At 73.1% G+C, this 56,794-nt stretch carries 54 protein-coding genes and 1 pseudogene (2 of these 55 cut by a window edge); 18 read left to right on the forward strand and 37 right to left on the reverse strand.

What is annotated here, in order from left to right:
- Positions 1-418: the 3' portion of a GNAT family N-acetyltransferase gene (locus RND61_RS05230; protein ID WP_315876499.1), read on the forward strand. It extends 83 nt beyond the left edge of the window; the window shows 418 of its 501 coding nt (coding positions 84-501); the start codon falls outside the window, past its left edge; the stop codon is at positions 416-418.
- Positions 419-422: 4 nt separating this feature from the next.
- Here RND61_RS05230 and RND61_RS05235 read toward each other — a convergent pair.
- Positions 423-578 (reverse strand): annotated as a pseudogene (locus tag RND61_RS05235) (IS5 family transposase); the annotation flags it as partial.
- 165 nt (positions 579-743) lie between these two features.
- Positions 744-1,406, reverse strand: coding sequence for a DUF4328 domain-containing protein (locus RND61_RS05240; protein WP_315876501.1), 663 nt, complete (start codon positions 1,404-1,406; stop codon positions 744-746).
- Positions 1,407-1,863: 457 nt separating this feature from the next.
- On the opposite strand from RND61_RS05240, the gene RND61_RS05245 reads away from it, so the two are divergent.
- The 3 genes from RND61_RS05245 (at position 1,864) to RND61_RS05255 (ending at position 2,740) form a co-directional block, all read left to right on the forward strand.
- Positions 1,864-2,016 (forward strand): hypothetical protein, encoded by a 153-nt coding sequence (locus tag RND61_RS05245; protein ID WP_315876502.1) that lies wholly within the window; start codon positions 1,864-1,866, stop codon positions 2,014-2,016.
- Between the two features lie 64 nt (positions 2,017-2,080).
- Positions 2,081-2,497 (forward strand): hypothetical protein, encoded by a 417-nt coding sequence (locus tag RND61_RS05250; RefSeq protein ID WP_315876503.1) that lies wholly within the window; start codon positions 2,081-2,083, stop codon positions 2,495-2,497.
- Positions 2,498-2,566: 69 nt separating this feature from the next.
- On the forward strand, positions 2,567-2,740 hold the full coding sequence (locus tag RND61_RS05255; protein WP_315876504.1) for a hypothetical protein: 174 nt from the start codon (positions 2,567-2,569) through the stop codon (positions 2,738-2,740).
- Between the two features lie 291 nt (positions 2,741-3,031).
- On the opposite strand, the gene RND61_RS05260 is transcribed toward RND61_RS05255, so the two are convergent.
- The 5 genes from RND61_RS05260 to RND61_RS05280 all read right to left on the reverse strand — a co-directional run bounded on the left by RND61_RS05260 (position 3,032) and on the right by RND61_RS05280 (position 11,633).
- Complete coding sequence (locus tag RND61_RS05260) at positions 3,032-3,406, reverse strand: VOC family protein (protein WP_315876505.1); 375 nt, start codon at positions 3,404-3,406, stop codon at positions 3,032-3,034.
- Positions 3,403-4,155, reverse strand: a complete 753-nt coding sequence (locus tag RND61_RS05265; protein ID WP_315876506.1) for a VWA domain-containing protein — start codon at positions 4,153-4,155, stop codon at positions 3,403-3,405. The genes RND61_RS05260 and RND61_RS05265 overlap by 4 nt, the downstream gene beginning before the upstream one ends.
- A gap of 301 nt (positions 4,156-4,456) precedes the next feature.
- On the reverse strand, positions 4,457-5,917 hold the full coding sequence (locus tag RND61_RS05270) for a glutamate synthase subunit beta (protein WP_315876507.1): 1,461 nt from the start codon (positions 5,915-5,917) through the stop codon (positions 4,457-4,459).
- Positions 5,910-10,472, reverse strand: a complete 4,563-nt coding sequence (gltB, locus tag RND61_RS05275; RefSeq protein ID WP_315876508.1) for a glutamate synthase large subunit — start codon at positions 10,470-10,472, stop codon at positions 5,910-5,912. The genes RND61_RS05270 and gltB overlap by 8 nt, the downstream gene beginning before the upstream one ends.
- 432 nt (positions 10,473-10,904) lie before the next feature.
- Positions 10,905-11,633 carry a VIT1/CCC1 transporter family protein gene (locus tag RND61_RS05280; RefSeq protein ID WP_315876509.1) on the reverse strand — a complete coding sequence of 243 codons (729 nt, stop codon included), beginning with the start codon at positions 11,631-11,633 and terminating at the stop codon, positions 10,905-10,907.
- A 174-nt stretch (positions 11,634-11,807) separates the two neighbouring features.
- On the opposite strand from RND61_RS05280, the gene rbsK reads away from it, so the two are divergent.
- Positions 11,808-12,710, forward strand: coding sequence for a ribokinase (gene rbsK, locus RND61_RS05285; protein WP_315876510.1), 903 nt, complete (start codon positions 11,808-11,810; stop codon positions 12,708-12,710).
- Between the two features lie 64 nt (positions 12,711-12,774).
- On the opposite strand, the gene lgt is transcribed toward rbsK, so the two are convergent.
- The 11 genes from lgt to hisI all read right to left on the reverse strand — a co-directional run bounded on the left by lgt (position 12,775) and on the right by hisI (position 21,718).
- Positions 12,775-13,755 carry a prolipoprotein diacylglyceryl transferase gene (lgt, locus tag RND61_RS05290; RefSeq protein WP_315876511.1) on the reverse strand — a complete coding sequence of 327 codons (981 nt, stop codon included), beginning with the start codon at positions 13,753-13,755 and terminating at the stop codon, positions 12,775-12,777.
- A gap of 127 nt (positions 13,756-13,882) precedes the next feature.
- Entirely contained in the window at positions 13,883-14,812 is a 930-nt protein-coding gene (locus RND61_RS05295) for a DsbA family protein (protein WP_315876512.1), read from the reverse strand.
- Between the two features lie 63 nt (positions 14,813-14,875).
- The gene (trpA, locus tag RND61_RS05300) at positions 14,876-15,691 is read right to left on the reverse strand and encodes a tryptophan synthase subunit alpha (RefSeq protein WP_315876513.1); all 816 of its coding nucleotides are present in this window, start codon (positions 15,689-15,691) and stop codon (positions 14,876-14,878) included.
- Positions 15,688-16,974: a tryptophan synthase subunit beta gene (gene trpB / locus RND61_RS05305; protein ID WP_315876514.1), complete on the reverse strand. Its 1,287-nt coding sequence runs from the start codon at positions 16,972-16,974 to the stop codon at positions 15,688-15,690. Before trpB ends, trpA begins: the two co-directional genes overlap by 4 nt.
- A 55-nt stretch (positions 16,975-17,029) precedes the next feature.
- On the reverse strand, positions 17,030-17,290 hold the full coding sequence (gene trpM, locus RND61_RS05310) for a tryptophan biosynthesis modulator TrpM (protein WP_391652891.1): 261 nt from the start codon (positions 17,288-17,290) through the stop codon (positions 17,030-17,032).
- A 9-nt stretch (positions 17,291-17,299) separates the two neighbouring features.
- On the reverse strand, positions 17,300-18,109 hold the full coding sequence (gene trpC / locus RND61_RS05315) for an indole-3-glycerol phosphate synthase TrpC (protein ID WP_315876515.1): 810 nt from the start codon (positions 18,107-18,109) through the stop codon (positions 17,300-17,302).
- Positions 18,110-18,224: 115 nt separating this feature from the next.
- Positions 18,225-18,725 carry a DUF2752 domain-containing protein gene (locus RND61_RS05320; RefSeq protein ID WP_315876516.1) on the reverse strand — a complete coding sequence of 167 codons (501 nt, stop codon included), beginning with the start codon at positions 18,723-18,725 and terminating at the stop codon, positions 18,225-18,227.
- Positions 18,726-18,816: 91 nt separating this feature from the next.
- Positions 18,817-19,068 carry an HGxxPAAW family protein gene (locus tag RND61_RS05325; RefSeq protein WP_315876517.1) on the reverse strand — a complete coding sequence of 84 codons (252 nt, stop codon included), beginning with the start codon at positions 19,066-19,068 and terminating at the stop codon, positions 18,817-18,819.
- 126 nt (positions 19,069-19,194) lie between these two features.
- Positions 19,195-19,854, reverse strand: a complete 660-nt coding sequence (locus RND61_RS05330) for a TIGR02234 family membrane protein (protein ID WP_315876518.1) — start codon at positions 19,852-19,854, stop codon at positions 19,195-19,197.
- On the reverse strand, positions 19,854-21,356 hold the full coding sequence (locus RND61_RS05335) for an anthranilate synthase component I (protein WP_315876519.1): 1,503 nt from the start codon (positions 21,354-21,356) through the stop codon (positions 19,854-19,856). Before RND61_RS05335 ends, RND61_RS05330 begins: the two co-directional genes overlap by 1 nt.
- Before the next feature lie 14 nt (positions 21,357-21,370).
- Complete coding sequence (hisI, locus tag RND61_RS05340; protein ID WP_315876520.1) at positions 21,371-21,718, reverse strand: phosphoribosyl-AMP cyclohydrolase; 348 nt, start codon at positions 21,716-21,718, stop codon at positions 21,371-21,373.
- An 83-nt stretch (positions 21,719-21,801) separates the two neighbouring features.
- Here hisI and RND61_RS05345 point away from each other — a divergent pair, with 83 nt between their 5' ends.
- Positions 21,802-22,434, forward strand: coding sequence for a TIGR03085 family metal-binding protein (locus RND61_RS05345; RefSeq protein ID WP_315876521.1), 633 nt, complete (start codon positions 21,802-21,804; stop codon positions 22,432-22,434).
- A gap of 450 nt (positions 22,435-22,884) precedes the next feature.
- Here RND61_RS05345 and hisF read toward each other — a convergent pair whose 3' ends face one another.
- From hisF to hisD, 8 genes are all read right to left on the reverse strand, one after another.
- Positions 22,885-23,655, reverse strand: coding sequence for an imidazole glycerol phosphate synthase subunit HisF (hisF, locus tag RND61_RS05350; protein WP_315876522.1), 771 nt, complete (start codon positions 23,653-23,655; stop codon positions 22,885-22,887).
- The gene (locus RND61_RS05355) at positions 23,652-24,059 is read right to left on the reverse strand and encodes a RidA family protein (protein ID WP_315876523.1); all 408 of its coding nucleotides are present in this window, start codon (positions 24,057-24,059) and stop codon (positions 23,652-23,654) included. Before RND61_RS05355 ends, hisF begins: the two co-directional genes overlap by 4 nt.
- Positions 24,056-24,781 carry a bifunctional 1-(5-phosphoribosyl)-5-((5-phosphoribosylamino)methylideneamino)imidazole-4-carboxamide isomerase/phosphoribosylanthranilate isomerase PriA gene (gene priA, locus RND61_RS05360; protein ID WP_315876524.1) on the reverse strand — a complete coding sequence of 242 codons (726 nt, stop codon included), beginning with the start codon at positions 24,779-24,781 and terminating at the stop codon, positions 24,056-24,058. The genes RND61_RS05355 and priA overlap by 4 nt, the downstream gene beginning before the upstream one ends.
- 41 nt (positions 24,782-24,822) lie before the next feature.
- Complete coding sequence (hisH, locus tag RND61_RS05365; RefSeq protein ID WP_315876624.1) at positions 24,823-25,467, reverse strand: imidazole glycerol phosphate synthase subunit HisH; 645 nt, start codon at positions 25,465-25,467, stop codon at positions 24,823-24,825.
- A 5-nt stretch (positions 25,468-25,472) separates the two neighbouring features.
- Entirely contained in the window at positions 25,473-25,640 is a 168-nt protein-coding gene (locus tag RND61_RS05370) for a hypothetical protein (protein WP_315876525.1), read from the reverse strand.
- 88 nt (positions 25,641-25,728) lie between these two features.
- On the reverse strand, positions 25,729-26,322 hold the full coding sequence (gene hisB / locus RND61_RS05375) for an imidazoleglycerol-phosphate dehydratase HisB (protein ID WP_315876526.1): 594 nt from the start codon (positions 26,320-26,322) through the stop codon (positions 25,729-25,731).
- Positions 26,319-27,431 carry a histidinol-phosphate transaminase gene (locus RND61_RS05380; RefSeq protein ID WP_315876527.1) on the reverse strand — a complete coding sequence of 371 codons (1,113 nt, stop codon included), beginning with the start codon at positions 27,429-27,431 and terminating at the stop codon, positions 26,319-26,321. The genes hisB and RND61_RS05380 overlap by 4 nt, the downstream gene beginning before the upstream one ends.
- Positions 27,428-28,750: a histidinol dehydrogenase gene (gene hisD / locus RND61_RS05385; protein WP_315876528.1), complete on the reverse strand. Its 1,323-nt coding sequence runs from the start codon at positions 28,748-28,750 to the stop codon at positions 27,428-27,430. Before hisD ends, RND61_RS05380 begins: the two co-directional genes overlap by 4 nt.
- A gap of 236 nt (positions 28,751-28,986) precedes the next feature.
- Here hisD and RND61_RS05390 point away from each other — a divergent pair, with 236 nt between their 5' ends.
- The 4 genes from RND61_RS05390 (at position 28,987) to ybaK (ending at position 33,159) form a co-directional block, all read left to right on the forward strand.
- On the forward strand, positions 28,987-30,549 hold the full coding sequence (locus RND61_RS05390) for an oxidoreductase (protein ID WP_315876626.1): 1,563 nt from the start codon (positions 28,987-28,989) through the stop codon (positions 30,547-30,549).
- A gap of 188 nt (positions 30,550-30,737) precedes the next feature.
- Positions 30,738-31,718: a hypothetical protein gene (locus RND61_RS05395; RefSeq protein WP_391652896.1), complete on the forward strand. Its 981-nt coding sequence runs from the start codon at positions 30,738-30,740 to the stop codon at positions 31,716-31,718.
- Between the two features lie 136 nt (positions 31,719-31,854).
- Positions 31,855-32,595 carry an LON peptidase substrate-binding domain-containing protein gene (locus RND61_RS05400; RefSeq protein ID WP_315876532.1) on the forward strand — a complete coding sequence of 247 codons (741 nt, stop codon included), beginning with the start codon at positions 31,855-31,857 and terminating at the stop codon, positions 32,593-32,595.
- An 18-nt stretch (positions 32,596-32,613) separates the two neighbouring features.
- Entirely contained in the window at positions 32,614-33,159 is a 546-nt protein-coding gene (ybaK, locus tag RND61_RS05405; RefSeq protein WP_315876533.1) for a Cys-tRNA(Pro) deacylase, read from the forward strand.
- Between the two features lie 25 nt (positions 33,160-33,184).
- Here the strand turns inward: ybaK and RND61_RS05410 are convergent, their stop codons facing one another.
- The 4 genes from RND61_RS05410 to RND61_RS05425 form a co-directional block, all read right to left on the reverse strand.
- Positions 33,185-33,892, reverse strand: coding sequence for a DUF2567 domain-containing protein (locus RND61_RS05410; protein WP_315876535.1), 708 nt, complete (start codon positions 33,890-33,892; stop codon positions 33,185-33,187).
- Between the two features lie 34 nt (positions 33,893-33,926).
- Positions 33,927-34,754, reverse strand: coding sequence for an ABC transporter permease (locus tag RND61_RS05415; RefSeq protein ID WP_315876537.1), 828 nt, complete (start codon positions 34,752-34,754; stop codon positions 33,927-33,929).
- A 163-nt stretch (positions 34,755-34,917) separates the two neighbouring features.
- Positions 34,918-35,883: an ABC transporter ATP-binding protein gene (locus tag RND61_RS05420; protein ID WP_315876628.1), complete on the reverse strand. Its 966-nt coding sequence runs from the start codon at positions 35,881-35,883 to the stop codon at positions 34,918-34,920.
- Positions 35,884-35,972: 89 nt separating this feature from the next.
- Positions 35,973-37,268 carry an NYN domain-containing protein gene (locus RND61_RS05425; protein ID WP_315876629.1) on the reverse strand — a complete coding sequence of 432 codons (1,296 nt, stop codon included), beginning with the start codon at positions 37,266-37,268 and terminating at the stop codon, positions 35,973-35,975.
- A 257-nt stretch (positions 37,269-37,525) separates the two neighbouring features.
- Here RND61_RS05425 and RND61_RS05430 point away from each other — a divergent pair, with 257 nt between their 5' ends.
- Positions 37,526-37,690, forward strand: coding sequence for a hypothetical protein (locus RND61_RS05430; protein WP_315876539.1), 165 nt, complete (start codon positions 37,526-37,528; stop codon positions 37,688-37,690).
- A 90-nt stretch (positions 37,691-37,780) separates the two neighbouring features.
- Here the strand turns inward: RND61_RS05430 and dnaE are convergent, their stop codons facing one another.
- Positions 37,781-41,320, reverse strand: a complete 3,540-nt coding sequence (gene dnaE, locus RND61_RS05435; protein ID WP_315876541.1) for a DNA polymerase III subunit alpha — start codon at positions 41,318-41,320, stop codon at positions 37,781-37,783.
- A gap of 206 nt (positions 41,321-41,526) precedes the next feature.
- Here dnaE and RND61_RS05440 point away from each other — a divergent pair, with 206 nt between their 5' ends.
- The 5 genes from RND61_RS05440 (at position 41,527) to RND61_RS05460 (ending at position 47,658) form a co-directional block, all read left to right on the forward strand.
- Positions 41,527-42,858 carry a DUF2252 domain-containing protein gene (locus RND61_RS05440; RefSeq protein WP_315876543.1) on the forward strand — a complete coding sequence of 444 codons (1,332 nt, stop codon included), beginning with the start codon at positions 41,527-41,529 and terminating at the stop codon, positions 42,856-42,858.
- Between the two features lie 60 nt (positions 42,859-42,918).
- Positions 42,919-43,596 (forward strand): hypothetical protein, encoded by a 678-nt coding sequence (locus RND61_RS05445; protein WP_315876545.1) that lies wholly within the window; start codon positions 42,919-42,921, stop codon positions 43,594-43,596.
- A gap of 67 nt (positions 43,597-43,663) precedes the next feature.
- Positions 43,664-44,503, forward strand: coding sequence for a thioredoxin domain-containing protein (locus RND61_RS05450; RefSeq protein ID WP_315876546.1), 840 nt, complete (start codon positions 43,664-43,666; stop codon positions 44,501-44,503).
- A 197-nt stretch (positions 44,504-44,700) separates the two neighbouring features.
- The gene (locus tag RND61_RS05455) at positions 44,701-46,356 is read left to right on the forward strand and encodes an alkaline phosphatase D family protein (RefSeq protein ID WP_315876547.1); all 1,656 of its coding nucleotides are present in this window, start codon (positions 44,701-44,703) and stop codon (positions 46,354-46,356) included.
- A 294-nt stretch (positions 46,357-46,650) separates the two neighbouring features.
- Positions 46,651-47,658, forward strand: a complete 1,008-nt coding sequence (locus RND61_RS05460) for a zinc metalloprotease (RefSeq protein ID WP_315876549.1) — start codon at positions 46,651-46,653, stop codon at positions 47,656-47,658.
- Positions 47,659-47,778: 120 nt separating this feature from the next.
- Here the strand turns inward: RND61_RS05460 and RND61_RS05465 are convergent, their stop codons facing one another.
- Positions 47,779-48,348: a dienelactone hydrolase family protein gene (locus RND61_RS05465; RefSeq protein ID WP_315876551.1), complete on the reverse strand. Its 570-nt coding sequence runs from the start codon at positions 48,346-48,348 to the stop codon at positions 47,779-47,781.
- A gap of 38 nt (positions 48,349-48,386) precedes the next feature.
- Between RND61_RS05465 and RND61_RS05470 the strand changes: the two genes are divergently transcribed.
- Positions 48,387-49,649, forward strand: coding sequence for a mechanosensitive ion channel family protein (locus tag RND61_RS05470; protein ID WP_315876553.1), 1,263 nt, complete (start codon positions 48,387-48,389; stop codon positions 49,647-49,649).
- A 22-nt stretch (positions 49,650-49,671) separates the two neighbouring features.
- On the opposite strand, the gene RND61_RS05475 is transcribed toward RND61_RS05470, so the two are convergent.
- The 5 genes from RND61_RS05475 to RND61_RS05495 form a co-directional block, all read right to left on the reverse strand.
- The gene (locus RND61_RS05475) at positions 49,672-51,258 is read right to left on the reverse strand and encodes a Na+/H+ antiporter (RefSeq protein WP_315876555.1); all 1,587 of its coding nucleotides are present in this window, start codon (positions 51,256-51,258) and stop codon (positions 49,672-49,674) included.
- A 69-nt stretch (positions 51,259-51,327) separates the two neighbouring features.
- Complete coding sequence (locus RND61_RS05480) at positions 51,328-51,795, reverse strand: GNAT family N-acetyltransferase (RefSeq protein WP_315876557.1); 468 nt, start codon at positions 51,793-51,795, stop codon at positions 51,328-51,330.
- Positions 51,792-52,733, reverse strand: coding sequence for an RluA family pseudouridine synthase (locus RND61_RS05485; RefSeq protein WP_315876558.1), 942 nt, complete (start codon positions 52,731-52,733; stop codon positions 51,792-51,794). Before RND61_RS05485 ends, RND61_RS05480 begins: the two co-directional genes overlap by 4 nt.
- Before the next feature lie 63 nt (positions 52,734-52,796).
- The gene (gene lspA, locus RND61_RS05490) at positions 52,797-53,357 is read right to left on the reverse strand and encodes a signal peptidase II (RefSeq protein WP_315876560.1); all 561 of its coding nucleotides are present in this window, start codon (positions 53,355-53,357) and stop codon (positions 52,797-52,799) included.
- Between the two features lie 57 nt (positions 53,358-53,414).
- Positions 53,415-53,894 carry a TraR/DksA family transcriptional regulator gene (locus RND61_RS05495; RefSeq protein WP_315876562.1) on the reverse strand — a complete coding sequence of 160 codons (480 nt, stop codon included), beginning with the start codon at positions 53,892-53,894 and terminating at the stop codon, positions 53,415-53,417.
- 1,142 nt (positions 53,895-55,036) lie between these two features.
- Here RND61_RS05495 and ileS point away from each other — a divergent pair.
- Positions 55,037-56,794 carry the 5' portion of an isoleucine--tRNA ligase gene (gene ileS, locus RND61_RS05500; RefSeq protein WP_315876563.1) on the forward strand. The gene runs 1,398 nt beyond the window's last position, so the window shows 1,758 of its 3,156 coding nt (coding positions 1-1,758); it begins with the start codon at positions 55,037-55,039; its stop codon lies beyond the right edge, outside the window.

The following is a 56,794-nucleotide window of genomic DNA, read 5'->3' on the forward strand; positions in this document are numbered from 1 at the left end:
CGCCTACCATCTTCAGACGGAGGCCGAGAAAGGCGAATCGGTAGCCGACGTGCATGGGCTGCCGGACCGCTACCGGGAAGAGATCACCGACCCCCGGACCGCATTCGCCGACGATGTCGTACTGGTGGCTCTCCTGGACGACGCCGCTGTGGGGTGCCTGGTGGTGACCTCCCCGTACAACGGGCAGTCGGAGATCAAGAGGCTCTGGACCGCGCCGAAGTCCCGTGGCCGTGGCGTTGCCTCGGCCCTGCTCGGCGCTGCGCTCGCCCAGGCCGCGGAGGGCGGGGTGCACACTGTCCGGCTTTCGGTGTGGGAATGGCGGACTGGGGCCATTGCTCTGTACGAACGGCTCGGCTTCGCTGTCACCCAGTCATGGGATGAGCGGGAGCGGTTGGTGTGCATGCAGCGCTCTCTCTGAGTGGTCACAGCCATTCGGTGATGGCCGCGACGAGGATGATCGCCTCGTAACGGACTGCGAGCTTGTCGTACCGAGTGACGACGGCTCGGTGCCTCTTGAGGCGGTTGATCCCGCACTCGACCGCATGACGCTCGCGGTGGTCGACCGGGTCGAAGTGTGGCAACGTCCGGATGGTCAGCCACAGCGGCGCCGGCCCATGCCGACCTGGAAGGCGTGGAGATCACTTTGCTCTGGGCCATCGGGTCCGCCAGATCTCGCCGTAGTCCACAGCCACTGATTCAACCCCCGTGGGCACCTGTTCATCAGTACCGCTCCGGGTGTGGTGTCACCCTGCGGTCGGAGCAATGCCGCCGGCATCGGCCGGCGCCAGGTGGTGGGGGTCTGGGGCGGGGCGCGTGCGTTCTGTGACCCGGGCGCGCTGCATCCCGGTCAATTTGTGCACGAATCGGATCGCAAGGAGCGCGGCGACGATGTCGACGATCCCGGCTGCGACGAGCAGTTCGGTGGCGGACACGATCTCCTGCGGGGTTTCGGCCGCCTCGTAGCGCCAGTTGACCAGGCGTGTGACCAGCCAGGTCGCCAGGAAGGCTCCCCACCACAGGTTCACGGGGGTGGAAGGTTCGTGCTCGTCGCCCGCGTACGGGCGGGGCCGGCTCGCGGTCCAGACCTGTACGGCGATCCCTCGGGGCAGCCACAGGAACGCGAGGGGAATGAACCAGGACCCGATCGCCCAGCCCGAGCCCCGCTTGAACAGGTCGGGGGCGAAGACGTCGGCGTTCTTGCGCACTCGGTGGAACCAGATGATGAAGACCACTCCGGCGGCGAGGAAGGCCATCATCTGCAGGGATGTCGTGATGTACACGAACCAGTCCGCACGCTCGCCCTCGGCTTCTGAGGGAAAGGCGAAGGGGCGTTCCCTCATCGGGGAGAGCAAGGCACGCGTGTTCACCGTGGCGGCGATCGCGGCGATGTCGGTGAGAACCACCACACCCAACAAGATCATCACCGCCCGCCCGAGTCCGACCGGCGAGCGAAGAGACGCGCGCACCGGCCGGAGCAGCGACGACGCAGCGGACCTGGCCCCGCTCGACGTCTGCGAGGAGGCGCAGTCCCCGCAGCGGCCGTCATCGGCCGTCGCCACCGGTCTGCGGCAGACGGAACAGATCAACACGAAAGTACCCCCCACGAGGAACGACGAAGCCGGCGTTTCCCCAAGCGCCGTGCACGGATACGGCCCATCGGGAGACCGCATGCGGAAGATACGCCTCCGATTAGGTCGCCGTCCACCGCGTTTCCTCAGCTCACAGAGCCTTTGGGGGAACGCATCCAGCCTAGGCTCCCCATCGGACAGACGGTCGACACCGGCTGTCTGCCTCGAAACTCTGCCGCCCCGCCTCTCCGGGCCGTCCTACGAGAAGACGTGGCGTCGGAGTCGGCACTCTTGCGTGACCGCCATCAAGCGTGACATCGGCACCCTCGCCGCGGCCGACCTCGGCCAGATCACCCGCGCCGTGAAGCGCGAACTGAAGACGCTGCAGTACCGGCCGGAGGTCATCGACGGTTGCCTCGCAGGCACCGACCTGGCCCTGGTCCTGTGAGGGTCGGGGCGGCCGACCCGAAATTGATCGAAGCACAAAGCTGCTGGTCAGCTATGGTCGCGGCATGACTGACAGCCTGCCCGAGGACGTAGCCGACGTGCTTGATCTCATCCTGAGCCCGGACGAGCCCGTTCACGTCGCCCTCCGACGGCAGGTGCCCCAACTCAGGGTGCGATCCCGCTGTGAGTGTGGGTGCGGCGCTGCCGACTTCGAACTCGACACCGACGCGGTGGAGCCCGCGCCAACGGGCCTCGGCACCGTCGTGGCCGCCGACGTGCAACTGTTCACCGAAACCGGCGAGTGCCCCGGCGAGGTCCTGGTCTTTGCACAAGGCGGTTACCTCTCATGGCTGGAGGTCTGCTCTTGGAGCGATGACGTCGAGGTGAATCTCTCCGCGGCGCGGCGCTGGCTACGGCCGGCGGTCTCGGACCCTGACGCCGCCACCACGAGCCGATCGACATCACGGGTTCAAGTTCAGTAGACCGCCGCTGTTCGAGCAACAGCGCCCGAGAGGCGGTGGGTTGTCGGTGCAGGTCCGTACGCTTTGTCCATGCCCTCTCCCTCCAGGCCCCACGGCCGGCTGCGCCCTGCTGCTGCGCGGATCAGCGCGGCGGTCCGTCTGCTCGTGGGGGAGCCCGATGTCCCCGGCCGCGCGGCGGAGTACCAGCGGCTCCTGGTCCAGTGGAGCGAGGTGGCACGGGTCGACGTGGTCAAGGCGGCGTGACGCACGGGCGCCCCGCCGGGTCGGCTTCCGGCGGGGCGCTCGCTCCAGGGTCCTCCGTACCGAGCAGCATCAGCACGGGACGGGGCGGCCGTACGCCGCGGTGATGATCAGTCCCGCCCCTGTCCCCCCACGTGTCCCCGGCCTCGGGGGACGGGAGGCCGGCGCCCAGGACCCGGGCGGCGCCCCCGGGCCCGGGCGGCGCCCCGGCGGCGGGCGCCCGCGCCGGCCCGGCCGCCCCGCGCCACCCGCGTCGGCCCGGCCGCCCGGGCCGCCGGGCCGGGTCGCTCGGGGTCAGTCCGCGCGTTCGGCGGCGCTGCGCTCGACGCAGAACTCGTTGGCCTCGATGTCGGCCAGGACCGCCCAGCCCGTGCCGTCCGGTCGGCGGCGGTCGGCGACGAGGACCGCGCCGAGGGCGAGGAGGCGCTCCACCTCCTCGTCGCGGGTGCGGTCCTGCGGCTGGAGGTCCAGGTGCAGCCGGTTCTTGACGGTCTTGCCCTCGGGGACGGTCACGAAGAGGAGGCCCACCCCCGGTGCCCGCACCAGCGCTTCCGGGTCGCCGGGCCGGTCGTCGTCGGAGAGGGGCGCTTCGAGGACGGCGGCCCAGAAGGAGGCCAGCGCGTAGGCGTCGGCGCAGTCGATGGTCACGTGTCTCACCAGGGAACTCATGTGCCAAGACTGTCACTTCGGACCGGTGTCGTCCCCCGGATAACGCCCTGGGCGCGGGCCGCGGCGAGCCAGGACGGGAACCGCCCGACCAGACGGTCGTACAGCACGTCGTCGGGGACGCGACGCGGGTCCCGCCCGGCATGGAAGAAGCCGGTGTTGTCGACGGGGCGCCGGGCCGGTACGGGCAGTTCGCCGAGGCGGCGCAGGAAGTCGAACTGGTGGCTGCCGGGGTCGCCGAAGCCCACGAACTGCCAGAACATCGGCAGCCGGGCCGCCTTGCACACGTACTTCTCGGCGAGGAGCCTGCTGGTGGGTCCGCCGTCGGTCTGGAAGACGACGAGGGCCGGGTCGGTGGTGCCGCTGTCGAGGTGGTGGTCGATGACGGCGTCCATGGCGAGGTGGTAGTTGGTCCTCCCCATGTGGCCGAGACCGGCCGCGATCCGGTCGACCCGGCCCCGGTGGTCGGCGAGTTCGACGACGGTGACGGCGTCCACGCCGGTGGAGAAGAACACGACCGGGACGCGCCCGTCGTCGTCCAGGTGGGCGGCGAGCCCGAGCACCCGGTCGGCCAGGGCCTGGACGCTGCCGTCGCGGTAGTAGGGGCGCATGGAGCCGGAGTGGTCGACGACCAGGTAGACCGCCGCCCGCTGCCCCTCCAGTCCGTGCCTGCGCAGGGAGGCGCCCGCGCGCTTGTAGAGGTCGACCAGCGCGGGCGCGGTCCGTTCGATCTTCCGCAGGTCGATGGCCATGTGTGCTCCCCCCGGGCGCCGGCCGTGCGCGGCGCCCCGTGTCGTGTTCCGTGCGCGCCGGAATCACACCACGGGAGACCGGAATCACACTACGGCGGCACCAGGGCCACGCACCGCGCCGAAGCCGGGCCCACGCACCACGGCCCAGCCGGGCCCACAGGCCGCGCCGAAGCCGGAGTCCCCCACCGCGGCGAAAGGGCGCCGCGACATGGCGCAGCGCCCGCCATGGTCCGGTCGGGGACGTGGCAGGCGCTGCTGTGTTCCGCACGCCGTTGTACGGGACGTTGTGGGGCGCGGACGGTCAGACCGTGAGCGCGCGGTCGGTCGGGCGGATCGGGGCCGGCAGGTCGCTGGCACCGGTCAGGTAGCGGTCCACCCCGCGGGCCGCGGAGCGGCCTTCGGCGATGGCCCACACGATGAGCGACTGGCCGCGGCCCGCGTCGCCGGCGACGAAGACCCCCGGCACGTTCGTCTGGAAGTCGGCGTCGCGGGCGATGTTGCCGCGCTCGTCGAGCTCCAGGCCGAACTGCTCGACCATGCCGTTGTGGACGTCGGTGCCGGTGAAGCCCATGGCGAGGGTGACCAGCTGGGCGGGGATCTTCCGCTCGGTGCCGGGCTTCTGCGTCAGCTTACCGTCGATGAACTCCACCTCGACCATGTGCAGCCACTGGACGTTGCCGTCCTCGTCGCCCTCGAAGTGGGTGGTGGAGACGGAGTAGACCCGCTCACCGCCCTCCTCGTGGGCCGAGGTGACCTTGTACAGCATGGGGAACGTCGGCCACGGCTGGTGCGGCGCCCGCTCCTCCCCCGGCTTGGGCATGATCTCCAGCTGGGTGACGGACAGCGCGCCCTGGCGGTGGGCGGTGCCCACGCAGTCCGCGCCGGTGTCGCCGCCGCCGATGACGACGACGTGCTTGCCCTCGGCGGTGATCGGCGGGGTGACGAAGTCGCCCTCCTGCACCTTGTTGGCGAGCGGCAGGTACTCCATCGCCTGGTAGACGCCCTTGAGCTCGCGGCCCGGGACGGGCAGGTCGCGGGCGGTGGTGGCGCCCGCCGCGATGACGACCGCGTCGTACCGCTTGCGCAGGTCCGTGGCCTTGAGGTCGCGGCCGATCTCGACGCCGGTGCGGAAGCGGGTGCCCTCCGCGCGCATCTGCTCGATGCGGCGGTTGATGTGCCGCTTCTCCATCTTGAACTCGGGGATGCCGTACCGGAGCAGGCCGCCGATGCGGTCGGCGCGCTCGTACACGGCGACCGTGTGGCCGGCGCGGGTCAGCTGCTGGGCGGCGGCGAGGCCGGCCGGGCCGGAGCCGATGACGGCGACGGTCTTGCCGGAGAGCCGCTCCGGGGGCTGCGGGGTCACGTTGCCGGACTCCCACGCCTTGTCGATGATCGAGACCTCGACGTTCTTGATGGTGACGGCCGGCTGGTTGATGCCGAGCACGCACGCCGCCTCGCAGGGCGCGGGGCAGAGCCGCCCGGTGAACTCCGGGAAGTTGTTGGTGGCGTGCAGCCGCTCGTACGCGGCGCCCCAGTCCTCGCGGTAGGCGAAGTCGTTCCACTCGGGGATGAGGTTTCCGAGGGGACAGCCGTTGTGGCAGAACGGGATGCCGCAGTCCATGCACCGCGACGCCTGCTTGCTGATGATCGGCAGCAGGGAGCCGGGGACGTAGACCTCGTTCCAGTCCTTGACGCGCTCGCTCACCGGGCGGCTCTGGGCGCCTTCGCGCCCGGTGGTCAGGAAGCCCTTGGGGTCAGCCATTGGTCGCCGCCTCCATCATCTTCTCGGTGGTCTCGGCCTCGGAGAGGCCGGCCCGCTCGGCGGCGTCCTTGGCGGCGAGCACTGCCTTGTACGTGGACGGGATGATCTTGCTGAAGCGGTCCGCGGCGACGGACCACTCGGCGAGGAGCTTCTCGGCGACGGTGGAGCCGGTCTCCTCGTGGTGGCGGCGCACCACGTCGTGCAGCCACGCCTTGTCGGCGTCGTCGAGGGCCTCGACGGCCGTCAGGTTGCCGGAGTTGACGTTGTCCGGGTCGAGGTCGATGACGTAGGCGACACCGCCGGACATGCCGGCCGCGAAGTTCCGTCCCGTCTCGCCGAGGACGACGGCGTACCCGCCGGTCATGTACTCGCAGCCGTGGTCGCCGACGCCCTCGGAGACCACCAGCGCGCCGGAGTTGCGGACGCAGAAGCGCTCGCCGGTGCGGCCGCGCAGGAAGATCTCGCCGCCGGTCGCGCCGTACGCGATGGTGTTGCCGGCGATGGTCGAGTACTCGGCCAGGTGGTCGGCGGCGCGGTCCGGGCGGACGATGAGGCGACCGCCGGACAGGCCCTTGCCGACGTAGTCGTTGGCGTCGCCCTCCAGGCGGAGGGTCACGCCGCGCGGCACGAACGCGCCGAACGACTGGCCCGCGGAGCCGGTGAAGGTGATGTCGATCGTGTCGTCGGGCAGGCCCGCCCCGCCGAACCGCTTGGTCACCTCGTGGCCGAGCATGGTGCCGGCCGTCCGGTTGATGTTGCGGATCGGCAGCTGGGCGCGGACCGGCCGGGCCTCCTCGGCGCTCGCCGCGCCGAGCGCGTCGGCGGCCAGCTCGATGAGCTGGTTGTCCAGGGCCTTCTCCAGGCCGTGGTCCTGTCCGACGACCTGGTGGCGGACGGCGCCCTCGGGCAGCTCGGGGACGTGGAACAGCGGGGACAGGTCGAGTCCCTGGGTCTTCCAGTGGTCCACGGCGCGCGTGGTGTCGAGGAGCTCGGCGTGGCCGACCGCCTCGTCCAGCGTGCGGAAGCCCAGCTCGGCGAGGAGCTCGCGGACCTCCTCGGCGATGAACTCGAAGAAGTTCACGACGAACTCGGGCTTGCCGGCGAACCGCTCGCGCAGCACCGGGTTCTGCGTGGCGATGCCGACCGGGCAGGTGTCCAGGTGGCAGACGCGCATCATGACGCAGCCGGAGACGACGAGCGGCGCGGTGGCGAAGCCGAACTCCTCGGCGCCGAGGAGCGCGGCGATGACCACGTCGCGGCCGGTCTTGAGCTGGCCGTCGGTCTGGACGACGATCCGGTCGCGCAGTCCGTTGAGCAGCAGGGTCTGCTGGGTCTCGGCGAGGCCGAGCTCCCAGGGGCCGCCCGCGTGCTTCAGCGAGGTGAGCGGGGAGGCGCCCGTGCCGCCGTCGTGGCCGGAGATGAGCACCACGTCCGCGTGGGCCTTGGACACGCCGGCCGCGACCGTGCCGACGCCGACCTCGGACACCAGCTTCACGTGGATGCGGGCGGCCGGGTTGGCGTTCTTGAGGTCGTGGATCAGCTGGGCCAGGTCCTCGATGGAGTAGATGTCGTGGTGCGGCGGCGGGGAGATCAGGCCGACGCCGGGCGTGGAGTGCCGGGTCTTGGCCACCCACGGGTACACCTTGTGGCCGGGGAGCTGGCCGCCCTCGCCGGGCTTGGCGCCCTGGGCCATCTTGATCTGGATGTCGTCGGCGTTGACGAGGTACTCGCTGGTGACGCCGAAGCGGCCGGAGGCGACCTGCTTGATGGCCGACCGGCGGGCCGGGTCGTAGAGGCGGTCCGGGTCCTCGCCGCCCTCACCGGTGTTGGACTTGGCGCCCAGCTGGTTCATGGCGATGGCGAGGGTCTCGTGCGCCTCCTTGGAGATGGAGCCGTACGACATGGCGCCGGTGGAGAACCGCTTGACGATCTCGCTGACCGGCTCGACCTCCTCCAGGGGGATCGAGGGGCGGTCGGACTTGAAGCCGAACAGGCCGCGCAGCGTCATCAGCCGCTCGGACTGCTCGTTCACCCGGTCCGTGTACTTCTTGAAGATGTCGTACCGCTTGGTGCGCGTGGCGTGCTGGAGGCGGAAGACCGTCTCGGGGTCGAACAGGTGCGGCTCGCCCTCGCGGCGCCACTGGTACTCGCCGCCGATCTCCAGGGCGCGGTGGGCCGGCGCGATGCCGCTGGCCGGGTACGCCTTGGCGTGGCGGGCGGCGACCTCCTTGGCGATGACGTCGAGGCCGGCGCCGCCGATCTTGCTGGAGGTGCCGTTGAAGTACGCGTCGACGAAGTCCTGGTCGAGGCCGATGGCCTCGAAGACCTGGGCGCCGCGGTAGGAGGCGACGGTCGAGATGCCCATCTTCGACATGACCTTCAGCACGCCCTTGCCGAGGGCGTATATCAGGTTGCGGATGGCCTGCTCGGGCTCGACGCCCTCGATGAACGTGCCGGCGCGGACGAGGTCCTCGACGGTCTCCATGGCGAGGTACGGGTTGACCGCGGCGGCGCCGTAGCCGATGAGCAGCGCGACGTGGTGGACCTCGCGGACGTCGCCGGCCTCGACCAGCAGGCCCACCTGGGTGCGCTGCTTGGTGCGGATGAGGTGGTGGTGAACGGCCGAGGTGAGCAGCAGCGAGGGGATCGGCGCGTGCTCGGCGTCGGAGTGCCGGTCGGACAGGACGATGAGGCGGGCGCCGTCCTCGATGGCGGCGTCGGCCTCGGCGCAGATCTCCTCGATCCGGGCGGCGAGGGCGTCGCCGCCGCCGGAGACCCGGTACAGGCCGGAGAGGGTGACGGCGGTCATGCCGGGCATGTCGCCGTCGGCGTTGACGTGGATGAGCTTGGCCAGCTCGTCGTTGTCGATGACCGGGAACGGCAGGGTGACGCTGCGGCAGGACGCGGCGGTCGGCTCCAGCAGGTTGCCCTGGGGGCCGAGCGAGGAGAGCAGCGAGGTGACGAGTTCCTCGCGGATGGCGTCCAGCGGCGGGTTGGTGACCTGCGCGAACAGCTGGGTGAAGTAGTCGAACAGCAGGCGCGGCCGGTCGGAGAGCGCGGCGATGGGCGAGTCGGTGCCCATGGAGCCGATCGGCTCGGCACCGGTGCGGGCCATCGGCGCGAGGATGACGCGCAGCTCCTCCTCGGTGTAGCCGAAGGTCTGCTGGCGGCGGGTGACCGAGGCGTGGGTGTGGACGATGTGCTCGCGCTCGGGCAGGTCGCCCAGCTCGATGATCCCGCTCTCCAGCCACTCCTGGTACGGGTGCTCGGCGGCGAGCTTCGCCTTGATCTCGTCGTCCTCGATGATGCGGTGCTCCGCGGTGTCGACGAGGAACATCTTGCCGGGCTGGAGGCGGCCCTTGCGGACGACCTTGCCGGGCTCCACGTCGAGGACGCCGACCTCGGAGGAGAGGACGACGAGGCCGTCCTCGGTGACCCAGTAGCGGCCGGGGCGCAGGCCGTTGCGGTCCAGGACGGCGCCGATCTGGGTGCCGTCGGTGAAGGTGACGCAGGCGGGGCCGTCCCAGGGCTCCATCATCGTGGAGTGGTACTGGTAGAAGGCGCGCCGGGCCGGGTCCATGGAGTCGTGGTTCTCCCACGCCTCGGGGACCATCATCAGCACCGCGTGGGGCAGGGAGCGTCCGCCGAGGTGCAGCAGCTCCAGGACCTCGTCGAAGGAGGCGGAGTCGGACGCGTCCGGGGTGCAGATCGGGAAGATCCGCTCCAGGTTCTTGTCGCCGAAGAGGTCGGAGACGAGCTGGGACTCGCGGGCGCGCATCCAGTTGCGGTTGCCCTGGACCGTGTTGATCTCGCCGTTGTGGGCGACGAAGCGGTACGGGTGGGCGAGCGGCCAGCTCGGGAAGGTGTTGGTGGAGAACCGGGAGTGGACCAGGGCGAGCGCGCTGGCGATGCGGCGGTCGGACAGGTCCGGGAAGAACGGCTCCAGCTGCCCGGTGGTGAGCATGCCCTTGTAGACCAGGGTCCGGGAGGACAGCGACGCGAAGTAGACGCCCAGCTCCAGCTCGGCGCGCTTGCGCAGCACGAACGCCTTGCGGTCCAGGTCGATGCCGGAGCTGGCGCCGCCGTCGGTGACGAAGAGCTGGCGGAAGACAGGCATGGTGGAGCGGGCGGTGGCGCCCAGGAGGCCGGGGGTGACGGGGACCTCGCGCCAGCCGAGGACGGTGAGGCCCTCCTCGGCGGCGAGCGTCTCGACGCGCGAGACGGCCTCGTCCGCGGTGCTCTCGGGGAGGAAGGCGGCGCCGACGGCGTACGTGCCGGCCTCGGGCAGCGCGAATCCGGCGACCTCGCGCAGGAACGCGTCCGGGACCTGGATGAGGATGCCCGCGCCGTCACCGGAGTCGGGTTCGGAGCCGGTCGCGCCGCGATGCTCCAGGTTGCGCAGTACGGTCAGCGCCTGCTCGACCAGCTCGTGGCTGGGGACACCGGTGAGGGTGGCCACCAACCCGACGCCGCACGCGTCGTGTTCGTTGCGGGGGTCGTACATCCCCTGCGGAGCGGGGCGACTGTCCATGGGCGACCAGGCGTCGGAACGCATCGGCTCTCCCGTCGTCGTCGTGGCATGTGCGAGTGCCGAAGGGACGACGTTGGCCCTCCGCTGAAATTTCGTGCAGGTTACATGATGGAACGCTTCTCGGAAACCGGATAGTTCATTCCAACATGCGGACACCACAGGGGTGGTGCCGCTGTGGTTTCGCGTCGGGGTGGACGGAGCAGGAGGTACACGGGGACGTCCTGCGTCCTGTCGGGGAAGCGGGCCTCGTTGCCCGCGGTGCTCACGACTCATCCCCTCTGGCGAGGGAGTCGAAACCGGCGGATATCGGCTACCTATGCGGCACCCCGCATAGTGTCCCACCTGCCGGCCGATCCGGCTACCGGACGTTCGTCACAACGCCCCGGCAACACGAAGGTAACCCGCCGCCCCGCGGTCGCGCACCACGGGCGCCCGGCGGCCGGGCGCCCGCCCGCCTCAGAGCACCGCGCCGAAGACGCTGCCCAGCGCGTACGTCACGGCCGCCGCAGCGCCGCCGAGGACGAGCTGCCGCAGGCCGCTGTACCACCAGCCGCGCGCCGTCACCCGCGCGACCAGCGCCCCGCAGGCGAACAGGCCGACCAGCGCCAGCAGCACCGCCGGCCACAGCGCGGTCGCGCCCAGCAGGTACGGCAGGACCGGCAGCAGCGCGCCCAGCGCGAACGAGCCGAACGACGAGACGGCGGCGACCAGCGGCGACGGGAGGTCGTCCGGGTCGATGCCCAGTTCCTCGCGGGCGTGGATCTCCAGCGCCTGCTCCGGGTCGCGGGAGAGCTGCATGGCCACCTCGCGGGCGAGCCGGGGCTCGACGCCGCGCGCCACGTACAGCGCGGCCAGCTCCTCCATCTCGTCCACCGGGTGCTTGCGCAGCTCCCGCCGCTCGACGTCCAGCTCGGCCTCGACCAGCTCCCGCTGCGAGGCGACGGACGTGTACTCGCCGGCCGCCATGGAGAACGCCCCGGCGGCGAGGCCGGCCAGGCCCGTGATGACGACGGTCTGCTGCGAGACCGCGCCGCCCGCCACTCCGGTCATCAGCGCCAGGTTGGAGACCAGCCCGTCCATCGCGCCGAACACCGCCGGGCGCAGCCAGCCGCCGTTCACGTCGCGGTGCGTGTGGTTGTCGCGGTGGGCGACGTGCGGCGCGGCGGCGGTCTCGATGATGGACACGGCTCTCCCCTTGCTCCGCGCGGGACGGCCCCGCGCTTTCCTCGATCATCTTCGAAACTACGCTCGATGTAAGGGGCGCGCTAGCAAGGCAGGCTTTACTTAGTAAGGGTCGCCACACCACCGCCCCGTGTCCGCGCCGGGCGTCGGCGGCGCCTCGCGGGGGAGAATTCCGGCATGACGCGCACCTTGCCCCGGACCCGCATCGCGGTGCTCGGCAGCACCAACATGGACCTCGTCGCCTACGTCCCCCGGGCCCCCGGGCGCGGGGAGACCGTGACGGGGCGGGAGTTCCGCACGGTCCCCGGCGGCAAGGGCGCCAACCAGGCCGTCGCGGCGGCCCGGGCGGGCGCCGAGGTGTCGATGATCGGCGCGGTGGGCTCCGACGACTTCGGCGCCCGGCTGCGGGCCGCCCTCGCCGAGTCCGGCGTCGACACGGGGCTGCTGCGCACGGTCGACGGCCCGTCCGGCACCGCCCACATCGTGGTCGACGACGACGGCGCCAACGCCATCGTCGTCGTCCCCGGCGCCAACGCCTCCGTCACCGGCCTCACGCCGGAGGACGAGGCCCGCATCGCGGCGTCGGACGCGCTGCTGCTCCAGCTGGAGCTGCCGCTGGACGCGGTCGCCGCCGGCGCGGAGGCCGCCCGCCGCCACGGCGTCCGCACGATCCTCACCCCCTCCCCCGTCCAGCCGCTCCCGCACGACCTGCTGGCCCTGGTCGACCTGCTGGTGCCCAACGAGCACGAGGCGAGCGCCCTGACCGGCGTCGCCGACCCGCGCGCGGCCGTCGAGGAGCTGCTGCGGGACGTCCCGGAGGTGGTCGTGACGCTCGGCGCGGCCGGCTCCCTGTACGCGGCCCGGGGCGCCCGCCCGGTGGCCGTGCCCGCCCGCCGGGTGCGGGCCGTGGACACCACCGCGGCCGGGGACACGTTCACCGGGGCGCTCGCGGTGGCCCTCGGGGAGGGCAGGCCCGTACCGGACGCCCTCGCGTGGGCGTCGGCGGCGGCGTCGCTGTCGGTGCGGCGGGCCGGGGCGTCGTCCTCCATGCCGTACCGCTCGGAGATCGACGCGCTCTGAGACGGCGAAGCGGCCGCCCGGACCCCCTCGGGCCCCGGCGGCCGCTCCTCGCGCGCGGACGCGGTTACGACTTCTGCGGCGTCTTCGCCCCGGCGTCGGCAGCGGTCTTTCCGGTGGCGGTCTTTTCGGCGGCGGGCCCGTCGGCAGCGGTCTCGTCGGCGGCGGGCTCGTCGGCGGCGGGCTCGTCGGCCCCGCTCCCGCCGGGGGCCGTCGCGCCGGCCGCGGCGGTGGCCGCCGAGGGCTCCACGACCTCCTCCCGGCCCGGCCGCTTCCGCGCCGACAGCACGATGTACGTGACGGCCAGCAGGAAGACCACGATCGCCGTCCACACGTTGAGGCGCAGCCCCAGGATGTGGTGGGCGTCGTCGACGCGCATGTACTCGATCCAGCCGCGGCCCGCGCAGTACGCGGCGACGTACAGGGCGAAGGCCCGGCCGTGGCCCAGCGTGAACCGGCGGTCGGCCCAGACCACCAGGAGGGCGACGCCGACGCACCACAGCGACTCGTACAGGAACGTCGGGTGGTAGAGCCCGGCCTCGCGGTTCGCGCCCTCGCTGATCTCCAGCGCCCACGGCAGGTCCGTGGGCCGGCCGTACAGCTCCTGGTTGAACCAGTTGCCCCAGCGGCCGATCGCCTGGGCGAGGGCGATGCCCGGGGCGATCGCGTCGGCGTACGCGGGCAGCGGGATCCCCCGGCGGCGGCAGCCGATCCAGGCGCCCACCGCGCCGAGCGCGATCGCGCCCCAGATGCCGAGGCCGCCTTCCCAGATCTTGAACGCGTCGACCCAGTTCCGGCCCTCGCTGAAGTAGAGCTGGTAGTCCGTGACGACGTGGTAGAGCCGGCCGCCGACCAGTCCGAAGGGGACCGCCCAGACGGCGATGTCGGCCACGGTGCCGGCGGTGCCGCCCCGGGCGATCCAGCGCCTGTTGCCGTACCAGACGGCGACGAAGACACCGATGATGATGCAGAAGGCATAGCCGCGCAGCGGGACCGGTCCGAGGTTGATCACACCGGTCGACGGGCTGGGAATGTAGGCAAGGTCCATGGCATCACCGACGCTACCCTGCCGGACCGGCGACCGGGCCGCCCACCCGGCAAAGACTGCATAACACCCGGCCGGTTCCGCCCGGCCGGACGGCGGCCGGGGCCGCGGCGCGGGCCCCGGCGCGGCGTCAGTACGCGGGGTCCGCGCCGGAGCCCGGTCCGGAGCCGGTGTCCGAGTCGCCGCGGGCCCCGCTCGCCGCGGGCGACGCGGGCGACGCTGTCCCCGGCGCGGTCGCGGACGCCCCGGTGGACGGGGTCGCCGTGCCGGGCTTCTTGCCCTTGTTGGCCTGCGCGACCCACTTCTTCAGGTTCGCCGGGGAGATCTGCTCGTTCCCCTTCGCCGGGAAGACCGGCTCGCCGTTGAGCAGGACGGTCGGCGTGCCCCGGAAGTCCCCCGAGCGGAACGCCTCGTTCGACGCGTTCACCCAGCCGTCGTGCGTGCCCTCGGCGACGCAGGAGCGGAAGGCGGGGGTGTCGAGGCCCGGCACCTTCGCCGCCAGCTCGAACAGCTTCGCGTCCTTGGCGAAGGCGTCGTCGGCCTCCTCCGGCTGGTTCGCGAAGAGCACGTCGTGGTACGCGCTGAACTTCCCGGCGTCCTGCGCGCACGCCGCGGCGTTCGCCGCGTTGAGCGAGCCGCTGCCGCCCATGTTGCCGTCGATGATCGTGGCGAGCCGGTACTCGGTCCGCAGCTGCCCGGCGGCCTCCAGCTCGTGGATCGTGTCCCGGAAGTTGTTCTCGAACATGGCGCAGGCCGGGCAGCGGAAGTCCTCCCACACGGTCAGCGTGGCGGGGGCGTCCGGCGCGCCGACCGGGATGACGAGCTGGTCCTCGCCGGTGGCGCCGGACGGCGCGGTCACCGGGCCCTTGCCGGACGTGTCGCCCTTGCCGCCGGTGTTCGCCGCGATGACGCCGACGACGGCGGCGAGGCCGAGCACACCGGCGACGGCCGCCGTCACCAGCACCAGGCGGCGGCGCTTCTCACGAGCCTTCTCGCGCTCGCGTTCGATCTGGAGGCGCTGGCGCGCGCTCCCCTTCCCTGCCCTGTTCTTCTCGTTCACGCCCAAGCAACGAACCGGGGAGGCACGTTCGCGCCTCCCCGGTTCCACAACCACCCGTACGAGCTACGAAACCCGCCGCACGCCCCGGGCCAGTTCGCCCGCCAGTTCCCGTACGGCCGCCACTCCGGCCGCGTGGCCGTCGGCGTCGAGGAGCCGCTTGACGAAGGCGGAGCCGACGATGACGCCGTCCGCGAAGGAGGCGACCTGCGCGGCCTGCGCGGCGTCGGACACGCCGAGCCCGACGCAGACCGGCAGGTCCGTGGTGGCGCGGGTGCGCCGCACGAGTCCGGCGGCCTGCTCGCCGACCGACTCCCGGGTGCCGGTGACGCCCATGAGGGACGCCGCGTAGACGAACCCGGAGCCGGCGGCGGTGATCGTGGCGAGCCGCTCGTCCCTGCTGCTGGGCGCGACGACGAACACGGTGGCCAGGCCGTGCTTCTCGGCGTGCTCCCGCCACAGCCCGGACTCCTGGACGGGCAGGTCGGGCAGGATGCACCCGGCGCCGCCGGCCTCGGCCAGCTCCGCGGTGAACCGCTCGACGCCGTACCGGTCGACGGGGTTCCAGTACGTCATGACCAGGACCGGCTTGCCGGTGGCCTCGAACGCCTCGCGGACCGTGCGCATCACGTCGGCGATGCGGACGCCACCGCGCAGGGCGATGTCGTCGGCGGTCTGGATGACGGGGCCGTCCAGGACGGGGTCGCTGTGCGGCAGGCCGACCTCGACGATGTCGGCGCCGCCCTCCAGGACGGCCTTGACCGCCTCGATCCCGCCGTCCACGGTCGGGAAGCCGGCCGGGAGGTACGCGATGAGCGCCGCCCGGTCCTCGGCCTTGGCCGCGGCCAGGGTGTCGCTCAACAGCCCGATGTTCCCGCTCACTTGGCGTCCCCCTCGATCTCGGCGGTGGCGCCGGCCTCGTCGGAGGCGACCTCGGCGTCGGTGTCGTACAGCCCGAAGTAGCGGGCGGCGGTGTCCATGTCCTTGTCGCCGCGGCCGGACAGGTTCACCAGGATCAGCCCGTCGGGGCCCAGCTCCCGGCCGAGCTCCAGGGCGCCGGCGAGGGCGTGCGCGGACTCGATGGCCGGGATGATGCCCTCGGTGCGCGACAGCAGGCGCAGGGCCTGCATGGCCGCGTCGTCGGTCACGGCGCGGTACTCGCCGCGGCCACTGTCCTTGAGGTAGGCGTGCTCGGGGCCGATGCCCGGGTAGTCCAGGCCGGCGGAGATCGAGTACGGCTCGGTGATCTGGCCCTCGTCGTCCTGGAGGACGTACGAGCGGGAACCGTGCAGGATGCCCGGCTCGCCGGCCGTCAGGGTCGCCGCGTGCTCGCCGGTCTCCACGCCGTGGCCGGCCGGCTCGCAGCCGACGAGGCGGACGCCCTCGTCGGGGATGAACGCGTGGAACAGGCCGATGGCGTTGGAGCCGCCGCCGACGCAGGCGACGGCGGCGTCGGGCAGCCGCCCGGCGCGCTCCAGGATCTGGCGGCGCGCCTCGACGCCGATGACCCGGTGGAAGTCGCGGACCATGGCCGGGAACGGGTGCGGTCCGGCGACGGTCCCGAAGAGGTAGTGGGTGCTGTCGACGTTGGCGACCCAGTCGCGGAACGCCTCGTTGATGGCGTCCTTCAGCGTGCGGCTGCCGGACTTCACGGCGATGACCTCGGCGCCGAGCATCCGCATGCGGGCGACGTTGAGGGCCTGGCGCCGGGTGTCGACCTCGCCCATGTAGATGGTGCAGTCGAGGCCGAACAGCGCGCACGCGGTCGCGGTGGCGACGCCGTGCTGGCCGGCGCCCGTCTCGGCGATGACGCGGGTCTTGCCCATCCGCCTGGTGAGCAGGGCCTGACCCAGCACATTGTTGATCTTGTGGGAGCCGGTGTGGTTCAGGTCCTCGCGCTTGAGGAAGATCCGGGCGCCGCCGGCGTGCTCGGCGAACCGGGACACCTCGGTCAGGGCGCTGGGCCGGCCGGTGTAGTGGACGAGCAGGTCGTCGAGCTCGGCGGCGAACGCCGGGTCGGCCTTGGCCTTGTCGTACTCGACGGCGACCTCGTCGACGGCGGCGACGAGCGCCTCCGGGATGAACTTGCCGCCGAAGGCGCCGAAGTAGCCCTCGACGTTCGGAACGCGACCCTCCGGGTCGGGAATGAAGAACTCGCTGGACATGCGGAAACCTCACGGTGAGTGTGGGTGGACACCGAACGCCGTGGGGCGGGGGTCGTCAGCCGGCCGCGAGCCGGACGCGACGCGTCGCGCAGTCGTTCCCCGCGCCCCGCGGGGGGCGCCATCGCATGCCGTTGACCTGGCCGGGCTCGGAGCCGATGACGTACCGCACGCGCCGTCCGTGCACCCGCCGCGCGGGCGCGCGGCAGCCCCGGGGGCGGCAGCCCCGGGCGAGCCGGGCGTACGCCTCCGGGGGCGTGGCCAGGACCGCGCGGGGCCGGGCCGCGGCCGGGGTGACGGGGGTGACGGGCACGGACACGGCAGGCGCTCAGTCCCGCCCGTGCCGCAGCGCCGGGTGCGCCCCGGCGGCGACGAGGTCCGCCACGGCGACCTTCGGGTCGCGGCCGGTCACCAGCGACTCGCCGACGAGCACCGCGTCGGCGCCCGCGTTGGCGTACGCGATCAGGTCGTGCGGGCCGCGGATGCCGGACTCGGCGACCTTGACGACGTGGGACGGGATCTCGGGGGCCACGCGCTCGAACGTGGAGCGGTCCACCTTGAGGGTCTTCAGGTCGCGGGCGTTGACGCCGATGATCCGGGCGCCCGCGTCGACGGCGCGGGCGACCTCCTCCTCGTCGTGGACCTCGACGAGCGGGGTGAGGCCGATGGACTCGGCGCGCTCGACCAGCGAGACCAGCGCGGGCTGGTCCAGAGCGGCGACGATCAGCAGGGCGACGTCCGCGCCGTACGCGCGGGCCTCCCAGAGCTGGTACGCGGTGACGATGAAGTCCTTGCGCAGGACCGGCACGTCCACGCGCGCGCGGACGGCCTCCAGGTCGGCGAGGGAGCCGCCGAAGCGGCGCTGCTCGGTGAGGACGGAGATCACGGCCGCGCCGCCCGCCTCGTAGTCCGCGGCGAGTCCCGCGGGGTCGGCGATGGCGGCCAGGGCGCCCTTGGAGGGGCTGGAACGCTTGACTTCGCAGATCACCTTGACGCCCTCGCCACGCAGGGCGGCAGCGCCGTCGCGGGCTTGGGGGGCCTTGGCGGCCCGCTCCTTGAGCTCGTCGAGGGAGACCCGCGCCTGTCGCTCTGCGAGGTCGGCGCGCACGCCTTCGATGATCTCGTCGAGCACACTCACGCGAGAGGCCCCCTTCCGGGAGGGTGATGATTGATCAAGCCAGACACCCTCGATGGTATCCGGAGGTGGGGCCATCGTCCGCATCCGGTTGACGTCCCGTCGGTGACCTGGGCCTTCACGGGGCGAGCGCGGAACCGAAGGGCAGGTTCCGCACGACGGTGAAGACGGCCCAGGCCCCGCCGAGCAGCCAGAGCGCGAGCGGGCTCGGATCCAGCCGTACGGGGAGCCCTCGGGCCGCCTTGACCAGCCAGAACACCATGAACACCACGAAGGCGGCGTATCCGGCGACCGCCATGGCGTTGGCGCCGAGGGCGGCGGCGAGGTCGCCGTGGACGAAGGCGTGGGCGCTGCGCAGCCCGCCGCAGCCGGGGCAGTACAGGCCCGTGTAGCGCAGCAGGGGGCAGACGGGGTAGTGGCCGGGCTCGTTCGGGTCGACGGCGCCGACGTACGCGAAGGCCGCCGCGGCGCCCGCGAGGGTACCCAGCGGCGGCAGGAGCCGCCGGTGCGGCGGGCGGGGGGCCGGGAGCGGCGCGTACGGGGCGCGGGCCGGGCCGGGGTGCGGCCCGGCGGGGGGCGGGGGGTGCGGTCCGGCGGGGGATGGTGTCGTGGCGTCCACCCGCTGATTGTCGCCGCCCGCGCGGGAAGGCGCAGCCCGGCGGGGCCGGACCGTGCCCCGCCCCTGACCGGGGGTCAGGGGCGTGCGGGGGTCAGGAGGCGGCCTCCGCGCGGCTGGCGGCGGCCCGGGCCTCGGCCTGCTCCCGCGACTCCTTCGGCTGGCCGAGTCCGGCGGCCTTCATCGCGGCGCCGACGACACCGCCGAGCAGGACGACGGCGATTCCGGCCCAGAAGCCGAGCGGGTTGGCCGCCACCATGAAGACACCGGCGATGCAGAAGCCGATGAAGGAGATGGTGACACCGGTCCAGGCGGCCGGGGTGTGTCCGTGGGCGCTGCCCGCCATGAGTTGCTCCTCGTTGAATGTTGCTCTGTGGTGAGGCCCCGCCGAGTGCGGACGCTCACGGCCATTCTTCCGCACGCGCGCGTACCGGGTGATCCGGGGGTGCGCCGCATGCGTCGTAGGCCCCGGTCAGGTGCCGTCCGTGGGGTCCTCGCCGCGGTCCAGGGCCTTCCACAGGTCCTCGGGCCGGTCGGGGTCGCCGGCGCGGCGGGCGCCGCGCGCGCGGGGGGCGCCGTCGCGCTCGTACCGGCCGGACATGGCGGGCCAGGTCCGGCCGTACCGCAGGGCGATCAGTCCGGCGGCGAGGATCAGCAGGGCGGCGACGGCCGTCACGTACGGCCAGGCCGTCTGCGTCAGGGCGGCGGCCCGCGCGGCGGTGTCGCCGGTGGTGCGGGCGGCCTGCTCGTCCAGGGCGGTGCTGTCGTTCGCGCCGAGGAGGGCGGCCGTGGCCGCCCCGGCGCCGCTCAGCGCGAGGAACAGCGCGACGACGCGGCGGCCGGCGCCGCGCGCGGCGAGGACGGCGACGAGGGCGGCGAGCCCCACCACGGCCAGGGCCGTGGGCGCGCCGGTGATGTCACCCCCGGCGGCCTCCAGGGCGACGCTGCCGCCGACGCCGGTGACGCGCCCCTCGGTCCAGGTGCGGCCGGAGGCGAGGAGGACGACGGCGGCGCCGAGGGCGCCGAGGAGCAGGGCCACGGCGAGGCTGCGACGGCCGCCTCCGGCGGTCACCGCCTCGCCCTGGCCGGTGGCACGGGGCTGGGGTACGGATGCGGCACTCACGTGTTCCACTATCCCCCATGCGCCCGGACGCGGTTCATCCGGTTGGCCGTGTGGACGGCGCGGAGCACCGCGGCCGCCTTGTTGCGGCACTCGGTGTCCTCCGCGACCGGGTCGGAGTCCGCGACCACCCCGGCACCCGCCTGGACGTACGCCGTGCCGTCGCGCAGCAGGGCCGTGCGGATGGCGATGGCCGTGTCCGAGTCGCCCGCGAAGTCCAGATAGCCGACGGCGCCGCCGTACAGGCCGCGGCGGCTGGGCTCCAGCTCCTCGATGATCTGCATGGCGCGCGGCTTGGGCGCTCCGGAGAGCGTCCCGGCGGGGAAGCAGGCGGTCAGCACGTCGAAGGCCGTGCGGCCCTCCGCGACGCGGCCGGTCACCGTGGAGACGATGTGCATGACGTGGGAGTAGCGCTCGATCGACATGAAGTCGACGACCTCGACGGAGCCCGGCGCGCAGACCCGGCCCAGGTCGTTGCGGCCGAGGTCGACGAGCATGAGGTGCTCGGCGCGCTCCTTGGGGTCGGCGATCAGCTCGTCGGCGAGGGCCTGGTCCTCCTGCGGGGTGGCGCCGCGCGGCCGGGTGCCGGCGATCGGGTGGAGCATCGCGTGCCCGGCCTCGACCTTGACCAGCGCCTCAGGGCTGGAGCCGACGACGTCGAACCCGTCGAAGCGGAGCAGGTACATGTACGGGGACGGGTTGGTGGCCCGCAGGACCCGGTAGACGTCCAGGGCGCTCGCCGTGCAGGGCGTCCGGAAGCGCTGCGACGGGACGACCTGGAAGGCCTCGCCGGCGCGGATGCGCTCCTTGATGTCCTCGACGGCCTCCTGGTACGCCTCGCCGCCCCAGCGGGCGGTGTACTCGGGCAGCTCGGACGGCGGCAGGACCGCGGGCCCGGAGTCGACGGGCCTGGTGAGGTCCGCCTCCATGGCGTCGAGCCGGGCGACGGCGTCCGCGTGGGCCTCGTCGACGCCGGTGTCGAGGTCGTTGTGGTTGATCGCGTTGGCGATCAGCAGGACCGTGCCGTCCCAGTGGTCAAGGACGGCCAGGTCGGAGGTGAGCAGCATGGTCAGCTCGGGCAGGCCCAGCTCGTCCGCGCCGTGGTCGCCGATGCGCTCCAGGCGCCGCACGATGTCGTAGCCGAGGTAGCCCACCATGCCGCCGGTGAAGGGCGGCATCCCGGAGGCGAGGTCGCGCGGGGTGTGCAGGGCCTCCACGGTGGCGCGCAGGGCCTCCAGCGGGTCGCCGTCGACGGGGACGCCGACGGGCGGCGTGCCCAGCCAGTGCGCCTGCCCGTCGCGTACGGTCAGGGTGGCGGCGCTGCGGACGCCGACGAAGGAGTAGCGGGACCAGGAGCGGCCGTTCTCGGCGGACTCCAGGAGGAACGTTCCGGGGCGTTCTGCGGCCAGCTTGCGGTAAAGGCCGACCGGGGTGTCGCCGTCCGCGAGGAGGCGGCGGCTGACGGGGATCACTCGGCGGTCGGCCGCCAGCTTGCGGAAGGTCTCGAGGTCCATGCCGCCCGACCCTACTAGCCCAACGGGAGCACGTCCGCGTCGAAGCACGTCCTGGCGCCGGTGTGACAGGCGGCGCCCACCTGGTCGACCTTGACGAGGACCGTGTCGGCGTCGCAGTCGAGGGCGACGGACTTGACGTGCTGGACGTGACCGGACGTGTCGCCCTTGACCCAGTACTCCTGGCGGCTGCGCGACCAGTAGGTGCAGCGGCCGGTGGTGAGGGTGCGGTGCAGGGCCTCGTCGTCCATCCAGCCGAGCATCAGCACCTCGCCGGTGTCGTACTGCTGGGCGATGGCCGGGACCAGCCCGTCGGGGCTGCGCTTGAGGCGGGCGGCGATGGCCGGGTCAAGGTTGCTGGTCATGCCGCCATTGTGCCGCGCGGCGCGGGGCGGACCGGGCCGTGTCCACTGGGCGGACCGGGGCGCGCCCCCGTACGCTGGCGGTCATGTCCACCCATGCCAAGCGTGAACGACTGCTCCTGGCCGATCTGTTGGAGACGGCGGGTCCCGACGCGCCGACCCTCTGCGACGGCTGGACCGCCCGTGACCTGGCCGCCCACCTGGTGGTGCGCGAGCGCCGCCCGGACGCGGCGGCGGGCGTCCTGCTGGGGCCGCTGCGGGACCGGCTGGAGCGGGTGCAGGCGGAGTTCGCCGCGAAGCCGTACGAGGAGCTGCTCGGGCTGATCCGGACGGGCCCGCCGCGGATGTCGCCGTTCTCGATCAAGCAGGTCGACGAGGGCGCGAACACGATGGAGTTCTACGTCCACGCCGAGGACGTGCGGCGGGCGCGGGCGGACTGGACGCCGCGCGAGGTCGACCCGGTGTTCGCGGACGCGCTGTGGTCCCGGCTGGAGAGGATGGCCCGGCTGATGGGGCGGCGCTCCCCCGTGGGCCTCGTCGTGCGCCGCCCCGACGGCCGGACGGCCGTCGCGCACCGCGGTACGCCCGTGGTGACGGTGACCGGTGAGCCGGGCGAGCTGACGCTGTTCCTGTACGGGCGGCAGGAAGCCGCCAGGGTGGAGTTGGACGGCGACAAGGAAGCGGTCGCGCGCGTCCTCGAAGCGAGGCTGGGGGTCTGAGGCCGCGCTCAGGGCCGCGAGGACCGGCGGGTACGGCGTAGGCCGTCGTCGGCCACCGGCCGCTTTCCGCCGCGCCCCGGGACCGGCGGGCACGGCGTGTACGCGGACGGCGGGGAAGGCGCGCGCCTTCCCCGCACGGACGTTCCCGGCTTCGGGGCCCGCGTCGACCCGCGCGGGGCGCTGTCCGTCGCGGCCGGCGCGCCCGGCCGGGGCGTGGGGCTCCTGCCGGAGCCGGGCCGCAGCCCCGCCGGTGCGCGAAGGGCCCGCGGAGGCGGGGCCGCCGTGCGCCGTCCCCGCCGTGGACGGCCTGCGGGCGGGGTGCGGGCGGCCCGGGGTCTTCCCCCGCCCCGGGGCCCGCGCGGCGGGGCCCCGTCCTGACGGCCGGGCCCGCCGCCGTGGTGGGCGACCCGGGCCGAGGGCCGGCCCGGCCGCCGCGCGCGGGGCCCCGCCTCAGCGGACGGGGTGGCCCGCTTCCCGGAGGGTGGCCTTCACCTCGCCGATCCGCAGGTCGCCGAAGTGGAACACGGACGCCGCCAGGACGGCGTCCGCGCCGGCCTCGATCGCGGGCGGGAAGTGGCCGAGCGCCCCGGCGCCGCCGGAAGCGATCACCGGTACGGAGACGTGCGCGCGGACAGCCGAGATCATCGCGGTGTCGTAGCCGTCCTTCGTGCCGTCCGCGTCCATGGAGTTCAGCAGGATCTCCCCCGCGCCCAGCTCCGCGGCCCGGTGGGCCCACTCCACGGCGTCGATGCCGGTCCCCCGGCGCCCGCCGTGCGTGGTGACCTCGAACCCGGACGGCGTGCCGGTGCCCTCCGGGCAGCGCCGGGCGTCCACGGACAGCACGAGCACCTGGCTGCCGAACCGCTCGGAGACCTCCCGGATCAGCTCGGGGCGGGCGATGGCGGCCGTGTTGACGCCGACCTTGTCCGCGCCGGCGCGCAGCAGCCGGTCCACGTCGTCGGCGCTGCGCACGCCGCCGCCCACGGTGAGCGGGATGAACACCTGCTCGGCGGTGCGCCGCACCACGTCGTAGGTGGTCTCCCGGTTGCCGGACGACGCGGTGATGTCGAGGAACGTCAGCTCGTCGGCGCCCTCGGCGTCGTACAGCTTCGCCATCTCGACGGGGTCGCCCGCGTCGCGCAGGTTCTGGAAGTTGACGCCCTTGACGACGCGGCCGTTGTCCACGTCGAGGCAGGGGATGACCCGGACCGCGAGGCTCATGACGCGGCACCTCCGTTCGCGCGGTACGCCTCGACCTCGACCTCGACGACGAGCCGGGGGTCGACGAAGCCGGAGACGATGAGCATCGACGCGGCGGGGCGGACGGCGTCGAACAGCTCCTTGTGGGCGCGTCCGACCTCCTCCACGTCCCGCGCGTGGGTGATGTACATCCGGGTGCGGACCACGTCCGCCGGGCCGAGGCCGAGCTGCCCCAGCGCGTCGAACGCCACGTTGAAGGCGTTGACGGCCTGCTCGTACGGGCCGCCCTCGGCGATGGCGCCGTCGACGACGGACGTGCACCCGGAGACCAGGACGAGGCCGTGGGGCAGCTCCACCGCGCGGGAGTAGCCGAACTGCTCCTCCCAGGGCGCGCCGGTGACGACCTTGCGCACGGACCCGGTCACGCGGACACCGCCGCGAGGGCTTCCTCGAGGGTGAAGGACTTGGCGTACAGCGCCTTGCCGACGATGGCGCCCTCGACGCCCAGCGGGACCAGCTCGGCGATGGCGCGCAGGTCGTCGAGGGAGGAGACGCCGCCGGAGGCGACGACGGGCCGGTCGGTGGCGGCGCAGACGTCGCGCAGCAGCTCCAGGTTGGGGCCCTGGAGCGTGCCGTCCTTGGCGATGTCGGTGACGACGTACCGGGCGCAGCCCTCGGAGTCGAGGCGCGCCAGCGTCTCGTACAGGTCGCCGCCGTCGCGGGTCCAGCCGCGGCCGCGCAGGGTGGTGCCGCGCACGTCGAGGCCGACGGCGATCCTGTCGCCGTGCTCGGCGATCACCTTGGCGACCCACTCGGGGCTCTCCAGGGCGGCCGTGCCCAGGTTGACGCGGGTGCAGCCGGTGGCGAGGGCCGCGGCGAGGGAGGCGTCGTCGCGGATGCCACCGGACAGCTCGACCTTGATGTCCATGGCCCCGGTGACCTCGGCGATCAGGTCGCGGTTGTCACCGGTGCCGAAGGCGGCGTCGAGGTCGACGAGGTGGAGCCACTCGGCGCCCGCGCGCTGCCAGGCCAGGGCCGCCTCCAGCGGGGAGCCGTAGGACGTCTCCGTGCCGGACTCGCCGTGGACGAGCCGTACGGCCTGGCCGTCCCGGACGTCGACGGCGGGGAGGAGTTCGAGCTTGGTCATCTCAGGGGTCCTAGCCTCTAAGCGGGGTCGGGAAGGTCGGATCAGAAGGTCTTGAGCCAGTTGGTGAGCAACTGGGCCCCGGCGTCGCCGGACTTCTCCGGGTGGAACTGGGTCGCCCACAGGGCGCCGTTCTCGACGGCGGCGACGAACCTCTCGCCGTGCGCGGACCAGGTGACCCTGGGGGGGCGCAGGGCGGGGTTGGCGGTCTCCAGGGACCAGTCGGTCACGGCGTACGAGTGCACGAAGTAGAACCGCTCGTCGGGGTCGATCCCGGCGAACAGCTCGCTGTCCTCCGGCGCCTCGACGGTGTTCCACCCCATGTGCGGGATGACGGGCGCCTTGAGCGGGCCGACCGTCCCGGGCCACTCGTCGAGGCCCTCGGTCTCGACGCCGTGCTCGACGCCGTGCGCGAACAGGATCTGCATGCCGACGCAGATGCCCATGACGGGCCGCCCGCCGGACAGCCGGCGGCCGACGATCCAGTCCCCGCGGGCCTCCTTCAGCCCGGCCATGCAGGCGGAGAAGGCGCCGACGCCGGGGACGAGGAGCCCGTCGGCGTTCATGGCCTTGTCGTAGTCGCGGGTGATCTCGACGTCGGCGCCCACGCGCGCGAGGGCGCGTTCGGCGGAGCGGACGTTGCCGAACCCGTAGTCGAAGACGACGACTTTCTTCGCGGTGCTGTTCATTCGGGTCATTCCCAGATTCCCTGGATCCTCAGGACGCCGGCGAGGAGGCACATGCCGGAGGCGACGGCGAGCAGGACGACGACGCCCTTGGGCATCTTCTGCCGGGCGAAGGAGTAGACGCCGCCGGCCAGGAACAGGCCGACGACGATCAGGACGGTCGACAGTCCGGTCACCGCGTGCCCTCGTTCCCTTCTCCGCCCGCGCGGCGCGAAGGCGCCGCCGTCGTGCGCGTCCGCGGCCCGGCGGTCGCGCGGGCGCCGCTCACAGGGCGCCCTTCGTCGACGGCAGGATGCCGGCGGCGCGCGGGTCGCGCTCGGAGGCGTAGCGCAGGGCGCGGGCGAGGGCCTTGAACTGGCACTCCACGATGTGGTGGGCGTTGCGCCCGTACGGGACGTGGACGTGCAGGGCGATCTGGGCCTGGGCGACGAACGACTCCAGGATGTGCCGGGTCATCGTCGTGTCGTACGCGCCGATCATCGCCGCCATGTTCTCGGGCTCGGTGTGCACGAGGTACGGGCGGCCGGAGAGGTCGACGGTGACCTGGGCGAGGGACTCGTCCAGCGGGACCGTGCAGTTGCCGAAGCGGTAGATGCCGACCTTGTCGCCGAGGGCCTGCTTGAAGGCGGCGCCGAGGGCGAGGGCGGTGTCCTCGATCGTGTGGTGCGAGTCGATGTGCAGGTCGCCCTCGGTCTTGACCGTGAGGTCGAACAGCCCGTGGCGGCCGAGCTGGTCGAGCATGTGGTCGTAGAAGCCGACGCCGGTGGCGACGTCGACCTTCCCGGTGCCGTCGAGGTCGATCTCGACGACGACGGAGGTTTCCTTGGTGGTGCGCTCGACCCGTCCTACGCGGCTCATGAGCTCTGCTCCTTCCTCAGTGCGCGAACCGCATCCAGGAACGCGTCGTTCTCCTGCGGCGTGCCGGCCGTGACCCGAAGCCAACCCGGTACGCCGTTGTCGCGGACCAGGACGCCGCGGTCGAGGATCCCGCGCCACGCGGCGTGGGCGTCCTCGAAGCGGCCGAACTGGACGAAGTTGGCGTCGGAGTCGGTGACCTCGTACCCGAGGGCGCGCAGCTCGGTGACGAGCCGGTCCCGTTCGGCCTTGAGGTGTTCGACGTACCCCAGCAGCGTATCGGTGTGTTCGAGCGCGGCGAGCGCGGTGGCCTGGGTGACGGCGGACAGGTGGTACGGCAGGCGGACCAGCTGGACGGCGTCGACGACGGCCGGGTGGGCGGCGAGGTAGCCGAGGCGGAGCCCGGCGGCGCCGAACGCCTTCGACATGGTGCGGGAGACCACCAGGTGCGGGCGGCCCTCGATGAGCGGCAGCAACGACGGGCGGTGGCTGAACTCGACGTACGCCTCGTCGACGACGACCAGGGACGGCTTGGCGGCCTGGGCGGCGTCGTGGAGGGCCAGCACCGTGTCGGCGTCGACGGCGGTGCCGGTGGGGTTGTTGGGGGAGGTGATGAACACCACGTCGGGGCGGTGCTCGGCGATGGCCGCCGAGGCGGCCGCCACGTCGATGCCGAAGTCGTCGCGGCGGGGGCCGGAGATCCAGCCGGTGCCCGTGCCGCGGGAGATCAGGCCGTGCATGGAGTACGAGGGCTCGAAGCCCAGCGCGGTCCTGCCGGGGCCGCCGAAGGTCTGCAGGAGCTGCTGGAGGACCTCGTTGGAGCCGTTGGCCGCCCAGACCCGGCTCGTGTCGACCTCGTGGCCGGTGGTGCGGGTGAGGTAGCGGGCCAGTCCGGCGCGCAGCTCGACCGCGTCGCGGTCGGGGTAGCGGTTGAGGTGCCGGGCGGCCTCCCGGACGCGCTCCGCGATGCGCTCCACGAGCGGCTCGGGCAGCGGGTAGGGGTTCTCGTTGGTGTTGAGGCGTACGGGTACGTCGAGCTGGGGCGCCCCGTAGGGGGACTTGCCGCGCAGCTCGTCGCGGATGGGCAGGTCGTCGATGCGCACGTCGGTCACGGCTGCGGCACCTCTCCCCCGAAGCGGGCCTTCACGGCCGCGCCGTGCGCCGGCAGGTCCTCCGCCTCGGCGAGCGTGACCACGTGGTGGGTGACCTCGGCGAGCGCTTCGCGCGTGTAGTCCACGATGTGGATGCCGCGCAGGAAGGACTGGACGGACAGGCCCGAGGAGTGGCAGGCGCAGCCGCCGGTGGGCAGGACGTGGTTGGAGCCGGCGCAGTAGTCCCCGAGGGAGACCGGCGACCAGGGGCCGACGAAGATCGCGCCGGCGTTGCGGACGCGCTGGGCGACGGCGGCGGCGTCGGCGGTCTGGATCTCCAGGTGCTCGGCGCCGTACGCGTCGACGACGCGCAGGCCCTCGTCGACGCCGTCGACGAGGACGATCGCGGACTGCTTGCCGCGCAGGGCGGGCAGGACGCGGTCGTCGACGTGCTTGGTCGCGGCGACCTGCGCCTCCAGCTCGCGCTCGACGGCGTCGGCCAGCTCGGCGGAGTCGGTGACGAGCACGGCGGCGGCGAGCGGGTCGTGCTCTGCCTGGCTGATCAGGTCGGCGGCGACGTGGACCGGGTCGGCGGTGGCGTCGGCGAGGACGGCGATCTCGGTGGGGCCGGCCTCCGTGTCGATGCCGATGCGGCCGGTGAAGTACCGCTTGGCGGCGGCGACCCAGATGTTGCCGGGGCCGGTGACCATGTCGGCGGGGGCGCAGGTCTCCGTGCCGTACGCGAACATGGCGACGGCCTGGGCGCCGCCCGCCGCGTACACCTCGTCGACGCCGAGGAGGGCGCAGGCGGCGAGGATCGTGGGGTGCGGCAGGCCGCCGAACTCCTTCTGCGGCGGGGACGCCAGGGCGATCGACCCGACGCCCGCCTCCTGCGCCGGCACGACGTTCATGATCACGGACGAGGGGTAGACGGAACGGCCGCCCGGCGCGTACAGGCCGACGCGCCCGACGGGGACCCACTTCTCGGTGACCGTGCCGCCGGGCACGACCTGTGTCGTGTGCGTGGTGCGGCGCTGCTCGCGGTGGACGGTCCGGGCGCGGCGGGCGGACTCCTCCAGGCCGGCGCGGACGGCCGGATCCAGCTCCTCCAGGGCGCGGGCCAACGCGGCGGCCGGGACGCGCACCTGGTCGAGGGCGACGCCGTCGAACCGCTCGGCGTAGTCGATCAGCGCCGCGTCGCCCCGATGGTGCACGGCCTCGCAGATGGGCCGCACCTTCTCCAGGGCGGCTTCCACGTCGAACTCGGCACGGGGCAGCAGGTCGCGCAGGGCGCCGCCCGTCGGCAGGGCGTCGCCGCGCAGATCGATTCGTGAGATCACAGGTCAATTCTCGCAGACGGGCTCGCGGCTCCGACCGTCCGTATCACTGGCTGATACACGCCACATCACCCCGCGGTTGTCACACCTGACCGTTAGCGTTCAGGCCGTCACGCAGAGGGAAGAACAGCCGTACGACCAGGGAAGCGAGGAGGGCGGCATTGACCGAGCCGCACGACGACCGCGACGACCGTCACGACGACGAGGTGCCCGGCGACCTCACCCCCGCCGAACTGGGGATGTGGCAGGCGTTCCGCATCGGCGCGTGGTACGACCTGCGCTCGGGCCATCCGGTGCTGGACGACCCGTTCGTGCCGCGGGAGTGGCCGCAGGAGCGGTGCGTCCGGGCGCGGGTGGTGGCCCGGCTGCTGCTGTCCGGCCCGCCGGCGCTGGCGGGGCGCGTCTCGGCGCTCAAGGTGCGCGGGGCGCGGATCACGGGGCGGCTGGACCTGGCGGGCGGCACGATCGCGCCGTACGTGGAGTTGCAGGGGTGCGTCTTCGACGACGAGGTGGTGCTGCCGGAGTCCCGGTTCACCACGCTCCGGCTGGTCGGCTGCGCGATACCCCGCCTGGAGGCGGCCCGGCTGCACACGGAGGGCGACCTGCACCTGCCGCGCTGCCGGGTGGCGCGCGGGGTGCGCCTCACGGACGCGCAGATAGGCACGGACCTGCTGATCAGCCAGATCCACGTGCAGCCGGACCGGCGCGGCCGGGCGATCGTCGCGGACGGCATGTCGGTGGCGCAGGACCTCCAGGCCGAGCTGATCGAGACGTACGGCGAGTTCAGCATGCGCGGCGCGAAGGTCGGGGTGTCGCTGAGCCTGCGCGGCAGCCGGCTGCGGGGCGCGGAGGGGCGGCGCGCGCTGAACGCGCCGCAGCTGAGCGTGGAGCGCACGCTGTACCTGACGGGCGCGTGGGTGAGCGAGTCGGTGGGCGGCTCGGGCGACCACCTGGGCGGGACGCCGCCGTACGGGCTGGGCGACGTCAACACGCCGATGCGGGGCACGCGGATGCGGCCCTTCGAGTGCCGGGGCGGGGTGCGGCTGGACGACGGGCGGTTCGGGGACGCGGTCGACCTGCACCAGGCGCGGTTCGTGCTGGCGTCGGCGCGCAGGGAGGAGTTGTCGCTGCGCAGGATCGTCACTCCGGAGCTGCGGTTCAACTGCGAGCGGCCGGAGGAGGGCCGGGTGGTGCTGAACGGCGCGAAGGTGGTCACGCTCGTCGACCAGGCGGCGAGCTGGCCGGGGCCGGGCGGCCTCGCGATCAGCGGGTTCGCGTACGAGAACCTGGTGCCGTACGGGCACTTCCCGCTGGCCCGGCGGCTGGAGTGGGTGGCGGCGGCGACGCCGGAGTACGCGCCGGAGCCGTACGAGCGGCTGGCGACGGTGCTGCGCGGCTGCGGCGAGGACGCCGACGCGCGGGAGGTGCTGCTGGCCAAGCAGCGGCGGCGCCGGGAGACGCTGCCGCTCGCCGCGAAGCTGTGGGGCTACCTCCAGGACTGGACGGTGGCGTACGGCTACCGGCCGGGGCGGGCGGCGGTGTGGATGGCGGTGCTGTGGGCGGCGGGGGCGCTGGCCTTCTCGTTCTACGAGCCGGTGCCGATCAAGCGGGACGAGTTCCCGCAGTGGGACGCGGTGCTCTACACGCTGGACCTGCTGCTGCCGGTGATCAACCTCGGCCAGGAGGGGTACTGGCGGCTGTCGGCGCCGCGGCAGTGGCTGTCGACGGTGCTGATCCTGGTGGGGTGGATTCTGGCCACCGCGGTGGCGGCGGGCGCGTCGCGGCTGCTGCGTCGGAGCTGACCGGGGGGCGGGTCCGGAGCGGTTCCGGGCGGGGGCGCCGACGGGTGCGGCGCGTTTCCACCCGTCCCCGCGCCACCGCTTTCTTTACCGCCTCTTGACGTTCGGCAGGACAACCTTCCCGCCGCCACCAAAGCTTCACAGCCTTCCTCTGGCGCGGCCCCCACCTGCGGTTTTCAATGGGCCGCACGATGTCTCTGCTCCGCGCCCTGCTGGGCAACGCGCGCACGGTCCGGCCCGGTCAGCCGCCCCGCGACGGGCTGCCGCCGGACGGCTCCGTGCTGCTGGACGCACCGGACGACAGGCTCGGCCCGGCGCTGGTGGCCGCCGCGCTCGGGGATCACATTCCGGCCGCCCGGCTGCTGGCCGCGACCCGGCACGCCGCCGAGTGGGAGTACCGCGACCGGTACGCCGTGCGCCTCGCCGCCTTCGCCCACAGCCGGGAGGACTGGCTGGCGGCGTGGCGGGCGCGGGCCCCCGACGACCCGGACGCGCTGCTCGTCGCGGCGCAACTGGCCGTGGACCGCGCCTGGGAGTCGCCCGTCCGCGCCGAACGGCTGCGGGAGGTGGAGCCGATGGTCCACGCGGCGGCCGAGATGGCGCCCCGCGACCCGGTGCCGTGGCGGATCGCGCTGGACCACGCGCGCGGCAGCAGGGCGCCGGACGCGCTGTTCGAGGCGCTGTGGGAGCAGGCGGTGCGCCGCTCCTCGCACCACCACGGGTGTCACGTGTCGGCGCTGGAGTACCTGTGGGCCCGCTGCTACGGCTCGCACCGGGCGTGCTTCGACTTCGCGGAGGCCGCCGCGCTCGACTCCCTGCCGGGCTCTCTGGTGCGGGCGCTGCCGCTGCGGGCCGCGTACGCGCAGTTGGTGAGCGGCGACGGGAACGGGGTGCCGGGGGCGCGGCTGGACGCGGCGGCGGACCTGGCGGTCGAGCTGTCGGCGCGCTACCCGGTGGGCGACCCGTGGCCGGCCGAGGTGCGCAACCTGCTGGCGTACGTGCTGATGGCGCGGCAGCGGTGGACGGCGGCGCTGGAGCAGTTCCGGCTCATCGGGGCACGGGCCACGTCGTACCCCTGGTCGGCCACGGCGGGCGAGGGCGGGGACCCGCTGGGGCGGTTCCTGGAGGCGCGCGACATGACGCGGCGGGCGAGCGTGCGACGGCACCGTTGACCGCGCGCCGGGGCCGCCTCGCGGCGCCCGCGCGCGCCCCTCGCAGCCCGTGCGCGGCCCGTGCGCGGGCGGTGTCCGGTCCCGGTGAGCGGACGGCCGGACGCGCGGCGGGGAGCGGCCATTACGCTTGACCGCTGTGACCACCGCTCGCCTGCCCCTCTTCCCGCTGAACGCGGTGCTTTTCCCCGGCCTCGTGCTGCCGTTGAACGTCTTCGAGGAGCGGTACCGCGCCATGATGCGCGAACTGCTCACGACGGACGAGTCGCAGCCGCGCCGCTTCGCCGTCGTCGCGATCCGCGACGGCCACGAGGTGGCGCCGACCGCGCCGGGAATGCCCGACCAGACGGCCCTTCCGGAGCGTGGCCCCGCCGCGGGCTTCGGCCCCGACCCGCTCAAGGCGTTCCACCGGGTCGGCTGCATCGCCGACGCGGCGACCGTCCGCGAGCGCCCGGACGGCGGTTTCGAGGTCCTCGCCACCGGGACGACGCGGGTGAGGCTCCTGTCCGTCGACGCGAGCGGCCCCTTCCTCACCGCGGAGCTGGAGGAGTTGGAGGAACCGCAGGGCGAGGGCGCCGGCGCGCTCGCCGAGGGCGTGCTGCGGGCCTTCCGCGCGTACCAGAAGCGGCTGGCGGGGGCGCGCGAGCGGTCGCTGGCCACCGGCGCCGAGCTGCCCGACGAGCCCTCGGTCGTGTCGTACCTGGTGGCCGCCGCCGCGGTGCTGGACACACCGGCGAAGCAGCGGCTGCTCCAGGCGCCCGACACGGCGACCCGGCTGCGTGAGGAACTGCGGTTGCTGCGCGCCGAGACGGCGGTGCTGCGGCACCTGCCCTCGCTGCCGGCGGTCGAGCTGACGCGGACTCCGACGAGCCCCAACTGACACGGGGAGGGACAGGGAATGGCGAAGAAGGCGAAGAAGCAGGAGACGGGGACGCGCGCGGCGCACGCGCACCGGGGCGGCGGGCGGCGGGCGGGCGGCACCCCCGCGACGGTGGCCCTGACGGCCGCGGGGACGCCCTTCACGGTCCACGAGTACGCGCACGACCCGGCGTCGCCCTCGTACGGCGAGGAGGCCGCGGAGGCGCTGGGCGTCTCCCCGGAGCGGGTGTTCAAGACGCTGGTCGCCGACGTCGACGGCGCCCTGACCGTCGCGGTGGTGCCGGTGGCGGGCCAACTGGACCTGAAGGCGCTGGCCGCGGCGGTCGGCGGCAAGCGCGCGACGATGGCCGACCCGGCGGCCGCGGAGCGGACGACCGGCTACGTGCGGGGCGGCATCTCGCCGCTGGGGCAGCGCAAGAGGCTGCCGACGGTCCTGGACGCGTCGGCGTCGCGGCACGAGACGATCTGCGTGTCGGCGGGGCGGCGCGGCCTGGAGGTCGAACTGGCCCCGGCGCACCTGGCGGAGCTGACCGGCGCCGTCCTCGCGCCCATCGGCCGGGCGTAGCGCCCGGGCGCGCGGGGCCCGCCGCTCAGCCGCGGGGGCCGTCGTGCGGCGGGAGCGGGGGGCCGTACGGGGTGAGGTCCCACTCCGGCTCGGGGTCGCGGGGGCCGAACAGCGCCGTGAGCGCCAGGTGGACGAGCATCGCGGCGATCGGCCAGGCCAGCAGCGCCCCGTACGCCTGGAGCTCCAGCGGCGCGTCGAAGGGGACGCCCTCGCCGACCGCCCGCGCGCGGGCCACCACGTCGTGCGTGGGTCCGAGGAGCGTGCCCGTGCCCCAGCCCAGTACGGAACCGAGCACCCCGCCGAGGGCGAGGCCGGCCACGACGGCGACGCCGCCCCGCCGGTGCCACAGGAACACGGCGAGGGCGCTGAGCGCGCCGAACCCCAGGCCGAGCAGGACGAACACGCCGTCCGCGCCGACGGCGTGCTCCGCCTCCGACTCCGTCAGCAGGACCGACCTGCCGTCCGAGACGAGCGGGGTGCGCGGCGCCAGCCACAGCCACAGCAGGCCGAGCGCGATCCCCACGACCGCCACCGCGAGCAGGATCGCGGCGCCCTGGCGCACCTCCGCCGCCGTGTCCGGCGCCGCCTCCTCGCCCTTCGCGTACGGGGGCGCGGGCGGCCACGTGGCGTGCCCGCCCGGCGTGTCACCGTTCGGAGGGGTGCTGGGGGCGGCGGCGTCGTTCGGCACGTGCTCACTCGGGGGCTGGTGGGACGGGGGAAGGGGTGCGGTCACTCTGTCATCGTGCCAGGCCGGGTCGGGCAGCGCCTCACCGGACGGCCGCCCGGCGGTACGCCCGGGTGGCGACGGCCAGGGAGGCGACGCCGACGGCGGCGCAGACCGACAGGTCGAGGGCGACGGCCGCCCAGTCCGGGTCGGCGTCGAAGGTGCGGGCGAGCGCCTCGACCCCGTACGTGGACGGGAGCAGGTCGCGGGCCCAGCCGATCGGGCCGGGCAGCCGGTCGGCCGGCAGGACGCCGAGCAGCAGCGCCGCCGACATGCCGAGCTGGCCTAGCAGCGTGGCCAGTTCCTGGCGCGGGGCCAGCAGGCCGAGCGCGGCGCCGAGCCCGGACAGGGCGGCCCCGGCGAGCGGGACGACGGCCGCGAGGATCCACAGGTGGGTGAGCGGAAGCTGGAAGAGGAGCGATCCGGTGACGGCCGTGACGACCGTGCCGGGCACCGTGAAGGAGGCGTACGCCCCGGCGGCGCCGAGCACCACGGCGGCGGGCGGCACGGGCAGCGTGGCGTAGTGGTCGAGGCCGCCGCTCGCCCGCAACTGCCCGAAGTACTGGGCGAGCAGGTTCAGCGCGACGAACGCCACGACGAGGACGGACGACCCGGCGACGACCGCGCGGGCCTCGGCACCGCCGTCGACCACGCCGCGCATCAGCACCATGATGCCGACGGACTGGAAGGTCGCGACGAACAGCAGCGGGATGCGGGCGACCCGGGCGCGGGACAGCTGCGCCCGGTACACGGCGGCGAGCGCCGGCAGCAGCCGCGCACGGGGTGCGAGGGGCGCGGCCGTCCGGCCGCCCGCCCCGGCGGCCGACCGGACGGCCCCCGTCGAGAGCGCCTCCGCAGGCAGGGTGCTCACCGTTTCCCACTCCCGTCCTCGCCACCGGCGCCGTGCCGTGCGCCGACCGTGTCCGCCCCTCCGACCGCCCGGCGCACCGGGACGGCGGCGCCCCGCGTCCGGGCACCCGCCCGGGCGGGGCGCCGGCCCGCGCCGGGCCCCGTTCGCTCGCGTCGCCGCGCGTTCATGACTTGACCAGCCCCTTCGCCTCGCCGCCGAGCGCCAGGTAGACGTCCTCCAGGCTCGGCGTCGCCAGCGTGAAGTCGTCGAGCGCCGCGAACGCCGCGCCGCCCGTCACCGCCGCGACCGCCGCGCGCGCCGCGTCCGGAGCCAGGCGCAGCACCCAGCGGCGCCCCGACTCCTGGGCGCAGGTCCGCAGCGCGGCCACCTCGGGCACGTCGAGCGGGGCCCGCTCCCGCCACACCAGGTCGACGCGCACCTCGCCGGCCACGCGTTCCTTCAGCCCGGCCGGGGTGTCGCAGGCGATGACCCGGCCGCGCTCCAGGACGGCGACGCGGTCCAGGACGGTCTCCGCCTCTATCACGTTGTGGGTGACCAGCAGCACCGTCGCGCCGTGCTCGGCGCGGCGCCGGTCGACGGCGGCCCAGACGGCGCGGCGCGCCATCGGGTCCATGCCGGTGGTCGGCTCGTCGAGGACGAGCAGAGGCCGCTCGCCGACGAGGGCGGCGGCGAAGCAGGCGAGGCGGCGCTGCCCGCCGGAGAGCTTCTTCAGGGGCCGCGCGGCGAGTTCGCCGAGGCCCAGTTCGTCGAGGACGGCGTCGCGTTCGGCGCGGGCGTCCCGCGCGGTGAGGCCGCGCAGCCGGCCGGTCGTCTCGGCGGCCAGCGCGACGGTCAGCTCGTCGAGCGCGGTGGACTCCTGGCCGAGGTAGCCGATGAGCCGCGCGGCGCGGTCGGGGTGGCGCACGAGGTCGTGGCCGAGCACCTCAACGCTGCCGGAGTCGGGGCGCATCAGACCGGTGAGCTGGCGTACGAGGGTGGACTTGCCGGCGCCGTTGGGGCCGAGCAGCCCGAAGATCTCGCCGCCCCGCACGTCCAGGCTGATCCCGTCGGTGGCCCGCACCTCGGGTGTCGCGGGCCTGCCGCGCCCGCCGCGCGCGGCGGGGTACGTCTTCACCAGATCCCGCACCACGCACACCGTACTCACGAGGGATGAGCCTAAGGGGTCGCGGACCCCGGATCGCGCCCGGGGCGGCGCCGCGCGGCCCGCCGTGCCCGCCGCTACTCCCCCGTCGCCTGGTTCCCGGCCGCCGCGCGGACGTCGATCTCGCGCCAGAAACCGGCCCGGATCGCGTACCGGTCGTGCTCGTCGATCTGGTCGTCCTTGTGGGCGAGGAGGCCGAACCGGGCGGCGTATCTGAGGAGTTCGCCGTCGATGCGGTGCGGGATGCGCGGGTACATCGCGGAGAGCTTCTGGACGTGGCTCTGCTCGGGGAGCCGCTCCATCCAGCGGCGGGCGAAGACCTGGCCCACCTCGAACGGGTCGCCGCCGACCGTGGTGATGTCCTCCTCCCGGTCGGCCCAGCGCTGTTCGGCGCTGGTGAGCTGGGCGAGGGTCGGGAGCGACGCGGTCTCGGGGGGTTCGCCGAGGGGGCCGGGGCGGTCGATCCAGCCGCGGTCGGACGACCAGCGCAGGGTGGCGTTGGCGGGCCCGGTGGCCGGCTGGGTGCCGGGGTGGGCGGCGGGGCGCAGCCCGGCGAGGTCCTTCGGGGTGGGGACGCCGCGCGCCGCGCCGGAGGGGGCTGCGGGGTGCGCCGTGCCGTTGGCGGGCGCGGCGGGCGGCCCGGCGGTGGCGGGCGCGGCGACCGGGGTGGGGGCGGGGGCGGGGGGCGCCTGGTCGGCGAGGGCGCCGGACGCCGCGGCGGAGGCGCGTTCGGCGGCGGCGAGGGCCGCCTCGGGCAGGGGCGCGGCGAGGATGGCGGCGATCTCGGGACGCGGTACGGGCTGCGGGGCGCACGCTCCGGTGAGGTCCTTCGCCCGTACGGCGCGGGTGATCCAGGCCCGGTCGAGGACGCGGCGCTCGTCGGCCTCGGCGACGAGGTCCTCGGACTGGTTGTAGTCGCCGTCGGCGGCCTGGACGGCCCAGAGGTGGACGGCGACGCCGTGCTCCTTGGCGGACATCAGGCCGGGCAGCAGGTCACCGTCGCCGGTGACGAGGACGACGTCGGAGCAGGCGCGGTTGCGGGCCAGTTCGGTCAGCTCGGCGTGCATGGCGGCGTCGACGCCCTTCTGCGCCCAGCGCCCGTCGCTGCGGGTCAGGGCGCCGAGCCGGACGGTCACCCGGGGCATGACGCGCAGCCGGCGGTGCTCCGGCTGGGGGACGCGGTCGGGGGCGCCGTCGAACCAGTAGATGCGGAGCAGCGGCTGGGCCGTGTCGGCCTCGGCCCGTTCCCGCAGTCCCTGGATGAGGGCGGTGTGGTCGACGGTGATCCGGGAGCGGGCGGGCTCCCCCGCCAGCAGGCTGGCGGCGGCGCCGAGCAGATAGCCGGCGTCCACGAGCACGACGCAGCGGTCCACGTGTTCCACCCTCTTTCGGGAACCTCGGGATCGGAGTTGCTTCGGGTTTCCTTCGAGTCTGCCCGACTGCCGGGGTCTTAACTGCCGGAGCGCGATCATCGGCGTGGCGCCTCACCGTAGTGCCTTCCGCGTTTCCTGACTACGGCCTCCGGCCGCGTCCCACGACTACCGTCCGCAATGATCCAAAATGCGCGGCACATACCGGTATGTGAGTCTGATCGCGGCCCTGACCCCCATATCCCACAGGAGGCACCACCATGGCCAAGAACAAGAAGACCGAACGTCAGCAGCGACAGTCCGAGCGCGGCACCCAACAGGCGCACGACACGTCGCTGCAGCACCAGGCGGAACAGCGGACGACCCAGGTGACACCGGCGGACATCGCACAGAAGGGCCGCCAGAAGAGGTTCGGCCACAACTGACCCGGGCCGGGCGGACCGGCGCGGGATCACGGAAGGGGCGCGCCCGTCATCACGGGCGCGCCCCTTCCGCGCGTGTGCGCCGGCGGTGCCTCAGCCGGCCAGGCAGGACGGGCCGAGGAGGACCTTCAGGTCGCCGTAGAGCGCCGGGTCGGGCTGGACGCGGTGCCGGTCGAGGCGGAGCACGGTGGTCTTGCGGGGGCCCTGGAGCTTGATCCGCACCTCGGTGTTCCCCCTGTGGTGGCTGAGGATCTCGCCGAGGCGGCTGACCATCGGCGGGGTCACCTTCACCGTCGGGATGGTGAGGACGACCGGCGCGTTGGTGCCCGCCGACGACAGGTCGGGGACCATCAGCTCCATGGCGACCAGCCGGGGCACGTCCTCGCGCTTGTCGAGGCGGCCCTTGACGAAGACGACCGTGTCCTCGACGAGCTGGGTGGAGACCAACTGGTACGTGGCGGGGAAGAACATGCACTCGATGGAGCCGGCCAGGTCCTCGACGGTGGCGATGGCCCAGGCGTTGCCCTGCTTGGTCATCTTCCGCTGGAGGCCGGAGATGATCCCGCCGATGGTGACGACCGCGCCGTCCGCGTGCTCACCGCCGGTGAGCTGCGAGATCGCCGCGTCGCTCTTGTCCGACAGGACGTGCTCGATGCCGAACAGCGGGTGGTCGGAGACGTACAGGCCGAGCATCTCGCGCTCCTGGGCGAGCAGGTAGGACTTCTCCCACTCGACGTCGGAGAACTCGACGTCCAGGCCGAACCCCGGTTCGTCGCCGCCCTCGTCGCCCATGCCGCCGAAGAGGTCGAACTGGCCCTCGGCCTCCTTGCGCTTGACCGCGACCACGTTGTCGATCATGGATTCGTGGTGGGCGACGAGGCTCTTGCGCGTGTGGCCCATCTCGTCGAAGGCGCCGGCCTTGATCAGCGACTCGACGGTGCGCTTGTTGCAGACGACGACCTCGACCTTGTCCAGGAAGTCGGGGAAGGAGGAGTACTTCCCCTTCGCCTTGCGGCACTTGATGATCGACTCGACGACGTTCGTCCCGACGTTCCGCACGGCCGAGAGGCCGAAGAGGATGACGTCGTCGCCCTGGGCCGCGAAGTTCGCCTCGGACTCGTTGACGTTGGGCGGGAGGACCTTGATGCCCATGCGGCGGCACTCGTTGAGGTAGACCGCCGACTTGTCCTTGTCGTCCTTGACGGACGTGAGGAGCGCCGCCATGTACTCGGCGGGGTGGTTGGCCTTGAGGTACGCCGTCCAGTACGACACGAGTCCGTACGCGGCGGAGTGGGCCTTGTTGAAGGCGTAGCCGGCGAAGGGGACCAGCACGTCCCACAGCGCCTGGATGGCCTCGTCGCTGTAGCCGTTCTTCCGGGCGCCGGCCTGGAAGATCGTGAAGTTCTTCGCCAGCTCCTCGGGCTTCTTCTTGCCCATGACGCGGCGGAGGATGTCGGCCTCGCCGAGCGAGTAGCCGGCGATGATCTGGGCGGCCTTCTGCACCTGCTCCTGGTAGACGATCAGGCCGTAGGTGACGTCCAGGACCTCCTTGAGCGGTTCCTCCAGCTCGGGGTGGATCGGGGTGATCTCCTGCTGGCCGTTCTTGCGGAGCGCGTAGTTGGTGTGCGAGTTCATGCCCATCGGGCCCGGCCGGTAGAGGGCCGAGACGGCGGAGATGTCCTCGAAGTTGTCGGGCTTCATCAGCCGCAGCAGGGACCGCATGGGCCCGCCGTCGAACTGGAAGACGCCGAGCGTGTCACCGCGCTGGAGCAGCTCGAAGGTCGTGGGGTCGTCGAGCGGGAGGCCGAGGAGGTCGATGTCGATCCCCTTGTTGGCCTTCACCATCTTGACGGCGTCGTCCATGATCGTGAGGTTGCGCAGGCCCAGGAAGTCCATCTTCAGCAGGCCGAGCGACTCGCAGCTCGGGTAGTCCCACTGGGTGATGGTGACGCCGTCGGTGTGCCTCACCCAGACGGGGACGTGCTCGGTGATGGTCTCGCTGGACATGATCACGCCGGCGGCGTGCACGCCCATCTGCCGGACCAGGCCCTCCACGCCGCGCGCGGTGTCGATGACCTTCTTGACGTCCGGCTCGTTCTCGTACATCGCCCGGACCTCGCCCGCCTCGCTGTAGCGGGGGTGCGAGGGGTCGGTGATGCCGGACAGGGGGATGCCCTTGCCGAGGACGTCGGCGGGCATGGCCTTGGTGATCCGGTCGCCCATCGCGTACGGGTAGCCCAGCACGCGCGCGGAGTCCTTGATGGCGTTCTTGGCCTTGATCGTGCCGTACGTGCCGATCATGGCGACCTTGTCGGCGCCGTACTTCTCCGTCACGTACCTGATCACCTCGACGCGCCTGCGCTCGTCGAAGTCGATGTCGACGTCGGGCATGGAGACGCGCTCGGGGTTGAGGAACCGCTCGAAGATCAGGCCGTGCGGGATCGGGTCGAGGTCGGTGATGCCGAGCGCGTACGCGACGATCGAGCCGGCCGCGGAGCCGCGACCGGGGCCGACCGCGATGCCCTGGTTCTTGGCCCACATGATGAAGTCGGCGACGACGAGGAAGTACCCCGGGAACCCCATCTGGATGATGACGTCCATCTCGTACTCGACCTGCCGCTGCCGGTCCTCCGGGATGCCGCCGGGGAAGCGGCGGTGCATGCCGCGCTGGACCTCCTCCCGGAACCAGCTGACCTCCGTGTGCCCCTCGGGGATGTCGAACTTCGGCATGAGGTCGCGCTTCTCGAACATGCCGGTGGGGTCGATCATGTCGGCGATCAGCCGCGTGTTGGCGCACCCCTCCTGCCAGGCGTCCGAGGAGTCGATGGCGTACATCTCCTCCGTGGACTTCAGGTAGTAGCCCGTGCCGTCGAACTTGAAGCGGTCCGGGTCGGAGAGGTTCTTGCCGGTCTGGATGCACAGCAGCGCGTCGTGCGCCCCCGCCTCGTGCGCGTACGTGTAGTGCGAGTCGTTGGTGACCAGCGGCGGGATGCCGAGCTTCCGGCCGATCTCCAGCAGGCCGTCGCGGACCCGGCGCTCGATCTCGATGCCGTGGTCCATCAGCTCCAGGAAGTACCGCTCCTTGCCGAAGATGTCCTGGTAGTCGGAGGCGGCCTTCAGGGCCTCGTCGAACTGTCCGAGCCGCAGCCGCGTCTGCACCTCGCCGGACGGGCAGCCGGTGGAGGCGACGAGCCCCTCCGACCACTGCGCGATGGTCTCCTTGTCCATCCGGGGCCACTTCTGCAGCCAGCCCTCGGCGTACGCGTCGGACGAGAGGCGGAAGAGGTTGTGGAGGCCGGTGCTGTTGTACGCCCAGATCGTCTTGTGGGTGTAGCCGCCGGAGCCGGAGACGTCGTCGCGCTTCTGGTGCGGCTGGCCCCAGAGGATCTTGCGCTTGTTGCGCCGGGACTCGGGGGCCACGTACGCCTCGATGCCGATGATCGGCGTGACGCCCGCCTTCTTCGCCGAGTGGAAGAAGTCGTACGCCCCGTGCAGGTTGCCGTGGTCGGACATGGCGATGTGGGTCATGCCCATCTCGTTGCACGCGTCGAACATGTCCTTGAGCCGCGCGGCACCGTCCAGCAGGGAGTACTGGGTGTGCACGTGGAGGTGCGTGAACGGCGGCTTCGACACGGTTGCTGCCTCCGGGGTCGGGAGCGTCAGGAGGGAAGGGGGGTCGCTGGGAAGTCTACGACTCCCCGGTGACGGCGGAGGCCCACCGCGGGGGGGTGGTGCGCGGGCACTCGGAGGCGGGTCCGCGCGTTGGACCGGTCGGAAGACCCGTCCGTTTTGTCATGCACGCCGCGCCGCGGTGTGCGCGCGTCAGGAGGCACCCCGCGATGCCGGTCCCGCAGCCCACCGCCCAGGAGCGCGGCGAGCAGATCCTCTCCGTGTTCCACACCGCCTTCGGGGAGCTGCTGGCGGCGGATCCGGCGGCCTTCCGGGTCAAGTTCCGGAAGATGGCGCACTCCGCCTTCGCCTTCTACCGGGGCGCCGCCTGCCTCTTCTACGCCGACCTCGACGGGGAGGAGCGGGAGGGCGGGCCGTACCTGGACGAGCGCACGGGCCGGGTGTGGATCCACGGCGACCTGCACGCGGAGAACTTCGGCACGTACATGGACGCCAACGGCCGCCTGGTGTTCAACGTCAACGACTTCGACGAGGCGTACGTCGGCCCCTTCACCTGGGACCTGAAGCGCCTCGTCGCCTCCCTGGCGCTGCTCGGGTACGCGAAGGCGCTCAGCGACGACCAGATCACCGTGCTCGTACGGCTCTGCGCGGCGGCGTACCGGGAGCGGATCCACGCCCTGGCGACCGGCGCCCGCGACGAGGAGGCGCCGCCGTTCACGCTGGACACGGCCGAGGGCCCGCTGCTGGCCGCGCTGCGGGAGGCCCGGTCGCTGACCCGGTTCGGACTGCTCGCCACGATGACGGAGATCCGCGAGTTCGAGCGCCGCTTCTCCTCCGGCGGCGGCACGGTCGACCTGGACGCGGCGACCCGCTACAAGGTGCTGGCCGCCTTCGACGGGTACCTGGAGACGCTCCCGCCGTCCAGCCTGGGCCGCCCGGACTCGTACCGGGTGAAGGACGTGGTGGGGCGGCGCGGCGTCGGCATCGGCTCGGCCGGCCTCCCGTCGTACAACATCCTCCTGGAGGGCAACAGCGACGCCCTGGAGAACGATGTCGTGATCTACATGAAGCAGGCGCAGGTCCCGGCGGTCTCCCGGCACGTGACGGACCCGGCGGTGCGGGGGTACTTCCACCACGAGGGGCACCGCACGGTCATCTCGCAGCGCGCCCTCCAGGCGCACGCCGACCCGTGGCTGGGCTGGACGGAGCTGGGCGGCGCGGGCCAGCTGGTCGCGGAGGTCTCCCCGTACGCCGTGGACCTGGACTGGTCGGACATCGACGACCCGGACGAGATGGCCGCGACCGTCGCGGACCTGGGACGGGCCACGGCCACGATGCACGCGGCCGCGGACGACGAGAGCGGCCACTCGCTGGTCCCGTTCAACACGGAGCGGGCCATCGACGCGGCGATCGCGGCGGACGAGGAGGGGTTCGGGGAGACGCTGGTGGAGTTCGCGCACGCCTACGGGGCGCGGGCGCGGGCGGACCACCAGATCTTCGTGGACCTCTTCCGTAACGGTCGGATTCCGGGGCTCCGCTGATCACCTCCTTTTAGGAGCCCCTTACCGCCTGTCGTGGCACACTCTCCGACGATGGACGACATGACCGGGACCCAGCTGAGGGGGGTGCGGGCAGCGATCTTCACGGCTCTCGTCGTGACGCTGTCCGCCGCCTCCCACGTGCTGCTGTCCCGGGTGCCGCTGCCGCTGACCGCGGTCCTGGCGGTCGCGGCCGGCGTCTTCGCCGCCGCCTACGCGCTGGCCGGCCGGGAGCGGGGGTACGGGCCGATCGCCGGCCTGCTCGTCCCGCTGGAGCTGGCCGCGGACACGGTGTTCACGGCGGGCCAGCACGCCTGCTACGGCCCCTCCGGCGGCCCGGTCGCCGGGTCGCTGCGCGCGGTCGGCGTCGACGTGCTGTGCGGCGACGCGGTGGGGACGCCCCTGCCGGGCGTCGCCGTGCCGGACACCGCGGCGGCGGCGCTGCTGCACTCCGGCGACCCGGCGGTGCCGTGGCTGCTGCTCGCCGCGCACGTCACGGTGGGGCTGGTCGCCGCGGCCTGGCTGCGGCGCGGCGAGGCGGCGCTGGGGCGGGTGCTGCGGGCGGCGGGGGCGTCGGCGTTCCGCCCGCTGCTGGTGGCGTGGGCGGTGTCCACGGCGCGGGGACTCGCGCCCCGGCCGGCTCCGCGCGCGGTCGCCCGCCGGCGCACGGCCCTCCGCGCGCGCCTCCTGGTGCACTCCGTCGGCCGGAGGGGACCGCCGTGCAGGCCCGTGACGGCCTGACCACAGCACCCCTCGACCACTGATCACCGACCGGTGATCCCCCACGCAGACGGAGAAACGAATCACCATGAGCGCACGCAACAGCAAGGTCAACAAGGCGGCGGCCCGCGAACGGCTCCGGGAGGAGCGCGAGCGCCAGGCGAAGCGGGACAAGAGGAAGCGGCAGATCACCGTCGCCGTCTCCGTCCTGGCCGTGCTCGCCCTGGCCGGCGGCGTCGGCTACGCCGTCGTCCAGGCCAACAAGCCCTCCCACTGGGAGGCCGCGAAGGACGTCAAGGACGTCAAGGCGCCGAAGAACACGACCGGCGAGAACGGCACCACGGTCGTCATAGGCAAGTCGACGGCGAAGAAGACGCTCCAGGTCTTCGAGGACTCGCGCTGCCCGGTCTGCGCGATCTTCGAGCAGCAAGTCGGCCCGGTGATCGAGAAGGACCTCGAGGCGGGCAAGTACAAGATCCAGTACGTGGGCGCCACCTTCCTCGACGGCGACTCCATGGAGCAGGACCGCATCGGCTCGAACGGCGAGGGTTCCAAGAACGCCCTGTCCGCCCTGGGCGCGGCGCTCGACGTGAGCCCGGACGCGTTCATGGAATTCAAGACGGCGATGTACTCGACGAAGTTCCACCCGGAGGAATCCAAGGACGAGCTCGCCAAGGACTCGTACATCCTGAAGATCGCCGAGTCGGTCCCGGCGCTGAAGGACAACGCGGCGTTCAAGAAGAACGTCGAGGAGGGCACCTTCGACGCCTGGGCCCTGAAGATGTCCGAGACCTTCGACAAGAGCGATGTCACGGGCACCCCCACCCTGAAGATGGACGGCAAGCCGGTCACGGACGCGAACGGCAAGAACGCGCCGATGACGGCTGCGGAGTTCACCACGGCCATCGACAAGGCCCTGAAGGGCTGACCCGCGCGCCCGGGAGCCGCCCCCCGCCCCGCAGGCGGGGGGCGGCTCCCGTTCGGGTCCGGCCGCGGGACGCGCACGGCCCGCTCCCGGTGGAGCGGGCCGTTCCGTTCAGGGGGCGGGAACAGGAGGCAACTTCCCGCCGAACAGCGGCACTTCCGGCTTACCCGACGGTAATGTGACAGGTAGTCTGCTCCGCCGTGACCAGTCGTTCCCTTTCCGCTCCCAGCCGCCGCACGGTCGTCAAGGCCGCCGCCGCCACCGCTGTCGCCGCTCCCGTCCTGGCCTCCGCCCCGCTCGCCGCGGCGAACACCGGGACCCCCGCCTTCCTCCACGGCGTCGCCTCCGGCGACCCGCTCCCCGACGGGATCCTGCTCTGGACCCGTGTGACGCCCTCCCCCGACGCCGTGCCCGGCTCGGGCACGGGGGCGGACACCGAGGTGGGGTGGGAGGTGGCCGAGGACAGGGGCTTCACGCGGACCGTCGCCCGCGGGACCGTCACCGCGGGCGCCGCGACCGACCACACCGTCAAGGTGGACGTGCGCGGGCTGCGGCCGGCGACCGCCTACTGGTTCCGGTTCACCGCCGGGGCGGCCGGCGCCGGGGCCGTCTCGCCGGTCGGCCGGACCCGTACGGCACCGGGGTACGACGACGCGGCGCGGGGCGTCCGGTTCGGCGTCGCGTCGTGCGCCAACTGGGAGGCCGGCCACTTCGCCGCGTACCGCCACCTCGCCGCCCGCGGCGACCTGGACGCCGTCCTCCACCTCGGCGACTACATATACGAGTACGGCTCCGGCTCCTACCCGAAGACCGACGACGTCCTGCGCCCCCACGAGCCGCGCCACGAGATCGTCACCCTCGCCGACTACCGCGTCCGGCACGCCACCTACAAGTCGGACCCCCACCTGCAGGCGCTGCACGCCGCGCACCCGCTGATCGCGATCTGGGACGACCACGAGTTCGCCGACGACACGTGGTCGGGCGGCGCCGACAACCACACCCCCGGCACCGAGGGCGACTGGGCCGCGCGCATGGCCGCCGCCCGGCGCGCGTACTTCGAGTGGATGCCCGTGCGCACCTCCGTCGAGGGCACGGTCTACCGGCGCCTGCGCTACGGCAGGCTCGCCGACCTGCACCTGCTCGACCTGCGCTCGTTCCGCTCCCGGCAGGCGTCCGTCGGCAGCGGCGCGGTCGACGACCCGGAGCGCACGATCACCGGCCGCGCCCAGTTGGACTGGTTGAAGGCGGGGCTGGCGTCCTCGGACGCGACCTGGCGGCTGGTGGGCACGTCGGTGATGATCTCGCCGGTCGCCTTCGGCTCCCTCCCGGCCCACCTGCTGAAGCCCGTGGCCGAGCTGCTGGGCCTGCCGACGGGCGGGCTGGCGATCAACGTGGACCAGTGGGACGGGTACACGGACGACCGCCGGGAGCTGCTGGCCCACCTCCAGGAGCGGGCCATCCGCAACACCGTCTTCCTCACCGGCGACATCCACATGGCGTGGGCCAACGACGTGCCGGTCACGGCCGCCACGTACCCCGCGTCGCCGTCCGCCGCGACCGAGTTCGTCGTCACGTCCGTGACCTCGGACAACCTCGACGACATCCTGAACGTCCCGGCGAACACCGCCTCCGCGGTCGCCGCCGCCGCGCTCAAGGCCGCCAACCGGCACGTGCGGTGGATCGACATGGACCACCACGGGTACGGCGTGCTGGACGTGACGTCCGAGCGCGCGCAGATGGACTACTTCGTCCTCTCCGACCGCACGGACCCGGACGCGTCGGCCGCGTGGACGCGCTCGTACCGGACGCTGAGCGGAACGCAGAAGGTCGAGCGGGTGTACACACCGGTGCGATGAGATGACCGCGCGGGTGTTTTTCAGCCAACCCCCGCGTGTTAACTGAAGATCACATACTTGTGGCGGGTGGTGCGTTCCGGAGATCGAACCCGGACACACCACCCGCTCGCGTCGGCCCCTTCCTTACGTACGGATCTCAACCTCCGGGACGGACCGAAGGATTTCGCCCACGCTCCTCCATCTCCTCAAGGATTGATTGGGCCGGAACGCTCCTCCTTCACATGTGACATGGCCACGTAATCTCCCGGCGGTGGCGAGGAAGGCCCTCTCCGCTCCCCCCGCAAGGAGACACGTATGCGTGCTCTTGTCCGTATATCTCCGAGAGCGCACCGTCGCGTGCTCGGTACGGCCGTGCTGGCCGGAACGCTGGCGCTGTTCCCGTTCTCCGCCCCGACGGGTGTCGCCGCGGCGACCGCACCGCTCGCCGCCGGCGAGGAGTGCGTCGAGGAGACGGGCGCGGGCGCCCACGCACGCGAGTCCCGCCCGTCGGGCCACGTCCACGAGCACGAGCCCAACGAGGTCTCCGCCACCGAGGCCGCGTCCATGGAGGCCGACCTCCAGAAGAAGCTGAAGGCCGCCGAGGCCAGGGGGCTGGACAGCGCCCGGTTCGACACGGCCGCCGCGGCGACGACCGTCCCGGTCTACTTCCACGTCATCCACGACGGCGCCAAGGGCAAGCTGACCGCGACGGACATCAACAGCCAGATGGCCGTCCTCAACTCCGCGTTCGGCGGCCAGGGCACCGGCAACACCGCCACCGGCTTCCAGTTCACCCTGGCGGGCACCACCTACACGGACAACGCCGCCTGGTACAACCTCTCCTCCGGCTCCGCCGAGGAGAAGGCGATGAAGACCGCCCTCCGCCAGGGCGGCGCGGGCGCACTGAACTTCTACACCGCCAACCTCGGCGGCGGCCTCCTCGGCTGGGCGACCTTCCCGTCCTCGTACCGCTCCAACCCGTCCATGGACGGTGTCGTCGTCCTCGACGCGTCGCTGCCCGGCGGCTCGGCCGCCAACTACAACCAGGGCGACACCGGCACCCACGAGGTCGGCCACTGGATGGGCCTGTACCACACCTTCCAGGGAGGCTGCAGCGGCCAGGGCGACTACGTCGCCGACACGGCCGCCGAGAAGTCCCCGGCGTACGAGTGCCCGACGGGCCGCGACTCCTGCGCCCGCCAGGCCGGCGCGGACCCGATCCACAACTTCATGGACTACACGTACGACTCCTGCATGTACCAGTTCACGACCGGTCAGGTGCAGCGCATGCAGGACCACTGGACGGCGTACCGCGCGGGCTGAGCCCCGGCCCCGGCCGTCCCGACGGCCCGGCACACGACGCGCGAGGGGCACGGTGCGGCGGGAACGCGGCACCGTGCCCCTTCGTGTGACGGCCCGGCGGCACCCCGGCCGCCACCCGGATCAGAGCCCGCCGAGGAACTCCAGGGACGTCGCCCAGGTCCGCTCGGCCGCCTCCTCGTCGTAGTCCGCCAGGTCCGGGTCGGTGTACAGGTGGCCGGCGCCCCGGTAGCGGTGCACCTCGACGTCCGCCCCGGCCCGCCCCATCTGCAGGTACCAGGTGTTCAGCCAGTCGTCCGGCTCGAACGGGTCCGGGTCCGCGACGTGGAGCTGGACCGGCAGCCCGCCCACCGACGCGTCCTCCGGCACCTCGTACGTGCCGTGCAGGAGCAGCAGTCCGCGCGCCTTCCCGTCGGCGACGGCCACCATCTGGGCGAACGCGGCGCCCAGCGAGAACCCCGCGTACACCAGGCCGCTTCCGGCGTGCGGCGCGGCGGCCGCGACGGCGCGCCGGACCAGCTCGTCCCAACCGATCCGGTCCTTGATCTCCCGCCCCTCCTCCGCCGTGCTCGCGGTTTGACCTTCGTACAGGTCGGGCACGCGCACCTGGTGCCCGGCGGCACGCAGCCGGTCCGCGGCCGCGTGCACGGCCGGGCGGAGACCGCAGACCGAGTGGAACAGCATGATGTCCATCCGGTCATCCTGCCACTACCCGCCCTGGGTTCGGAGTCATGGAGAACGTACTGCGTCCGTTGACCGTCCTGGGTGGCTCGGTCGTGCTCACCCTGCTCGTCGGCTGGGCCGCCGACGTGCTGTTGAAGCGAGCCGACTGCCGCCACCCCGAGACCCCCCTGTGGGGATTGCTGCGCCGCTGCCGGATACCCCTCCAACTGCTCATGCTGGCCGCGTTGCTGCGCGGCGCGTACCGGGAGGCGTCCTGGCAGGTCATCAGGGACCACGAGGAGGGCATCGGCCGGGGGCTGACGCTGGTGCTGATCGGCGCGGGCGCCTGGCTGGTGGTGCGGATCGCGGCGGCGGTCGTCGAGGCGACGTACGCGCGGTACGCCGCGACGACCCGGCACGCCGACCGGGTGCGCCGCGTCCGGACGCAGGTCACGCTGATCATGCGGATCGTCACGGCGGTGGTCGGGGTGGTCGCGGTGGCGGCGATGCTGCTGACCTTCCCGGACTTCCGGACGGTCGGGACGTCGATGCTGGCGTCCGCCGGCATCATCGGCATCGTCGCCGGTGTGGCGGCGCAGTCGACGCTCAGCAACGTCTTCGCCGGGTTCCAGATCGCCTTCGGCGACGTGGTGCGGATAGGCGACACCGTGGTCGTGGACGGCGAGTGGGGCGTCGTCGAGGAGGTCACGCTGACCTTCCTCACCGTACGGACCTGGGACGAGCGCCGGCTCACCATGCCCGTCTCGTACTTCACCAGCAGGCCGTTCGAGAACTGGTCGCGCGGCGGCGCGCAGATCACCGGCACCGTCTACTTCCACCTCGACCACGCGGTCCCCGTCGGGCTGATGCGCGAGCGGCTCCGGGAACTCCTGGAGAAGTCCCCCTACTGGGACGGGCGCGCCTGGTCCCTGTCCGTGACGGACACCACACCGAGCACGATGGTGGTGCGGGCGGTGGTCACCGCGCGGAACGCCGACGACGTGTGGAACCTGCGGTGCGACGTACGGGAGCAGTTGATCGCCTGGCTGTACGAGCACCATCCGTACGCGCTGCCCCGCGTGGCCACGACGATCGCCCCGGACCGCGGCACGGAGCACGACCGGGACGACGACCACTCCCTCGTCCGGGACGGCGAAGGGGACCCCGTACGGGACGGCGACCGCGACCGGGGCCCCGCACGGGACCGGGACGGCGGGCCCGGGTGGGACCGGGACGGCGGCTCCGAGCGAGGCCGGGACGGCGACCGGGGCCCCGGGCAGGGCCGGGACGGCGGGCCCTGGCGGGGCTGGGTGCCGGGACGGCGCGCCTAGGCACCGCGCGGCCCGGGCGGGCTCAGTGGAGGCTGCGGACGTCCAACTGGTGCAGCACCCGGTCGACGACCTCCGGGTCGGCGCCCGGCTCGGCGCGGGCGGCCAGCACCTCGTGGCGGGCCGCCGACAGCATGTCGTGCTGGACGCGCTGGACGGTCTCCAGGCGCCGCGCCCGCCGCTCGTACGCCGCCCGCCTCTCCTCGTCGACCACGTCGGGGCTGATCCTCGCCCCGATGTCGAACGCCAACCGCCGCAACTGCTCCACCAGGTCGTCCGGCAGCTCCTCGGCCTGCTGGATCTCCTTCAGGCGCCGTTTGGCGGCGAGGGTGGCGCGCAGCGCGAGGTCGCGCTCCAGCCACCGCTCCGCGTCGCTGTCGGCGCGCACGCCGAGCCGCCCGACCAGCCAGGGCAGGGTGAGGCCCTGGAGGACCAGCGTCACCATGATCACGCAGAAAGCGATGAACAGGATCTCGTCGCGGGCCGGGAACCCCTCCCCCGCGTCGGTGGTGAGCGGGATGGCCAGCGCCAGCGCGACCGACGCGACACCGCGCATGCCCGACCACCACATGATGACGGCCTCCCGCCAGCTCACCGGGATCTCCTCGGCCGAGGAGCCCGGCGTGTGGAGCCGCTTCGCCAGCCACGCGGCGGGCAGCAGCCACAGCAGCCGCACCCCGACGACGGTCGCGACGACGATCGCGCCCCAGCCGAGCATCCGCAGCTCGCGGCCCTCGGCCAGCCTGACCACCGTGCTCAGCTCCAGCCCGACGAGGCCGAACGCCACCCCGGTGACCAGGGTGTCGATGATCTCCCAGAAGGTGCGGCCCGTGAGCCGGCCCGTCACGTCGTCCGCGTCGAGGGTGTGCCCCGCCACGGCGAGGGCCGTGACGAGGACCGCGAGGACGCCCGAGCCGTGCAGCTCCTCGGCGAGCGCGTACGCCGCGAACGGCAGCAGCAGGGTCATCCCGGTCCGTAGGATGGGGTCGTCCAACGCACCCGCGATCCGGCCGCCCACCTTGCCGAGGACCAGCCCGGTGGCGACGGCGACGACGGCGGACAGCAGCAGCTCCAGGCCGGCGTCCGTCCACGAGAACGCCCCGGCGACGACCGCGCCGACCGCCACGTGGTAGACGACGATGGCCGTCACGTCGTTGAACAGGCCCTCGCCCTCCAGGATGGAGACGAGGCGGCGCGGCAGGCCCACCGATCCGGCGACGGCGGTCGCGGCGACCGGGTCGGGCGGGGCGACGAGCGCGCCCAGCGCGACGGCGGCGGCGATCGGCAGCCCGGGAACGACCGTGTGCGCGACGGCGGCGACGGCGGCCGTCGTGACCAGGACGAGCGCCACCGCGAGCAGCAGGATCGGCCGCAGGTTCACCGTGAACTGCCGCCAGGACGTGCGCTGCACGGACGCGTACAGCAGCGGCGGCAGGACGAGCGGCAGGATGAACTCGGGCGGGACGTCGACGTTCGGCACGAACGGCAGCAGCGCCAGGACGACCCCGAGGAGCGTCATCAGGACCGGCGCGGGCAGCCCGAGCCGGTCACCGAGCGGAACGGTCAGCACGGCACCGAGCAGCAGAACGAGCAGGAGAGCCAGCTGGTCCACGGTGCGACACCCTCCGCCCGCTCACGAACACCAGGTCAGGGCTTCCACCCTGCCATGCGCACGTGCGGATCAGAGCGTGCGGCGCATCGCCAGGTGGGGTATTCCCGCGTCGGGGAACTCCGAGCCGTACGCCTCGTACCCCAGCCGCTCGTAGAAGCCCAGCGCGTGGGTCTGCGCGTGCAGGTCCACGGCCTTGAGGCCGCGCGCTCGCGCCGCCTCCTCGACGGCCCGTACGAGCGCCGCGCCCACGCCGAGGCCGCGGGCGCGGCGGATGACGGCGAGGCGGCCGAGCGCGCCCACGCCGTCCTCGCCGCCCGTGCGGTCCGCGGCGTCCGGCCCGTACAGGAGCCGGCCCGTGCCGAGGGCGACGCCGTCGTCGGCGCGGACGGCCAGGACGTGCACGGCCGTCGCGTCGTGCACGTCGTACTCGATCTCCTCGGGGACGCCCTGCTCGACGACGAAGACCTCGCGGCGGACCGCGAAGGCCGCCTCGCGGTCCGCGTCGCTCACCGCCTCCCGTATCCCGTAGGCGCTCACGCGCTCTCCTCCGCGATGGTGTCCAGCGCGTACTGGAGGTCGGCGGGGTAGCCGCTCTCGAACTCGACCCACCGGCCGTCCGAGGGGTGCTCGAAACCGAGGCGCACGGCGTGCAGCCACTGGCGGGTGAGGCGGAGCCGCTTGGCGAGCGTCGGGTCGGCGCCGTACGTCAGGTCGCCGACGCACGGGTGGCGGTGCGCCGACATGTGGACGCGGATCTGGTGCGTCCGCCCCGTCTCCAGCTTGATGTCCAGCAGGGACGCGGCCCGGTAGGCCTCTATCAGGTCGTAGTGCGTGACGGACGGCTTGCCCTCGGCGGTGACCGCCCACTTGTAGTCGTGGTTCGGGTGGCGGCCGATGGGCGCGTCGATCGTGCCGCTCAGCGGGTCGGGGTGGCCCTGCACGAGCGCGTGGTACCGCTTGTCGACGACCCGCTCGCGGAACTGCGCCTTCAGCAGCGTGTAGGCCCGCTCCGACTTGGCGACGACCATCAGGCCGGACGTGCCCACGTCGAGGCGGTGCACGATGCCCTGGCGCTCGGCGGCGCCCGAAGTGGAGATCCGGTACCCGGCGGCGGCGAGGCCGCCGATCACGGTCGTGCCCGTCCAGCCCGGGCTGGGGTGGGCGGCGACGCCGACCGGCTTCATGATCACGACGATGTCGTCGTCGTCGTGCACGATCTCCATGCCCTCGACCGGCTCCGCGACGACCTGGACCGGCGCGGGGGCGCCGGGCATCTCGACCTCGAGCCAGGCGCCGCCCGTGACCCGCTCGGACTTACCGACGACGGCGCCGTCGACGAGGACCTTCCCGGCGGAGGCCAGCTCGGCCGCCTTCGTGCGGGAGAAGCCGAACATGCGGGCGATGGCGGCGTCGACGCGCTCGCCCTCCAGGCCATCGGGAACGGGCAGCGTACGGATCTCGGGAATCGTGCTCACCCGTCGAGTATGCCTTGTCGGCGGCCGCGACCGGTCTGGCCTGTGGACGACCCGCGCGACCGCTCAGTCCCTGTGGACGGTCCCGTCCGGGTCCAGACCCCGGAAGGAGAGGATCACGATGAGGAAGCCGCCGCAGACGATCGCCGAGTCCGCGAGGTTGAACACCGCGAAGTGCGCGGGCGCGATGAAGTCGACCACGGCGCCCTCGAACACGCCCGGCGCGCGGAAGATCCGGTCCGTGAGGTTGCCGAGCGCGCCGCCCAGCAGCAGCCCCAGCGCGATCGCCCAGGGCAGGCTGTACAGCTTGCGCGCCAGCCGTACGATCACGACGATCACCGCGGCCGCGATCACCGTGAAGACGACGGTGAACGCCTCGCCGATGCCGAAGGCCGCGCCCGGGTTCCGCACGGCCTCGAACTTCAGCAGGCCCTCGATGACCACGATCGGATCGTGGTGCTCCAGCTTCGCCACGACGAGCATCTTGCTGCCGAGGTCCAGGAGGTAGGCGAGGAGGGCCACGGCGAGGAGCGCCACGACCCTGCGCCGTCCCCGGGGCCGCTCGGCGGGCGCCCCGGCCTCGTCGTCAACCTCCGGCGTACCGATGCCGTACTCCGCCTCTGTCACGTGAGTCCCTCAACCTAGGTACCTGACTGTGACGAGAGTACGGCACCCCCGTACGGGTCAGCCGCGCCGCTCCTGCTTCTGCTTGTCCTCCACGCACAGCGTGGCCCGCGGGAACGCCTGCATGCGGGCCTTGCCGATGGGCTTGCCGCAGACCTCGCACAGCCCGTACGTACCGGCGTCGAGCCGCTGGAGCGCGTGCTGGGTCTGCTCCAGGGTCGCGCGGGCGTTCGCCGCGAGGGCCATCTCGTGCTCGCGCGTGATGTTCTTGGTGCCCGTGTCGGCCTCGTCGTGGCCGGCGCCCTCGCCGGAGTCCCGCATCAGCCCGGACAGGGCCGCCTCGGACACGGCGAGCTCCTCCCGCAGGCGGCGGACCTCGCCCTCCAGCTCGGCGCGGGCCTCCGCGACCTCCTCCGGCGTCCACGGTTCCTCGCCCGGCCGTACGGCGAGCTCCCCGGGCGTCGCCTCCGCGACCCCGCGGGCCGTGGGCATGGCCACGCCGGCCGCCGTGGTCACGTCCGCAGTCTTCTTCGCTGCCACCGTCCTGGCTCCTGTCTGTTCGGCGTCGGCCGCACCCCCGGCGGCCCTCTTCCCACCCGTACGAGCGGCCCCAGCCGCTTTACCCACCACAGCGCCTCCGGACACCCCCGCGTCCGCTTCCCGACCGCGCGCGGCCCCGCCGACCGCCCCGGAAACGGCCGCCTTCCCGGCCGCGGCCCTCCCGACCTCGGCCTTCTTGGTCCCGCCCTTCCCGGCCACGGCCTTCTTGACCCCGGTCTTCTTGGCGGGTGCCTCGTCCACCGCCGGCGCCTTCCCGGCCGGCGCCCCCTCCGCGGCCGTCTTCCGGGCGGGCGTCCTCCCCGGCGCGGTCTTCCGGGGCGCCGGCTCCGCCCGGGCGGCGGCCTTCCCGGCAGGGGCCTTCCCCGGTGGCGGCCCCTCGGCAGCCGCCTCCTCCCCCGGAGCCTTCCCCGCCGCCCGCTTCCGGGCGGCCGCTCCCCCGGACGGCGGAACCCCGGCCGCGGACGTCGTGGCCTTCCCGCCGCCCTCGGGCCCGCCCGGGGCGGACCGCGCGGGCGCCGTCCCCTGGACAGCGGTCTTCTTCGCCACCATGCCGCGGCCCCTTCACATATTGTGATCTTGCTCGCGAATCGTGCTGGGACGATAAATCGACTTCGGCCCCGCGGCAACGGGGCACGCCGCCCGCACCGGAGACCCGGTACCCGACCAGGCGAGCCCGCAGCCCTTGTGCCCGGCCCGCCGGCCGGTAATCGGCCGCACGCCCCCGTCCGGCGAGCCGCCCGCACCGGTGCGCCCGTGCGGGTCGCGCCCGCCCTCCCGCCGCCCGCTCCGGAAAACCGTGTCGGCCGGTGTCCGTGCGGGCCCGTACACTGGGCGCAGCGAAAGGCGTGGATGGGGACCAGTAGCGTCGTACGCAGCCATGAGCGACCCGGGGACGGTGAGAGCCCGGGGGCGAGCCCGACGTGAAGCATCGCCCCGGAGCCGCCGGAAGAACGCCTTGGACCGTGGGCCCGCCCACGGGCGCAAGGTCAGTAGAACCGGCTTCGCGACCCGAATGAGGGGGCTGCCGGGCCCGCGTGCCCGGCGCCAAGGAGGGTGGTACCGCGGGAGCAGGCGCTCTCGTCCCTCCGACGGAAAGACGAACCTGTCCGCCGGAGGATTCGATGTCGCAGTACCGCCAGGTACCCGCCCAGGTCGACCTGCCCGCGCTCGAGCACGCCGTGCTCGATTTCTGGCGCGAGAGCAAGGTCTTCGCCAAGAGCCTGGAGCAGTCCGAGGGGCGCCCGGAGTGGGTGTTCTACGAGGGCCCGCCCACGGCCAACGGCATGCCGGGCGCCCACCACATCGAGGCCCGCGTCTTCAAGGACGTGTTCCCCCGCTTCCGGACCATGCGCGGCTACCACGTCGCCCGCAAGGCCGGCTGGGACTGCCACGGCCTGCCCGTGGAGCTCGCCGTCGAGAAGGAGCTGGGCTTCTCCGGCAAGAAGGACATCGAGGCGTACGGCATCGCCGAGTTCAACGCCAAGTGCCGCGAGTCCGTCACCCGGCACACCGACGCGTTCGCCGAGCTGACGACCCGCATGGGCTACTGGGTCGACCTGGACGACGCCTACCGGACGATGGACCCCGAGTACATCGACTCCGTGTGGTGGTCGCTGAAGGAGATCTTCGGCAAGGGCCTGCTGGTCCAGGACCACCGCGTCGCCCCCTGGTGCCCCCGCTGCGGCACGGGCCTGTCGGACCACGAGCTGGCGCAGGGCTACGAGACGGTCGTCGACCCGTCCGTCTACGTCCGCTTCCCGCTGACGTCCGGCCCCCTCGCGGGCGAGGCGTCCCTGGTGGTGTGGACGACGACCCCGTGGACCCTCGTGTCGAACACGGCGGTCGCCGCGCACCCCGACGTGACGTACGTGGTGGCCACGGACGGCCGGGAGAAGCTGGTCGTCGCCGAGGCGCTGCTGGAGAAGGCCCTGGGCGAGGGCTGGGAGGCCACGGGCCGGACCTTCACGGGCGCGGAGATGGAGCGCTGGACGTACCGGCGCCCGTTCGACCTGGTCGAGTTCCCGGCCGCGACCGACGGCGGCCCGGCGGCGCACTACGTGGTGAACGCCGAGTACGTCACCACCGAGGACGGTACGGGCCTGGTCCACCAGGCGCCGGCGTTCGGTGAGGACGACCTCAAGGTGTGCCGCTCGTACGGCATGCCCGTGGTGAACCCGGTCCGCCCCGACGGCACGTTCGAGGAGTCCCTCGGGCTCGTCGGCGGCGTGTTCTTCAAGAAGGCCGACGAGGCGCTGACCGCCGACCTGGACGCGCGCGGCCTGCTGTTCAAGCACATCGCGTACGAGCACAGCTACCCGCACTGCTGGCGCTGCCACACGGCGCTGCTGTACTACGCGCAGCCGTCCTGGTACATCCGCACCACGGCGGTCAAGGACCGGCTCCTGGAGGAGAACGAGGCGACCAACTGGTTCCCCGACTCCGTCAAGCACGGCCGCTTCGGCGACTGGCTGAACAACAACATCGACTGGGCGCTCTCCCGCAACCGCTACTGGGGCACGCCGCTGCCGATCTGGCGCTGCGAGGAGGGCCACCTCACGTGCGTCGGCTCGCGCGCGGAGCTGACCGAGCTGACCGGCACCGACCAGTCGGAGCTGGACCCGCACCGCCCGTACATCGACGACGTCACGTTCGGCTGCACCCACGAGGGGTGCGCGCTCACCGCGACCCGCGTGCCCGAGGTCATCGACGCCTGGTACGACTCGGGGTCGATGCCGTTCGCGCAGTGGGGCTACCCGTACCGCAACAAGGAGCTGTTCGAGAAGCGCTACCCGGCGCAGTTCATCTCGGAGGCCATCGACCAGACCCGCGGCTGGTTCTACACGCTGATGGCGGTCGGCACGCTCGTCTTCGACAAGTCG

It is taken from the genome of Streptomyces tamarix, from assembly GCF_032423885.1.
Classification (GTDB): Bacteria; Actinomycetota; Actinomycetes; order Streptomycetales; family Streptomycetaceae; genus Streptomyces; species Streptomyces tamarix.

Coding starts and splice junctions, on each gene's coding strand:
- RND61_RS05260 (WP_315876505.1), bottom strand. CDS start 3,406: ATGAGTTCCCTGGTGAGACACGTGACCATCGACTGCGCCGACGCCTAC.
- RND61_RS05390 (WP_315876626.1), top strand. CDS start 28,987: ATGTGGCAGGCGTTCCGCATCGGCGCGTGGTACGACCTGCGCTCGGGC.
- RND61_RS05440 (WP_315876543.1), top strand. CDS start 41,527: ATGCCGGTCCCGCAGCCCACCGCCCAGGAGCGCGGCGAGCAGATCCTC.
- hisI (WP_315876520.1), bottom strand. CDS start 21,718: ATGACCAGCAACCTTGACCCGGCCATCGCCGCCCGCCTCAAGCGCAGC.
- RND61_RS05470 (WP_315876553.1), top strand. CDS start 48,387: ATGGAGAACGTACTGCGTCCGTTGACCGTCCTGGGTGGCTCGGTCGTG.
- ybaK (WP_315876533.1), top strand. CDS start 32,614: ATGGCGAAGAAGGCGAAGAAGCAGGAGACGGGGACGCGCGCGGCGCAC.
- RND61_RS05460 (WP_315876549.1), top strand. CDS start 46,651: ATGCGTGCTCTTGTCCGTATATCTCCGAGAGCGCACCGTCGCGTGCTC.
- RND61_RS05445 (WP_315876545.1), top strand. CDS start 42,919: ATGACCGGGACCCAGCTGAGGGGGGTGCGGGCAGCGATCTTCACGGCT.
- RND61_RS05265 (WP_315876506.1), bottom strand. CDS start 4,155: ATGGCCATCGACCTGCGGAAGATCGAACGGACCGCGCCCGCGCTGGTC.
- RND61_RS05250 (WP_315876503.1), top strand. CDS start 2,081: ATGACTGACAGCCTGCCCGAGGACGTAGCCGACGTGCTTGATCTCATC.
- priA (WP_315876524.1), bottom strand. CDS start 24,781: ATGACCAAGCTCGAACTCCTCCCCGCCGTCGACGTCCGGGACGGCCAG.
- RND61_RS05450 (WP_315876546.1), top strand. CDS start 43,664: ATGAGCGCACGCAACAGCAAGGTCAACAAGGCGGCGGCCCGCGAACGG.
- RND61_RS05255 (WP_315876504.1), top strand. CDS start 2,567: ATGCCCTCTCCCTCCAGGCCCCACGGCCGGCTGCGCCCTGCTGCTGCG.
- hisF (WP_315876522.1), bottom strand. CDS start 23,655: ATGAGCCTCGCGGTCCGGGTCATCCCCTGCCTCGACGTGGACAACGGC.
- lgt (WP_315876511.1), bottom strand. CDS start 13,755: ATGGACCTTGCCTACATTCCCAGCCCGTCGACCGGTGTGATCAACCTC.
- trpB (WP_315876514.1), bottom strand. CDS start 16,974: ATGTCCAGCGAGTTCTTCATTCCCGACCCGGAGGGTCGCGTTCCGAAC.
- rbsK (WP_315876510.1), top strand. CDS start 11,808: ATGACGCGCACCTTGCCCCGGACCCGCATCGCGGTGCTCGGCAGCACC.
- RND61_RS05270 (WP_315876507.1), bottom strand. CDS start 5,917: ATGGCTGACCCCAAGGGCTTCCTGACCACCGGGCGCGAAGGCGCCCAG.
- RND61_RS05345 (WP_315876521.1), top strand. CDS start 21,802: ATGTCCACCCATGCCAAGCGTGAACGACTGCTCCTGGCCGATCTGTTG.
- RND61_RS05465 (WP_315876551.1), bottom strand. CDS start 48,348: ATGGACATCATGCTGTTCCACTCGGTCTGCGGTCTCCGCCCGGCCGTG.
- RND61_RS05335 (WP_315876519.1), bottom strand. CDS start 21,356: ATGGACCTCGAGACCTTCCGCAAGCTGGCGGCCGACCGCCGAGTGATC.
- gltB (WP_315876508.1), bottom strand. CDS start 10,472: ATGCGTTCCGACGCCTGGTCGCCCATGGACAGTCGCCCCGCTCCGCAG.
- RND61_RS05325 (WP_315876517.1), bottom strand. CDS start 19,068: ATGGCGGGCAGCGCCCACGGACACACCCCGGCCGCCTGGACCGGTGTC.
- RND61_RS05430 (WP_315876539.1), top strand. CDS start 37,526: ATGGCCAAGAACAAGAAGACCGAACGTCAGCAGCGACAGTCCGAGCGC.
- hisB (WP_315876526.1), bottom strand. CDS start 26,322: ATGAGCCGCGTAGGACGGGTCGAGCGCACCACCAAGGAAACCTCCGTC.
- hisH (WP_315876624.1), bottom strand. CDS start 25,467: ATGAACAGCACCGCGAAGAAAGTCGTCGTCTTCGACTACGGGTTCGGC.
- RND61_RS05395 (WP_391652896.1), top strand. CDS start 30,738: ATGTCTCTGCTCCGCGCCCTGCTGGGCAACGCGCGCACGGTCCGGCCC.